Genomic DNA, 57,671 nt, shown 5'->3' with positions numbered 1-57,671 from the left:
ATATCGAACCTGATGTTAATGCTGTTTTAACCACACTAATTCCCCAATATGCCCGTTCTACTATTTACGGTGCTATTCTGGATGCCAAAACTGCTGAACATGCCAGTTCAATGACTGCCATGCAGAGTGCTACGGACAATGTTGACGATTTGGTTTTGAGTTTAACTACTAAATTAAACCGTGCAAGACAAGCAGAAATCACTACTGAAATTACTGAAATTGTCAGTGGTGCTAACGCTTTGAAATAATTAAGAAAAGGAGGTAGATGTTTTGAGTGAAGGTGAAGTTGTTCAAGTAATCGGCCCAGTTGTCGATGTCAAATTCCCGCTTGACAAAAATCTGCCTGATATTGACAATGCTTTGCGCGTCGTTAAGTCGGACGATGAATCTGTTGTTCTCGAGGTTACACTAGAGCTTGGCGATGGTGTTTTAAGAACAATTGCGATGGAATCTACCAATGGTCTTAGACGCGGAATGAAGGTTGAAGACACAGGTGGTCCTATTTCAGTACCGGTTGGTAATGATACTTTAGGACGTGTTTTTAATGTTTTAGGTGAGCCTATTGACAACGGCCCTAAATTTGCAAAAGATCATGCTCGTGACAGTATTCATAAGAATGCTCCTAAATATGATGAATTAACAACGAGTCAAGAGATTCTTGAAACTGGTATTAAGGTAATTGATTTACTTGAACCTTATGTCCGTGGAGGAAAAGTCGGCCTGTTTGGTGGTGCCGGTGTTGGTAAAACCACTATTATTCAGGAACTTATCCATAATATCGCCCAAGAGCATGGTGGTATTTCAGTCTTTACTGGTGTTGGTGAAAGAACACGTGAAGGTAATGACCTTTACTTTGAGATGAAAGCATCTGGAGTTTTAAGCAAAACTGCCATGGTCTTTGGTCAAATGAATGAGCCGCCTGGTGCCAGAATGCGGGTAGCACTGACAGGATTAACGCTGGCAGAGTATTTCAGAGATGTTGAAGGTCAAGACGTTCTGCTCTTTATCGACAACATTTTCAGATTTACTCAAGCTGGTTCGGAAGTTTCCGCTCTGTTAGGACGCATGCCCAGTGCCGTTGGTTATCAGCCAACCTTGGCAACAGAAATGGGCCAATTGCAGGAAAGAATTACTTCTACCAAGAAGGGTTCTATTACCTCAATTCAAGCGGTCTATGTTCCTGCTGATGACTATACTGACCCGGCTCCAGCTACTACTTTTGCTCACCTTGATGCTACTACCAATTTGGAACGTAGTTTAGTTGAGCAAGGTATATACCCGGCTGTTGACCCGCTGCAATCTACTTCTAGTGCTTTGGATCCTGAAATTGTTGGCCAAGAGCACTATGAAGTCGCAACTGGCGTCCAGCATATTTTGCAAAGATACCATGAATTGCAAGACATCATTTCTGTTTTGGGAATGGATGAATTATCTGACGAGGAAAAGGTGATAGTTAGCCGTGCTCGTAAAGTTCAATTCTTCTTATCGCAAAACTTCTTTGTGGCTGAACAGTTTACTGGTGTACCTGGTTCTTATGTTCCAATTAAAGAAACTATTAAGGGCTTTAAGATGATTTTAGATGGTCATTTAGATGATCTTCCAGAAGATGCATTCCGTAGTGTAGGCCCAATTGAAGATGTTTTGAAAAAAGCAAAGCAAATGGGTGTAACTCCGAGTGATCCTGAAGCTAAAGCATTATTAGAAAAGTAAGGTGATGTCAAATGGCAGATCCAGAAAAACTTTTTATGGTAAATGTTGTAACTCCAGATGGTCTAATATTTTCTCATCATTCTAGTATTGTTGAAATGCGTGCAATTGATGGTCAACGTTCAGTGATGTATAATCACTTACCGATTTTGACTCCGCTAGCAATAGGTGAGATTAAAGTTAAAAGAAGTCGGGAAATGAACAATATTGTCAACCATATTGCTGTTAGTGGTGGCTATTTTGAATTTTCAAATAATGTGGCTACCATTATTGCTGACAGCGCTGAGCGGGCAAATAATATTGACGTTTCCCGGGCTAAAGCAGCTAGAGAACGTGCTCAAAATGCACTGAAAAAGGCTCAGGCTGCCCATGATCAACGATCACTTGAGCGGGCACAGGTTGCACTTAGAAGAGCCGTTAACCGAATAAGTGTTTACAATTCAGTTAAATAGATTTAAAGTTTTAAGCGGATGCACTGCTTTTGTGTGTCCGCTTTTATTGTAACTTAGGAAAAGTGGAAAAGAATATGTTTCAACTTGGCGTTCATGCTTTAATTAGTATAGTAATTTATTTAATTACGATTGGTTTGTCCTTTCAGATTATGAAAAGTGTTCGTATTGAAAAGATAATTCGTAAAAACAGGATATTTGAAGCACAACTGCTACTTATCTTTGCTGCAATTGCTTTAGGCTTTCTAGTGGGTAATTTCTTTATTACATTAATTGATACTTCATTGCAGTTAAGTAATTTCTTTTAAGACTTGGTAAAGCGGATAAAGTCGCCGACAAACTTAAAATCTTTATGGTAAAATATACATTGAATATGATGGAGGATTATCGTGGCACGAGATATAGGAATAGATTTAGGAACAGCAAATGTGCTCATTAATGTTTCTGGTAAAGGAATTGTCTTAAATGAGCCTTCTGTTGTTGCTGTCAATACAAGTACAAATAAAGTAGTAGCAGTTGGTACAGAAGCCTACAAGATGGTAGGAAGGACTCCGGGGAACATCCGTGTAATCCGTCCTTTAAAAAATGGTGTTATCGCTGATTTTGATATCACAGAAGCAATGCTGTCTTACTTTATTGAAAAATTAAACGTTAAGGGCTTTATGTCCAAGCCAAATATTTTAATTTGTGCTCCGACAGGAGTAACATCAATTGAACAGAAGGCAATTATTCAGGCTGCGGAAAAATCGGGTGGAGGCAAAGTTTACCTTGATTTTGAGCCTAAAGTTGCTGCTGTAGGTGCAGGGCTTGATATTTTCAAACCTCAAGGCAACATCGTAATTGATATTGGTGGTGGTACTACTGATATTGCCGTTTTATCAATGGGTGAAATTGTTACAAGTCAATCATTGCGTTATGCTGGGGATCATATGAACCAAGCTGTTGTTTCTTACATTAAGAATAAACATAACTTGCTAATTGGTTCACGCACTGCGGAACAGATTAAAATCGAAATTGGTAGTGCTTTTGAACCTGATAAGAACGAAACTATCACTGTTCGCGGTCGCGATGTGGTTGACGGTCTGCCAAAACAGGCTACTGTTACTGCGCCTGAAATTCAAGAAGCTCTTCATGATGGCTTGATGACTATTATTGCTGCTACTAAAGAGGTTTTGGAAAAAACGCCACCGGAGCTTTCTGCGGATATTATTGACCGTGGAATTATGCTGACAGGTGGTGGAGCATTGCTTAAGAATATTGATAAGCTAATTTCTTATTACCTTAAGGTACCAGTATTAACGGCCGATCATCCACTTGAAGCTGTGGCACTTGGAACGGGAATTTTGCTTAAGAATATTGAAAAACATCAGCGTCACTAATCTTGGGAGGCTAAATTTGCGTAAAATTTTGATTTATTTGGTTAAAATCTACCAGAAGTTTATTTCTCCTGCTTTACCAAAATCATGCCGTTATTATCCAACATGTTCGACCTATATGGTTGACGCATTGACCAAATTTGGTCCTCTTTTAGGACTTATTATGGGAATCTCACGTATATTACGCTGCAATCCTTTTGTGCGTGGTGGTGTTGATCCGGTACCAGATAAATTTACAATTTTTCGTAATCCTCATCCAGAACGATATGAAGATGAGATTATTGCAAAGAAATTCCATCCTAATACGAAATAGGAGTATTTATGTCAAAAAAACCAGAAAATATTAATGTGGAAATTAATGAAATTAAGGGTAAGCAAAACCCAACCTGGGAAGTAGTAATTCCCCAGAAAAAATCTATTGGCGTGATTGAAAAAGTTGCTGGCCGTTATCGTGCTACAACCGGCAAAACCAACAGCGTCTTGTATGCAAAAAGTTTGGAAAGCAGTATTAATGATTTGCTTTCATACTTCGCTTTGCATGAAAAATAATAGGTTGTGATTAATTAATGGTCAAAGTACAAAATAAAACCAATCTGTTTGATCGAATTGCCTGGAATATTGTTGTCCCTGTGCTCATATTGGCAGCTGTGGGCCTTTATTCCATTTATTTTGCCGCAATTGATGATCCCAGTCATATGGGAAGTCCAGTTAGGGCAGTGGCAATGCAAGGATTATGGTATGTTATCTCGATTGCCGCAGTTGCTTTTGTAATCCAATTTGATGCTGAACAGCTCTACCGCATTGCACCTTATGTATATGGTCTGGGGATAGTGCTTTTAATTGCGGTTTTGTTCTTTTATAATCGCAGTATAGCTGTAGATACTGGTGCCAAAAGCTGGTTTAAGCTGGGACCAATTTCTTTTCAGCCATCAGAAGTCATGAAACCTGCTTTTATATTGATGCTGGCCCGGGTTGTGCGTGAGCATAACAATAAATTTGCTCACACAATTAAAAACGACTGGATTTTAATTGGTAAAATACTGGCTTGGCTGCTACCGATTGCTGTGCTTTTAAAACTGCAAAATGACTTTGGTACGATGCTGGTCTTCATTGCAATTGTTGGTGGCGTAGTGCTAGTATCTGGTATTTCGTGGAAAATAATTGCGCCAATGTTTGTCGCTGTCTTTGTGCTGGGGGTCGTAGTTATTTATATGGTTACCACACCAAGTGGTCAATCATTTCTAAGTCATTTCTTTCAGCCTTATCAATTTAGACGCATTATGTCATGGTTGAATCCATCTAATGACACGTCAAAAGCTGCGTATCAATTATGGCAAAGTATGCAAGCGATTGGTTCTGGTCAAATATTCGGCAACGGCTTTGGTAAACTAAGTGTTTATGTGCCGGTCCGAGGCTCAGACATGGTTTATTCAGTGATAGGAGAATCATTTGGCTTTATTGGAAGTGTAGCAATCATTTTGCTTTACTTATACTTGATAGTGCAAATGGTACGGATTACTTTTGATACCAAAAACGCATTTTATTCTTACGTTTCTACTGGCGTTATCATGATGATACTCTTCCATGTATTTGAAAATATTGGTATGAGTATTGATCTGCTACCTCTGACCGGTATCCCGTTGCCTTTTATTTCTCAAGGTGGATCAGCCTTAATTGGTAATATGATTGGTATTGGTATGATTTTGTCCATGAAATTTCATAATAAAGATTATATGTTCAGTCAAGCAGGAGATTTCTAATTTATCTATGCATAAAAAAGAGCATTTCAACTGAAATGCTCTTTTTTAATTACTCAAATTTTCGTTAGAACGACAAACTAGCACGTCACAATCTGCAGTTCTAGTAACATATTCGGTAACACTGCCGATTAATATGCGTTCAACAGCGTTGAGACCTGTAGCTCCTAATACGATTAAATCAATCTGGTGCTTTTTAGGGAATTGGTGGGCGATAATTGCTTTAGGAGCCCCAAATTCAATTGAATAGTGAACCTCACTTACTCCAGCTTCTGTAGCCTGTTGGTAGTAATTTTGCAATTTTTCTTTAGCATCGTTTGATACTTGTTCAACCATTTCTGAATCAAAGCTAGAAACATTTTGGAAGGATCTGGTGTCAATGACATGTAAAATTTCCAAAGCAGCTTCATTTCGCTTAGCCGCAGCTACAGCTTTTTTAAAAGCTAAATCAGCTTCTTTTGAGCCATCAACTGCGACTTGAATACGGTGATATTGTTTCATCATTTAAAACACCTCTCTTACCATTATTTTACCAAATTTTAGTCCAGTTAATCATCCTTTTGATTAAGTAAAAGACTAAAAATTAGGATAGTAATGCTGCTGAGAATTAAAGTAATAAGATTTAAGTATTTATTCTTCTGGAAAACTAAAAATAAACCTAAAATGGTCTCTATAATTAAAATAATAGCTGTCCAAGACATTAGAGAACTAAAATTAGAAATATTTTTACTGTTGTATATTAGGAAATGACGGTGCCGATTATGCCATAAGTAAAAGGCAGTCAATAGCAATACTGCCAGGTAAATTAGAATAACAATTTTAATAGCCATAAATTCTCCAAACAAAAAACGGTCCGCAGACCGCTTTCTAAATTTCTCAAGAAATCCGAGTCGTCGAAACATAGCAAAACAATGCTTGTTGAACCCGCAGTGTTCAAAAAATGAGATGTATCGCAACGAATATGGATCCTATCTTTGAAGATAGTTTTCCGATTCGAAAGTTATTTACTATCTCGCATGTCTTATGTTTGACCGGTCAACCTTATACAATTGAGCTAGTCGATCAACTCAGATCAACTATTATACTACTAAGCATCACGAGTTTTGTCAAGGCAGAAAAATTAGAGGGTACTTTTTAGGATAGCTTTTAAGCTCCTGAACGAACTAAGGTTATCAATATACCGGCTTACTTTGTGCATGACCAAAATAAAAGGGCTGATTGCAAAATAAATCTTCGGCCAGCATCTACTAAAATATTTTCCTTCTATGCAAAACTAATTATTTTAGACCCTGTTTTTGCAATTCATGCAAAGTTTCGTATTGCTTTTTAAACCCTTTTTCTATTTTAGAATTGCCTTTAGGCTGAAAATATCGCGTGCCAACGAGTTTATCTGGTAAATATTGCTGTGGTACCCAATCATTCACATAAGAATGAGGATAAATATAACCATTACCGTGACCTAATTTTGCTGCACCACTATAGTGTGCATCTTTTAAAGTAGAAGGGATATTGCCATAGTCCTTATTTTTTACATCAGCTAAAGCCTGATCAATAGCACTGATAGCACTGTTACTTTTAGGTGATAAAGCCAGTTCAATCACCGCGTTAGCTAAAGGTATCCGCGCTTCAGGGAAACCCAGACCCTTAGCAGACTGAATAGCTATTTGAGCATGCTGAACGGCTGCGGGATTTGCAAGGCCGATGTCTTCATAGGCAATTACACTTAAACGCCTACAAATTGCTATTAAATCACCAGACTCAATTAGTCGAGCTAAATAATGCAAGGCTGCATCTGTATCAGAACCGCGAATTGATTTTTGAAAAGCAGAAACCAGATCATAATGCCCATCGCCCTTAGCATCAAAGTTTTGATTACGCAGCTGGATAGAATTGGCCATTTCATCTTGATCAATGATTAATTCAGTTTCATCATTTTTACCGGCAGCTATCATTTCCTGTTTCGTTGAGCGGACTGCAAGTTCGAGTCCGTTCAGTGTCGAACGTAAGTCACCGTTGCCTTTTTGCACTAATAATTCTCTGGCGCTTGAAGTCAATTTAACGTTGTACTTACCCAAACCAAGTTCACAATCTTTAAGCGCCCGGTCAATTGCTTTATTGACATCATTTTTTGCCAAAGGCTTTAATTCAAAAATCTGGCAGCGGGAACGAATAGCGGGGGAAATTGCTATATACGGATTTTCAGTTGTCGCACCGATCAAAATAATTTGTCCGGATTCTAAAAGAGGTAATAAAAAGTCCTGCTTGGTTTTATCCAAGCGGTGAATTTCGTCTAGGAGCAATATCACCGTACCACTCAATTTTCCTTCCGCGGCTACTTGCTCCAGCTGTTTTTTACTGTCTGTTGCAGCGTTAAGCTGGCGAAAAGCGTATTTGGTGGAACCAGCTATGGCACTGGCAATACTTGTTTTACCTATTCCCGGAGGACCGTAAAGAATCATCGAGGACAACATTTTGGCTTCAACCATCCGGCGAATAATTTTTCCAGGGCCAATTAAATGCTCCTGACCGACTACCTCATCTAACGTTTTTGGTCTCATTCTGTAAGCTAATGGTTTCATTTAATTGTCTCCATGAAAAAGTCGCTGCCAGAAACCAGCTTTTTTAGTTTTGTCACTAGTAAGCAATTCTTGGGGCATTTCGGGTGGATACACTTGACTTATTTCAATGCGCATTTTGTTAATTGCATTTGCAGCTACTACTAAGATTGCCGAGTCATTCGGACCCGTTTTTGCCGTTTCATTGTTAACGATAGTAAAAGAGATCTCGTATTTGCCACAACTAGTTTCCACTTGATCAACAAACTTATCGTGTAAATTGCCATTAATCAGGATATTGTAACCAATATAATCTTTAAAATGGCGTAAAAATAGGTTGGTTAATTTAGGATCTTGCACTTCAGCATTGGTCATTCTAACTAATACCCGCTCGCGAAGAGACCCTAAAAATCTTCTGCGTTCATCCGGCTTTGTTTGGGGTGTGATGCCTTGAGCAGCATTTGAAACTCTGGTATTTAAATCCTCCGTCATTGATTGGTACTCCTTTCGGGTAACAAAAACCCCTCTCCAAGAAGGAAAGGGGTTTGTAAAAACATGGAAATTAAAGTAACTTGTTGTAGTATTCAACAACTAGAGCTTCGTTAATTTCTGGTTCCATTTCATCACGTTCTGGAAGGCGAACAAGTGAACCTTCTACCTTGTTGTCATCGAATGAAACAAAGGATGGGCGGGATACAACTGCTTCAAGTGCATCCTTAACTTGTTGCAGGTTCTTTGACTTTTCCTTAAGACCAATGGTTTGACCAACCTTGACTTCATAGGAAGGAATATCAACACGCTTGCCGTCAACAGTGATGTGACCGTGGTTAACTAATTGTCTAGCTTGCTCTCTAGTAGTAGCCAAACCTAAACGGTAAACAATACTGTCTAAACGGCATTCAAGCAGAACCATAAAGTTAGTACCGTGTTCACCTTCACGGATCTTACCGGCACGTTTGAATAAAGTTCTAAATTGACGCTCATTTAAACCGTACATCCAACGTAACTTTTGCTTTTCATGCAATTGTTCGCCATATTCTGATAAACGACCACGTGAATTAGGGCCGTGTTGACCAGGGGCGTAGTTTCTACGACTAAGCTCCTTGCCAGTACCTGAAAGTGAAATTCCTAATCTTCTGGAACGTTTCCAACTTGGACCTGTATATCTTGACATAAAATCCTCCAATAAAATCTGATAACAGTTTTTGGAGTAAAATAATTACGTATAAGTTTAACATTCGTGCATCTTAATTTTCATTTTCGCCTATTGCAGCGTCGGTTACTCGTTCACTAAAACGTATTAAGATGTTGACGTTCTTGCCACTTATAGCTGCAAATATTTTACACGTTCTATATTATAGTTGTATTACCTTATTAAAGCAAGGAAAATAGCGATTGCTTTAATATTTAATAATTTAACTAGAAAAATAAAAAGGTGGTAGCAACTTGTTAATACTAGTATACTGCTTTTAATTAAAGAGATATTTATAAATATCTGATCGCACGATTTTATTTAAATAACGAATTTTATTGGCTTGAAAAAACTCTTGACCACAATAATGTAGAAGTTTGGTATAATTGGGGTAGTTTTGGAGGAAAATTATGTCACCAACTCAATCCATAGTTGTAATCATTGCAATTTTAATCATCATTATAATTATAGCCGCTATGTTAATAATCAATCGCCGCCAATTAAGGCAAATTCTTGAATTAGACGATTTGATTACCAAAATTGATAAAATGCATTTAGAAACAGATATTGTCAATCTGGATAAAATGGATTTAGCCGGTGAAAGTTTGACAACATTAACTACTTGGCGTAAAAACTACGAGCAGGCATTGGCTAAAAAGATTCCTGCAGCGCAGAACTTTCTTGAACAGGCTGCTGAGCAAAATACACACTATCACTTATTTAAAGCTCATAAAAGTATTAAACAAGCCCGTGAAATCATGGATCCAACTTATAAAGATGCTAAGAACACTAAGGAAGTATTCACAGAATTACTTGAATCAAACCGTGAGAATCAAAAAAAATATAACGACTTGTTCAATGGCTTTAAAGAAATGCGTAAAGACATTCTGGCAAATTCATATGATTATGGTGCTGCTCTGGATCAGATTGAAAACGAATTGACAAATATTGAAAATGACTTTTCGGAAGCCAAGAGTTTGACTGCTCAAGGAGATCAAGTTGAAGCAAAACGTATTTTGTCAAAAATTAAAGCTGCTTTGACTAACATTAGTTCTATCCTGCCCGAAATCAGAAATGCCCGTCATCAACTTAATAAAGTTTTTCAAGATCAGTTGAGTGAACTATCTGACAGTTATAAGAAGATGATGTCTTCTAAGTATTACATAACTCAGGTAGACGTTTTAGCTGAGATTAAAAAAATCAGAGGACAAGTAGCCGATGCAAATAATTTGCTCAAAGAACTTAAAGTTTCCGATCTCAAAGCAAAAAATGCGGAAATCCAAAAAGAAATTTCTGCTCTTTATGATATTTTAGCTAAAGAGTACATAGCGAGACCATTTGTAGAAGAAAATCAAGATAAAATCCAGCGTCTGCTTGCTCACGAACAAGTTGAATCAAAAAAACTAGTAGCAAAATTGCGCCATATTGATGAGAGTTATGAGCTTACTCACAATGAACTTGCCACTAGTAGGAAGTTGGAACAGGAAGTCAATGATATGGAGCGGCAATATACGGTTGATACCCAGAATGTTGCTGATGGTAAGGGAGTTTATTCCAAAATTAAGTCATCGTGGTTGAGTATGCTGGAACGATTGCGTGAAATTAGTGATGAACAAAAGAAAATGTCCCAAGACGTTGATGGTCTTTATGATTCTGAAAATGTAGCCAATGATTCAATCAACCGCTTTAAGCAGGAAGTTTCTCTAGTTTATCGCCGTTTGGAACGTAAAAAAATCCCTGGTAATCCTGATACTTTTGTGCAAATGTATACTTTGGTTGTCAACGAGATTGGTCATGTGGCAAAAGAATTGAGTCAGGTAAGGCTAAACATGGAAAAGATTTCTCAGGAATTAATCCAAATTTCTGATGATGTCGAAAGGTTAAAACGAGAAGCAGATGACATAATTAATTCTGCAGATCTAGTTCAGCTAACCTTGCAATATTCTAATAAATATTCCAATAATGGTTCCATTAAAAGCGCTCAGAAAAAGGCAATGCAACTTTATGAACAGGATTATAACTATAAAGATGCTTTGGACACCATTGCAACTGCTATTGAAAAAGTTGAGCCAGGTTCATATCAACGCTTAGAAAATTTGTACTATTCTGATAAGAAAAATAGCTGATAAGAATCATAAACCTGCAGAAAATTATTTAGCTTTAAAATTAAAAAAAGAATTTTAAAGCTTTTTTAGTGCTCATGAATAAATAATTGAAGCTGACAAGAATTTAAGTTACAATTTATAAGTTAATAGCTGACCATGTAGTGTTTTTGGAGGGGGAGAACTTCCGTGATTTACTTTGACAACAGCGCCACGACTAAGATTGATCCTGCTGTTTTAGCCACTTATGATAAAGTAGCTCAAACCATTTGGGGCAATCCGTCCAGTTTACATAAACTGGGAGACCGTGCATTTCAACTTTTAGAAAGTTCACGTAAGCAAATTGCCAGTCTTTTGGGCACAAAACAGGATGAAATTTTCTTTACCTCTGGTGGCACTGAGTCAAATAACTGGGCAATAAAAGGAACCGCTTTGCAAAAACGGGAATTTGGCAAGCATCTCATTACTTCAAGCGTTGAACATGCTTCTGTTGCCAATGCTTTTAACGCTTTAGAATATATTGGCTTTCGTGTAACCCGTTTACCCGTTGATAAAGAAGGCCGTGTTAACGTAAATGATTTACGTAATGCTTTAGATTCTGATACCACTTTAGTTTCAATAATGGGCGTTAACAATGAAATTGGTACTATCCAGCCAATCGCTGAAATTAGTGATTTATTAACTAACTACCCAACTGTAAGTTTTCATGTGGATAATGTGCAAGCATTAGGTAAAAATATTTGGTCTCGTGTTTTTACCCCTCGTGTTGATTTTTCCAGTCTGTCAGCGCATAAATTTCATGCACCACGGGGTACCGGAATCCTTTATAAAAAAGAGGGCAAGATGCTTGCTCCCTTGCATGATGGTGGCGGTCAGGAAAAAGGTTTGCGTTCAGGTACTGAAAACTTACCGGCAATAGCAGGAATGGCTAAAGCAGTACGTTTGCTTTTGGAAAATGAACAGGAAAAAGCTCAACGTGAGGTTGAAATTAAAGCCAAAATAGTGAAGTATCTCCAAGATAAGCCAGGAATCACTATATTTTCACCATTGAATGATAACTTTGCCCCTCATATTTTATGTTTTGCTCTTGAAGGTATTCGAGGAGAGACTCTTGTTCATACACTCGAAGAGTATGACATTTATACTTCAACTACTTCGGCCTGTTCTTCCACTAAGACTGATCAAGCAAGCACATTGGTGGCAATGCATGTTGATGATAAAGTAGCAACAAGTGCGATTCGTCTTAGTTTTGATGAAACTAATACTCTTGCCGAGGCAGATGAATTTATTAAGGTCTTTGATAAAATTTACCATCATTTTGCCAGAATTAATCATTTAGGAGAATAATTTTTTATGAAATATACTGAAATAATGGTACGTTATGGTGAGCTGTCAACTAAAGGAAAAAATCGTAAAGATTTCATTGGCCGCTTAGCTGGTAACGTGACTAAAGTATTGCGCGATTTTCCGCAAGTCGAAATACACCCGCGGCATGACCGCATGCACATAGTTTTAAATGATGCACCTTTTGCAGAAGTTGATAAACGTTTAAAAAGGGTTTTTGGTATTCAAACTTATTCACCAACTATCAAAGTTGAAAAAACTTTGGCAAAAATTGAAGAAACTGCTCTAGCTTTAATGAAAGAAACTTTTAATAAGGGTATGACTTTTAAAGTCAACACTAAACGCAGTGATCACCAATTTTTATATGATACCAATGAGTTGAATAAAATGGTGGGTGACTATCTCTTTGCCAATATGGAGAATTTAAAGGTAGAAATGAAACACCCTGACATTGTCCTTAGAATTGAAGTGCGCAAGGATGCTGTCTATATTTCTAATCAGTTACTTCGCGGTGCAGGTGGAATGCCCGTTGGGACAGGTGGACGCGCCGTTATGATGCTATCTGGCGGAATTGATTCGCCAGTAGCTTCATATTTAGCTCTTAAGCGTGGTGTTGATATTGAAATGGTTCATTTTTACAGTCCGCCATATACTACTGAAAAAGCGCTAAATAAGGCTAAAGAATTAACTGGAATTCTTGCTAATTATGTAGGCAAGATCAATTTTATTGCCGTGCCTTTTGCTGAAATTCAGGAAACCATTAAGGAAAAAATTCCTGAGGGTTATTTAATGAATGTGCAAAGAAGGCTCATGTTGCAGTTGGCAGATAAAATAAGAGCTAAAAGAAGAGGCCTGGCTATTTTTAACGGTGAATCCGTTGGTCAAGTGGCTTCGCAAACTTTGGAATCAATGGCTGCAATTAATGATGTGACGACCACACCAGTTGTCAGACCAGTTGCCACGATGGATAAAACTGAAATTATTAATTTGGCTGAAAAAATTGGTACTTTTGATTTGTCTATCCAGCCATTTGAAGATTGTTGTACAATTTTTGCCCCTCCTCGTCCCAAAACTAAGCCCAAAATCGATAAAGCACGGGAATTTGAAAACCGTTTGGATGTAGAAGGCTTAATAGAAAGAGCTTTAGCAGGTATACAAGTAACTTCAATTTATCCTAATGATAAGTTTTTGGCAGATAAAGCGGCAGAAGATGCTGCACTACTGTAAAAAACGTGTTATAATACGCCCAAAGCAATAATTGAGAGGTATTAACCTTATAGATAGAGAAAGGCTGATAGTGGTGAAAGGCCGAATGAAGGTTAATTGGTAGCTCAATTGGACTGATTGGCTGAACTAACAGTAGGCTGATCCGGCAAATTCGCCGTTATCATTATTAAGAGAGGCAGAATTTATTCTGCTTAACTTTAGGTGGTACCGCGGTTAATCACATCGTCCTAGACATGTTGTCTAGGACTTTTTTATTGGGAGGAGAACTATGACAGATTTAGCACCAAAATATGACCCACGCGAGGTTGAACAGGGTAGATATCAAAAGTGGCTTGATCAAGATTTATTTAAGCCATCTGGAGATAAAAAGGCACATCCGTATGCAATTGTTATTCCGCCACCAAATGTTACTGGTAAGCTTCATTTAGGTCATGCTTGGGATACAGCAATTCAGGATACATTAATTAGATTTAAAAGAATGCAGGGTTATGATACCTTGTATCTTCCGGGAATGGATCATGCCGGAATTGCAACTCAGGCAAAAGTTGAGGCTAAATTACGCAAACAGGGTAAAGACCGTCATGAAATGGGACGTGAAGCTTTTGTTAAACAAGTTTGGGACTGGAAAGATGAGTACGCTGCTATTATCAAGAGCCAGTGGGCAAAATTGGGCCTGTCACTAGATTATTCACGTGAAAGATTTACATTAGATAGGGGTTTGTCTAAAGCTGTTCGCCGCGTCTTTGTCCAACTTTACAATGAAGGATTAATTTATCGCGGGGAATACATTATCAATTGGGATCCTGAGTTGCAAACAGCTCTAAGCGATATCGAAGTTATTCACCAAGACGATAAAGGCGCTTTTTATCATATTAAATATCCGTTTGCGGATGGTTCTGGCTTTGTTGAAATTGCAACTACTCGTCCTGAAACTATGTTCGGTGATACCGCGGTTGCTGTGGCACCGGGGGATGAACGCTATAAAGACCTTGTCGGCAAAGAATTAGTTTTACCGCTAGTGGGACGCCATATTCCAATTATTGAAGATCAACACGTTGATCCTGAATTTGGTACAGGTTTAGTAAAGATTACACCTGCTCATGACCCTAACGACTTTTTAGTCGGCAATCGTCATCACTTAAAACGGATTAACGTCATGAACGACGATGGCACTATGAATGAAAATGCCGGTAAGTATGAAGGGATGGATCGTTTTGAGTGCCGTGAAGCATTAGTTAAGGACCTGAAGGATCAGGGCTATCTGATTAAAGTTAAGCCGATTGTGCACTCAGTTGGACACTCAGAGCGTTCTGGCGTTCAAGTTGAACCTCGTCTTTCCACTCAATGGTTTGTTAAGATGAAACCATTAGCTGATAAAGTTTTAGAAAATCAAAAAACTGCGGGTAAAGTTAATTTTGTACCAAAAAGATTTGAACAAACTTTAGATCACTGGATGGAGGATGTTCATGACTGGGTAATTTCACGCCAATTATGGTGGGGACACCGAATTCCTGCTTGGTACAATAAAAAGACCGGTGAAATGTATGTTGGCGAAAAAGCGCCAAAGGACATTGAAAACTGGAAACAAGATCCAGATGTACTAGATACCTGGTTCTCCAGTGCTTTATGGCCATTCTCAACTTTAGGCTGGCCTGATGAAAATTCTGCTGATTTTAAGCGTTATTTCCCAACCAATGCCTTAGTTACTGGCTATGATATTATCTTTTTCTGGGTTTCACGGATGATATTCCAGAGCTTGCATTTTACACATGAAAGACCGTTTAATGACGTGGTACTTCATGGCTTGATTCGTGATGAACAAGGACGTAAAATGAGTAAATCTTTGGGTAACGGGGTCGATCCAATGGATGTTATTGACCAGTATGGTGCCGATGCTTTACGCTGGTTCTTGCTTAACGGTACAGCTCCAGGTCAAGATACTCGTTATAATCCTAAACAATTGGCATCTGCATGGAACTTTATCAATAAGATTTGGAATGCCGCCAGATTTGTCATTATGAATTTACCAGAAGATGCACAACCTGCTCATATGCCAGATACAGCTAAATTCGACTTAGCAGATGGTTGGATTTTTGATCGTTTAAATCATACTGTTAGTGAAGTTATTCGGTTATTTGATGACTATCAATTTGGAGAAGCTGGTCGTGAATTATACAACTTCATTTGGAACGACTTCTGTGACTGGTACATCGAAATGGCCAAAGTAGCTTTGAATGGTAATGATCAAGAATTAAAAGCAAGAAAACAAGATAATTTAATTTGGATTCTTGACCAAATCTTGCGTTTATTACATCCAATTATGCCATTTGTAACTGAAAAGCTTTGGCTCTCAATGCCACACGATGGTGAGTCAATTATGGTGGCTAAGTATCCTGAAGTACATGCTGAATTTGAAAATGAACCAGCTTGTCATGACATGGCTTTCTTAATTGAAATTATTAAGGCGGTACGTAACATTCGCATGGAAGTAAATGCTCCGTTATCTTCTTCAATAGACATCATGATTCAGTTAGAAGACTCTAAGAATGAAAGAATTTTAACTGACAATGAAGATTACGTTAAGAACTTCTTGCATCCAAAGGAATTAACCATTTCAACTCAAATTGCTGCACCAAAACTTGCTAAAACTGCAGTGATTTCAGGAGCTCAGATCTTTGTGCCATTAGCTGATTTAGTTAATATTGCCGACGAAATCAAGCGCATGACCAAAGAAGAAAAAGATTTGCAAGCTGAAGTTGAACGCTCAACTAAGAAACTAAATAATCAAGGCTTTGTCGCACATGCTCCGGAAGCTGTGGTAAATAAAGAAAAGGCGAAAAAAGCTGATTATGAAAGTCAACTTCAAAGCGTTCAGGAAAGAATTCAAGAATTAAAGAAGAGTGAATAACGTGACTTTTACCAAAGCTCAAGATGTGATTAATTATTTATACTCACTTCCTAAATTACATGAAAAAGCAGATTTAACATATATTAAGACAATTTTGGCTATGTTAGGTAATCCGCAAGATCAGATAAAAACAATCCATGTTACGGGCACGAATGGTAAAGGCTCAACTTCTTACTATTTAAGTAATTTGTTGCAAAAGGCTGGTCAAAAGACTGGCCTTTTTGTTTCGCCCTATGTTTTTGAATTTAACGAGCGAATTCAGTTGAATGGTCAAAATATCAGTAACCAAAGTTTGATTGGAATAGCTAATAAAATAGAGTCGGTTTTGACAAAAATTCGTAAAAACAATCCTGCTTTTTCATTAGTGACGTTTGAATATGAAGTAGTATTGGCATTTCTTTATTTTGCACAAGAAAAATGTGACTATGCTGTGATAGAAGTTGGCATAGGTGGTGAACATGACAAAACTAATGTCATTACACCACAAGTTAGTGTGATTACTACAGTTGGACTAGATCATGAGCAAGTTATCGGACCAACGCTAGCAGATATTGCCCGTGAAAAAAGTGGCATAATAAAGAAAAATCGGCCAGTTGTTTTAGGTAATATTCCCAAGGAAGTGTTACCTATTATTCAGCAAAAGGCTCAAAAAGAAAATGCTCTGGTTAAAAAACTTGGTTCTGACTTTAATGTTTTACTTCAAGAAAACTTGGAGTATCAAGATCAATATCAAAAGCTTGCTTTTATACCCAGGCCACTAGTTGAAGGCTATGATATTGGTATTGCAATTCAAGCCTTTAGCTTATTAAATCTGTCACTTTCTGCTTCAGAGATAGAAGATGCAATAAACCAAACAACTGTACCTGGACGTTATCAAATCTTGCAAAATAATCCTTTAATTATCCTTGATGGAGCGCACAATATTCAGGCAATGCAAAACCTGCTAAATTTTGCTCATTTTAAGCAGAAAAAAAAGCAAGGAAAAATTAGAGTATTGATGATGATGATGAAAGATAAGGATATTGAGCAAGTTTTTAAACTGTTTAAACCGGCAGATGAAGTTCACTTAACTACAATTGATTATCCGCGTGCAGCTAAAAAAGAAGACTATCCGGTTTGGATTCAAAAAAAATATCATTATCACGTTGACTGGCGAACTTCTTATCAAGAATTAAAGCAGAAGAGTCAAACAAATGATATACTGCTAGTAACAGGATCATTTTACTTAGTTGGGGATATTTTACAAATGGAGATAAAAGATGCGTGTTCAAGGCATTAAGGATGATATCAAAGGCATTTTGTTTGATATGGATGGCTTGCTGGTTAATTCCGAAAATTTATACTGGGAAGCCAATATTCAGGCAGCTAAGGAGGCAAATCTTGGTACGCCCGATGATATTTATCTTAAATTAGTTGGCTCGACAACAACTGATATGAACGATTTTTACCAGCAATACTTTAAGAATGAAGAACAACGTGACCAATTTATTAAACGTACTGATGAACTAGTATGGCAGTGGACTGAACAAGGTAAATTAAAGTTAAGGCCGGGAGTGCAAAAAGCTCTTGATCGGTTTCAGGCTGCCGGATTGCCTATGGCTGTGGTAACCAGTAATTCTGAAAATGTGGTGGAGCATAATTTATGGGCCACAGGAACGCGTAACTATTTTCAATTTCACTTAAATTATGACGATGTAAAAAATAATAATGTCAAGCCTAAGCCTGCACCAGATATTTATCTTTTGGCAGCCCAAAAATTACATGTTGCCAAAAATAATATTTTAGCATTCGAAGATTCTTCTCCTGGCTTGCTAGCTGCTGTTAATGCCGGCTTAAAATGTGTAATGGTGCCGGATTTAATTCCAGCTACCACCGAAGATCATCAGAATGCGGCTTTTGTTTGTCAAGATTTCTTTGAATTTTTACAAAAAGTTAGTTAGTTTTGGCGTATATAAATAGTGAAAGGAATGATTTTATGGAATTAATAAGGTCTCATCACTATTTAATTAAAACTGACTGGGAAATGCTGAACAGTTTTTTTGATGAACTGAAAGAACATGGAATTGAAAATTTTGATGAACTTCTTGTTAAGTTGGAAGAATTAAAAATAAGAAATGCCAATGATCTGCTTAAATATGTATCTGGTGACCAATGCTGTGACAGTTTAGCAATTTTAGGTGAGGGATTACTTGAAAGATTGCGCTCCGCGGTATCAGACCGGGAACTTATTATGACTTCAAGCGATGAAGTCGGTACTTATTTATTAGATAAATTTGCAGGACATAAACAAGAAGAACTATGGGCAATCTACATAGATAACAGTAATCATATAATTGCTGAAAAGAAGTTGTTTCAAGGTACTTTGGATAAGTCAATAGCGCATCCACGAGAGGTTTTTCGTTGGGCAGTTATTTATGCCTGTGCCGGCTTCTTTGTAGTGCATAATCATCCCAGCGGTAATTTGTTACCTTCAAAAAGTGATATTGAACTCACTGAGATGCTTCATGAGGCAGCAAAACTATTTCGGATTGAATTTCTTGATCATTTTATTGTGGGCAAAGGAAATTACTTTAGTTTCTGTGAACGGCAATTATTTTAAAATCATCTTAAAGTTACGTTCCATTTTCTTTTTTAAGTTGCACTTTATGCTATAATTATTCAAGATTTAGAGACTGCAATAATAAGGAGAGATTTACGTGTTTGGATTAGGAGCAAAAAATATTGGCATTGACTTAGGAACTGCCAATACTCTTGTTTATATGGAAGGTAAAGGGATTGTTTTAAGAGAGCCTTCTGTGGTGGCAAAAAACACCCATACCGGCAAGGTAATTGCGGTAGGGTCAGAAGCAAGAGAAATGATCGGCAGAACACCAGAAAGTATAGTGGCTATTAGGCCAATGAAAGATGGCGTAATTGCTGATTATGATACAACTGCCTCAATGCTTAAGTATTTTATCGAAAAGACTGTTGGCAATTCCAAACCTTCAGCTATGATTTGTGTACCTTCTGGTGTTACTGAGGTTGAAAAGCGGGCAGTGATTGATGCTGCTCGTGTAGCTGGAGCACGTGAAGCTTTTGTAATAGAAGAACCATTTGCAGCTGCTATTGGGGCAGGATTGCCAGTAATGGATCCCACTGGCTCAATGGTTGTAGATATTGGTGGGGGAACTACCGATGTTGCCACTATTTCTTTAGGGGGAATAGTTTCTTCTACCTCAATCCGCCAAGCCGGTGATAAGTTCAATACGGCAATTGTGAATTATGTTCACTCTAATTTTAATTTGCTGATTGGTGAGAGAACTGCTGAAGATATAAAAATTCAGATTGGTTCTGCTTCAGTTGAAAAGGCTAAAGATATTGAAGCAGTCAATATTCGTGGCCGTGATTTAGTTACTGGTTTACCAAAATCAGTTGATGTAAAAGCAGTCGATGTAGCTCATGCTATTCAAGATGTTGTTCAGGACATTATCGTTGCAATTAAGGAAACGCTTGAACAGACCTCCCCTGAAATAGCAGCAGACGTCATTGATCACGGAATTGTATTAACAGGCGGTGGAGCTTTACTAAAAAACTTACCTGAGATTATTTCCGAAGCTACTAAAGTGCCAGTATTTATAGCCCAAGATCCACTAGATTGTGTTGCAGTTGGTACAGGTGAGTCTCTGAAAAATATTGAAGTAATGCGCAAAAATCGCAGATAATACTAAAAGTCGGCTGTTTTCGCCGGCTTTTCTTTAGGGACTGTTTCCAAATGAAGAAATTTCTACAAAACAAAAAATTATTATCGGCATGTATAGCAGTTATTTTGGCTTTTACTGTTATAGGAGGCAGTGTCAGCTTACGTAATAGACGTGATACCCCCCTGATTATTCAGAGTTTTGGCAATGATGTGGTCGCAGTGGGATCAAGAATAATTGATTTTCCATTAAGTTTTGTTTCTGGCAGTTTAAATAATGTTCACGATTTGTTGAATACTCAAGATGAAAATAACTACCTCAAGAGCAAAGTTACTGACTTGGAACAAACAAAAGCTCGTAATGCTAGCTTGGAAGCTGAAAACAAACAACTTAAATCAGCATTAAAAGTAAAAAATACGCTTACTGACTATAATATTATTCAAGCATCTGTCATTTCTCGTTCACCGGACAGTTGGACAGACCTGTTGGTTATTAATAAAGGATCTACATCTGGCTTGCGTAAAAATATGGCGGTAATGTCCGGTGGTGGTATTATTGGTCGCCTAATAGAAGTCAATGCCGCTACTGCAAAAGTTGAATTAATAACAACTAGTGATAAATCAGCCAATCGTTTCGCAGTTGAAGCACAAGCCGTAAACGGAAAAAAAGTTCATGGAATTATTACGGTAATAGGTAACAAGACACTAGCATTTACTCAGGCGGTCGATAGTAAAAAACTAAAGCGTGGTGCAAAAATTTACACTAGCGGATTAGGTGGTAATTCACCCAAAGGATTATTGGTAGGAACAGTTTCTACTACAACCCATGATACATTTGGCTTATCTGATTTGATTAAAATTAATCCAGCAGGTGAATTAAATGATCCTTCTGTAGTTTCAGTTATTAAAAGGAAAGTGAACGACTAATGAAGTCTCTGCGAAAATTTAGTCTTGTTTTAGCTTTATATATAGTTTTAGCTATCAGCGGCAGTTTGTCTTTATTCTTTCACCGGTTTTTTTTAATAGGTAATGCTACAAACTTATTGGTACCCGTTAGTATGATGTTAATAGCACTTTTTGATGACACTAATCATAAAGAGATTTGGTTAGCTTTTGGTACTGGTATAGTAAGTGATATTTATTTTTTTGGTATTATTGGTGTTTATGCCATTAGTTTACCTATAATTTGCTGGCTGTTGCAAAAAGCTGCCAGATTTTTACCAGAAGTTTTTTGGGCCCGAATTTTAGCGATTTTAATCTCTTCTATTCTGGTTGAGGGCTATACTTGGCTTATTATGAATATGACAGGCCTGACGAGTATTAGTTCAATTAAATTGATAAAAAGTATTTTGCCAACCTTATGTTGGGCATTTATTTTTGCTTGCGTTACTTATAAATTATGGTGGAATTTAGCCGTTAACTATCCTTTTATGGTAAATTTAGATAATTATCAACAATAAAAAACGTGAGACAATGATCTCACGTTTTTTTATTCGAAAAAGCCAAAGCTGGATAATGCACCAACAACTTGCATTACTACAGCAGCTAAAGTTATTATTGCCATTAGCCAGGCCATAGCAATTGTTAGCTTTTGAAATTTAGATCTCTTTTTCTTATGTCTTCTCGTCATTGATAGACCTCCCTATTTGAACAATATTTTATGCTACTTAAAAGTTTTTTTCAATTAGAGAGTAAGATAAAATAGAGATTAGATAATAGAGGAATATAGCCAATGTTTTTAATTTTTTTGATACCTATTGTTGGTCTTGTTTTAGCTTTTCTTATTAATAAGATGTTTCCCAAGGCGCAATTTCGCGGATATGATTTATTACCATTCTTTTTTATATATGCATGCCACCTGATTACCCTGAATCAGAAAAGGCCTGAGTTTTTGCCATATGGGTTTTTTGTCTTCTTCATTTTAGTTATAATAATAGCTATAACGGAAGCAATTAAAAATAAGAACTTGTCCATAAGTAAAACTTTCCGCAAAATATGGGACTATTTAACTGTTAATACTATTTTTTGGTATTTAGGGTTATTATTTTTAATGATATAGTCAAACTTTTTGAGTAAAAAAATTTATTTTTCAAGTTAAACGCAAACCTGCAATGGTCTGCGTTTTTTACTTTTTGGCTCATAAAAAATAAATGTTAAACTTTATAACTAAAAAGTGGTAGGAAGTGGTGAATTGTGGTAAATTAATTAGTGGAAGGGGGTAATGCCATGTTCATGGGTGAATATCATCACAATCTCGACAGCAAAGGACGTTTAATTATACCTGCTCGTTTGCGTAGTCAGATTGGCGAAAAAATGATATTTACTCGTGGAATGGAAGGTTGCATTTTTGGCTATACTACAGAGGCATGGCAGAAAATTGAAGCCAAGCTAGCCCACCTTCCTTTGACTAAGAGGAATGCACGTAGTTTTACGCGTTTATTTTACTCTGGTGCAATGGAATGCGAATTTGATAAGCAGGGACGTGTGAATCTGACCACAACGTTGAAGAAGCACGCTTGTCTTGTTAAAGAATGTGTCATTATAGGAGTTTCTGATCGAATTGAGATTTGGTCGAAAGAGCGTTGGGAAAGCTTTAGTGATGAAGCCAACGAAAACTATGATGATATCGCAGAAAATTTAGATGATTTGGAACTATAAACATGGAATTCAAACACACCAGTGTACTCTTACACCAAACAATCGATAATTTAAAACCCAAAAATGGTGGTCTTTATGTAGACGCAACTTTTGGCGGCGGCGGTCATGCAAAATATTTACTGAGCAAACTTGCTAGTGGTACCGTGATTGGTTTTGATCAGGATGAATATGCAATAAATTCGGCTAAGTTAAACTTTGCCGATTTACTTAAATCTGAGGCTGATCCTAAATTACAATTAGTACACGACAACTTTAGTCATTTAAAAATTAACTTGGTTAAGCTGGGTTATCAAGATGGCATTGACGGTATCTATTATGATTTAGGCGTTTCCTCCCCCCAATTTGATCAGGCAAAAAGAGGCTTTTCTTACCGCTTCGATGCCAGATTGGATATGAGAATGGATCAGGATCAAAGTCTTGATGCGTATCAATTGGTTAATTACTCAAGTCAAAAAGAATTGGCTAATATTTTGTATAAATTTGGTGGAGAAAAGTATTCTCGCCAGATTGCTCATAAAATTGTCCTTAAAAGACAAAAAAAGCCAATTGCGACAACCTTTGAACTGGTTGATGTTATTAAGGAAGCAATTCCTGCGTTTGCAAGAAGGACTGGAGGGCATCCAGCAAAAAAGACTTTTCAGGCTTTGCGTGTTGCTGTAAACCACGAGCTTGATGCTTTAAGTACATCACTTGAGGAAGCGATCAAATTACTCAAACCAGGCGGTCGCATTAGTGTGATTACTTTTCAGTCTGATGAAGACAAAATAGTAAAAAATATTTTTAAAAAATACTCCGACGTTGAGGTACCTAGGGGAATGCCTGCTATTCCCGATGACTTGAAGCCAACGCTTCGATTAGTAAATCGTAAGCCCATTGTTGCTTCGGCTGAAGAGCTTAAAAATAATAATCGCTCACACAGTGCCAAGTTGCGGGTTGCAGAAAAATTGTAAAGAGGAAAAACAATGGCTGATAATTTAGCAAGAAAAATAGAGTTTAATCCTAATGAGCAAAGAGATCCAGAGAAGAGACAACGTCAAGTTCTCAATCATCACAACGTTGCTTGGACCGGCTTCGAAAAGTCCTTGCTTATATTGGGAACAATGATCACAATTGGCTTAATGACAATGCTCGTTTCTTCTAGTATTTCTGCTACTTCAGCTCAACATGAACTTACTAGTTTGCAGCGCTCGGTTGCAAAAGAACAAAGTCAAGTTGGAGATTTGCATCAAGAATTAGGTGAGTTGACCTCAAGCTCAAGAATGAATAAAATTGCTCGCAGCAAGGGGTTGGCTTTGAATGAAAAAAATATTAGGACTATACGCTAATGAATAAGCACATTAGTAAAAAATATAACTTAAATTCCAAAGCCCACGGATACCGTTTTACAGTCGGGAGATTTCTCGAGGTAGCTGTTGCTTTGGTTTTTCTTGTATTTATAGGCAGATTTTTATATCTGGGAATTTCAAAAACCGTTAATGGACAAGATTTAACCGCTAAGACCGAGCAATTGTATATGCGTAATCAAGTATTAAAGGCCAATCGGGGAAATATTTATGACCGTAACGGTTTAGCTGTAGCGCAAGATTCCCATTTGTATACAATTTATGCCATTCTAGATAAATCATCCATTAATTATAAAAATAAGCCAGAATATGTTGTTAACAAAAGTAAAACTGCTGAAAAGTTAGCACAAGTTTTACCTCTTAAAGCAAATAAAATTTTAAAGTATCTTAATCCTTCGCAGCCGGTTTTTCAGGTACAATTTGGTACTGCAGGTTCTAATTTGACCAAAAAGCAAAAAGACCGAATTGAAAAAATGAATTTGCCGGGAATTAAATTTTTTGAAACTCAGTCACGGTTATACCCAAATGGTAATTTTGCAGCTCATATAATTGGTCTGGCTACACCAGTTTATGATAAAAAAACCAGGCAACAAAATTTAGAGGGTACCATGGGACTGGAAGCTTGGTATGACGACGTTCTTACCGGAAAAAACGGCTATCAGGTTTCAGCTGTTGATGCCTCAAATTTCCAGACGCCAAATAGTACCCATACTTATAAAGCCCCTGTAGATGGTAATAATATATATCTAACTATTGACTCGCAGTTGCAGGAATGCCTTGAAAGTAGGTTATCTTATGTTCAGGATACCTTTAATCCCGTTTCTATGACAGCCGTAGTTGAAGATATGAAGACGGGAAAAGTATTAGCTGCTTCGCAACGACCAAGTTTCAATCCGCAGACCAAAAAGGGACTAAAAAATTCCTATCGCAATATTTTGGTGCAAGATACATATGAACCCGGATCTGTTTTTAAAGTCCTGACATTATCCTCCGCTGTTAATAGCGGAAACTACCATCCAAATCAATATTACAATTCAGGATCAGTTTCTGTGAATGGCTCAGTAATTCACGATTGGAAGCCGCATGGCTGGGGAAGCATACCTTTTTCACAAGCATTTCCACGGTCGAGCAATACCGGATTCGTTCATATTGAGCAACAAATGGGTGCTAAGACTTGGAAAAAGTATTTAAAGAAATTCCATATTGGTCAGAAAACTGGCGTAACGCTCCCAGGTGAGCAACCAGGATTGATCGCGTTTAACTCACCCGTTGATCAGGCTGTCACTAGTTTTGGGCAGGGCGTTGATGTGAACGTCATGCAAATGATGCAAGCTTTTAGCAGTTTGGCGAATAATGGTCAAATGGTAAAACCCCAATTCGTTGAAAAAATTACCGATGCAGATGATCACACAATAACGGGTTATCAAATAAAAAATGTTGGCAGACCAGTTTATAGTAAAGAAACAGCAAACATAGTTCTTGAAAATATGCGCCAAGTTTTAAACAAAAGAATTGGTACCGGAGCTGCATACCGGATGAAAAATCAAAGTATTGCTGTTAAAACAGGTACTGCGCAAATAGCTAACCTTAAAGGTGGGGGCTATCTTAAAGGTAACAATAATTACATCTTTTCTGTAGTTGGAGTTACACCGGCTAAGCATCCGCGTTATTGCATTTACATCACTGTCAAGCAGCCTCAAAGAATGAGTAAACCGGCTGAAGTAATTCTTTCTTCAATTTTTAAACCTGTAATGAATAGAACAATTCTTATGTCTAAAAATGGCTTAAGCAGTTCAACAATGATTAAAATACCTGACCTAACGGGGCTAAGTTATAAGGAGGCTGAAGCAATCGCTCAACGGGTTGGTTTCAGACTTGTCAGGATTGGTTCAGGTGATAAAATAACCAAGCAGTCTTATCAAGCAGGTCAAAAACAGCAGTCAGGTAAATTAATGCTGGTGCGGACAGCCGGCATTATAAAGTGTCCTGCTATGAAAGGTTGGTCAAAAGATGAGCTGCAGCAGTTTGCAGATTTGACTGGGGCTAAATTAAGCATTCAGGGTACAGGTGTAGTATCTAAGCAAAGTGTAGCTGTTGGTGAAACTGTCAAATCCGGGACAAAAATAAAAATACAATTAAAGGAGTAGCATTTTATGCTGATCATTAGCATTATTGCATTAGTAAGTTCATTGGCGTTAACGGGGATTATTTTACCCTGGGTGATTATTTTCATGAGGTCACACCATGAAGGACAGGAAATTCGGGATGAAGGTCCTAAATGGCATGAAAAAAAGTCTGGTACACCTACAATGGGTGGTGTGGTTTTTGTTTTAGCAGCCACAGTTTCTACAATCTGGGTTGGTGTATGGCAACACGAAGTCACGAAAATGATCTGGATTTTATTAATCAGTTTGCTGGGTTACGGTATTATAGGCTTCTTAGATGATAGTATAAAATTGTTTTATAAGCGTAATTTGGGTCTTCGTGCATGGCAAAAATTTTCTTTACAAATTTTAGTTGCTGTTCTGATTATTATCATCGCAGCAACGGACCATTTTCAATTCAAACTTTTCATACCGTTTTTTGGTGTAGTTAACAGTGTAGTTTTATTCACAATTTTTGTAATTTTCTGGTTGGTAGGTTATTCCAACGCAGTTAATCTGTCAGACGGTTTAGATGGTTTGGCAACTGGACTGTCAATTATTGCTTATGCCACGTACTCTTATATCGCACTTAAACAAAAAAACTTTGCCGTTTTAATTTTTTGTATGAGTGTCATAGGAGGGTTGATTTCATTTTTTATTTTTAATCATAAGCCTGCTAAAATTTTTATGGGTGATGCTGGGTCTCTAGCTTTAGGAGGAGGACTGGCTGCTGTTAGTATCTTTCTAAATAGGCCTTGGTCACTTTTGTTAGTGGGAATCGTATTTGTATGTGAAACAGCGAGCGTAATTTTGCAGGTTATCTCTTTTCAAACAACTGGTAAACGGATTTTCAAAATGACACCGATACATCATCATTTTGAAATGCTGGGTTACTCTGAATGGAAAGTAGACATTATTTTCTGGATTGTTGGCTTACTGGGAAGTATCTTGTATTTAGTAATATGGGGATAAAATAGTTAAATGAGGCAAGTTAAGACTTATCAAGGTAAAAATATTTTAGTTTTAGGCCTCGGCAAAAGTGGTTTTGCAGTAAGTAAATTACTGCTTGAACTTGGTGCAAAGCTAACTTTAAACGACAAGGCTGATTTAAGTAAAAATCCAAAAGCACAAGAATTGAAAAAACTAGGCGTGCAAATAATAGGTGGCGCGCATCCAGTAGAATTATTACACCAAGAATCTTTTGCTTATTTAGTAAAAAATCCGGGGATTCCTTATGAAAACCCAATGGTGCAAGAGGCAATAAACTTAAATTTGCCAATTATTACCGAACCTGAAATTGCACTGAGTGTTAGTGAAGCTCCATATATTTGTGTTACAGGCTCAAATGGCAAAACTACTACGGTAATGCTAGCACAGAAAATTCTGGATCATCATCTGGCTAAAAATGGCCATCATGCCTATGCAGTTGGTAACATTGGTGTTCCAATTTCTGAAGTAGTGAAAAAAGCTACCAAAGATGATATCTTGGTTTGCGAAACTTCTAGTTTTCAACTGCTTGGCGTAACAGATATTGATCCTAAAGTAGCTGCGATTATTGATATTTATCACAATGTCCATTTAGATTATCACAAGACTTTTGCTAATTATGTTAATGCCAAACTAAACGTTACCAGGACGCAAACTTCAGATCATTATTTTTTAGCAAACTTAGATCAAAAAAATATTTTTGAAGAAGAAAAGAAAGTTACAAAAGCAAAACTAATAACTTTTTCCGAAAATGATCGAACTGCCGACTATTTTATTGCTGATGGCTATTTACAGAATCAACATGAAAAAATCATTAAGACCGCCGACATGAAATTACCCGGTATCCATAACCAGCAGAATGCGTTAGTTGCTAGCGCAATTGCACAAATTATGGGAGCGACTATCAGCGATATCCAAGCAGTGTTAACTAGTTTTGCCGGGGCAAAGCACCGCTTACAATATGTTATGACCTTGGAAGGTCGCAAAATCTATAATGACTCCAAATCAACGAATATAGAGGCGGCTTCAGTAGCTATTCCCTCTTTTGAAGATCCTGAAGTTTGGATCGCTGGTGGGCTAGATCGCGGTTTTACATTTGACTCCTTGGTTCCACTTTTAAAAAAACATGTTAAAGCCGTGGTTTTATATGGCGAAACCCGTTATTTATTGGCTGATGCCGCGCGCAAAGCTGGCATTAAAAATATTGTCATTGAAAATACGTTACAGGAAGCAGTACCAAGAGCATATGAATTGACAAATCCTGGTGATGTATTGTTATTTTCGCCAGCTTGTGCGTCATGGGATCAATTTCGAACCTTTGAAGAACGTGGAGACTATTTTGTTAATTTTATAAAGGAATTGAAGACTAAATAAAATGAGAATAATATTTACAGGTGGAGGAACTGGCGGCCATATTTATCCTATTATGGCAATTATTGAACGATTAAAAGAGCGCAACTTGGCGACAAATGATGAAATACTGTTTGTCGGCACCAAAAATGGTCTCGAAGCCAAAATAGTTCCAGCAGCAGGAGTAAATTTTAAAACAATTGAAATGCGCGGGTTTTCCCGTAAACATATAATGAGTAATTTTGCTACAATTAGTTTGTTTCTTAAGGCCACAAAAAAAGCTCAAAAAATTATTAATGATTTTAAGCCTGATATTGTGATGGGAACTGGTGGCTATGTCAGTGGTGCCCTAGTGTACGAAGCAGCAAAAATGAAGATTCCAACTATGATTCATGAATCTAATTCAGTAGTTGGCGTTGCTAATAAGTTTTTAGGACACTATGTAAACAAAATTTGTTATACGTTTGATGATGCTGCCAAGCAATTTTCGGAAAAGAAAAAGTTGGTAAAAACTGGAAATCCACGTTCTCAGCAAGTACTAAATCTGTCATCAACCAAGATTGATTTGCAAAGCAAATGGGGTCTTAATCCTCAAATACCTACAGTATTAGTTTTTGGCGGCTCTCGTGGTGCTTTGGCTATCAACCGGATAATGTTAAAATCACTGACTCGGCTTGAAACTAAGCCATACCAAGTCATTTGGGTGACAGGAACTTATTATTATCAAAAAATTGCAGAAAAACTAACCAATGTTAATTATGGTGAAAGTATCAAAATCTTACCGTATGTTAAGGATATGCCAGCACTTTTACCAAAAATGATTTGTGTGGTTTCGCGTTCAGGAGCCACTAGTATTGCGGAATTTACCGCTTTAGGTGTTCCAGCTATTTTGATTCCTAGTCCAAATGTAACTAATAATCACCAAATGAAAAATGCTCTTGATCTTGAAAAAGCCGGCGCAGCGACAGTGATTGCGGAAAATGAACTTAATATTAATAACTTTATTTCTTCAATTGATCATATCGTGTTGGATCGTAAATACTATACAGAAATGAGTAAGGCATCCAAAAAACTGGGAGTTTCTGATGCGTCTGATGAAGTAATTAAAGTAATGCAGGATTTAGCTAAATAAAAAGAAGGTGAGGCAGTTGACCAAAAAGCGAGTAACTAAAATTGACCCTAAAGAAAAGCTATCGCCATATTTAAGTCATCAATCAAGTAAGAAAAAGAAAAATTCTAGAACTAATACCAAAATCTCTGCCTCTCTTTCTAAATTACATAATGAACGTAAATCCGCACTATTTAAGAGACTGGGACTAATAATAGGTGTTTCGGTAATAGCACTTTTGGGACTTGGCTATTATATTTCTCCTCTGGCAAATGTTCAAAGTATTCAAATTAACGGGGAAAATGACTTACCAGTAAAAGAAATTGTAAAAGCAACAGATATTAAAGCTAGTGACAAAGTAGTCGATTATCTTTTTAATAAAAAAAGCCTATCCCGTAAACTTTCTGCAAAATACTCAGAAATAAAAAACATCAATGTTCGAGTTAAAGGTTTTAATCATTTAATAATTGAAATTGATGAATACCCTACAAAAGGCTACATTAAGACTTCTAAAGGATATCGTAAAATACTTACTCAGGGAAAATTAGGGTCTCAGTTTATTCCTTGGTCAAAAGTATATCCAGATAAACCAGTTTTTGTAGGCTACAATCATGAAGTATCTCTCAAAAAAATTCTTCATTTATTCAATAGTTTACCACCTGATTTTCAGGATCAAATTAAATTATTAAGTGGTAATACCCGAAGAAAATCACAAGTGATTTTTCTAATGAAAAACGGGAATGTAGTTATTGGCAACGTTTCAACCCTAAAAAGTAAAATAAAGTACTATAATAAAATAAAAACTAAAGTGGGAAAAAATACGCTGATTGATTTGGAAGTAGGGGCGTTTAGCAGGCCGCTTACACCAAATGAAAAGCGTGCTTACGGTTTAATATAAACTGATTTTAGGCTGGTTTTATGGTAAAATTTTTTTAGGTAGCACTGACGGGGGGATAATTTTGGACAATTCGAATTTATTAGTGGGCTTAGATATTGGTACCACAAGTGTGAAAGCGGTTGTAGCTGATTCTGGTAAAGTTATTGGAGCTGTTGCAGTTCCTAATAAAGGGATGCGGCATGGTAATATAGTTGATATTGATGAAACTGCTGCTGCGATTAATAGGGCACTAAAAGAAATAGCCAAAAAGACAAATGCAAATATTTATCGAGTAGTAACAGGTATACCTGTAGGTATGCTCCAACTTGAAACTGCAAGTGATCTAGTTAATGTCAGCGATAATGGTCAAGAAGTAGGTAACCATGATGTCAGGCGAGTAGTTCGTGCTGCCATCAGGTCTGCTGTGAAAAACGAACGGGAGCCTATTTCTTTTTTGCCAAGCCGTTTTCTAATTGATGGTAAAACCGAAGTCGATGATCCTCGAAAAATGATTGCACATTCTTTGTCGGTGCAAGGCATCATGTTAACAGCACCGGCCAGTCCTTTGCATAATATAAAAAAGGCTATTGAGCGTGCTGGCTATTCCAATAATTTTTTTATTCCAACTCCACTTGCTATTGCCAGCGTAGCTTTAAATGAAAGTGAACGCCATTTTGGTTCAATTATCCTCGACTTAGGTGGCGGAGTTACTACAGCTACGGTAATTCATAATAATCAAATTAAATATGCAAATATCGATTTTGAAGGTGGCAGTGATATCAGTAATGATATTTCGGTTGTTTTAAGTACTTCTAACAAGGATGCTGAACAAATAAAACTTGATTATGGTTATGCTGATCCCAGCCTTGCATCTGCTAAAAATAAATTTGCCGTTAACAGTGTTGGTTCAAATGGCCAGCAAATGGTTGACGAAAAATATTTAAGTGAAATTATTAACGCCAGGGTTATCCAGACTATTGACAGAATTGAAAAAGGCTTGGTTAAACATGACGCCTTGAAGTTACCAGGTGGCATTATTATTACTGGCGGAAGTAGTCTTTTGCAAGGTTATGATAGTATTATAGCTAATACTTTGAATGTCAAGGCGCGAATTTATCAGCCTGACCAAATTGGAATGCGTAATCCAATTTACTCAGCGGCTTACGGAGTAGTTAACTATGCATATAAGATGTCAGATATTGATTTCTTAGTAATTAGTGCTATTTATGGCAGAGGTGCTCTCAGTCAAGGGGAGCAGTCTACTCAAGAAAAGCCAAAAACTTCTAAAAGAACAGTTACTGTTAATGAAACTAAAAGAAAAGAAGAATATAATAGACATGAGTTACTAAAGCGAGAGCAATCTCCGCATAGTAAAACAAAAAATAATATGCAAAATAAAGATAAAGGCTTTAAGAACTTCTTCAAAAAGTTCTTTGATTAAAGGTGGTTAATTAGATGGATTTCACGTTCGATTCAGACGACAATAAAAATGCTGTCATCAAAGTTATTGGTGTCGGTGGTGCTGGTGGTAATGCTGTTAATCGAATGATTGATGACGGCGTTCAGGGAGTTTCCTTCGTTGCTGCTAACACTGATGTACAAGCATTAAATAGTAATAAAGCAGAAAATAAAATTCAGTTAGGCCCTAAGTTGACAAGAGGACTTGGAGCAGGCTCTCACCCTGAAGTTGGCCAAAAGGCTGCAGAAGAAAGTGAACAGACAATTGAGGATGCTTTAAAGGGCGCGGATATGATCTTCATTACTGCTGGAATGGGTGGTGGTACTGGAACTGGTGCTGCACCAATTGTAGCTAAGATTGCCCGCGAAACAGGTGCTTTAACTGTTGGCGTTGTAACTCGTCCTTTTACTTTTGAAGGTCCAAAAAGATCAAAAAATGCCGCTGAGGGTATTGCACAGTTAAAGCAGTACGTTGATACTCTTGTTATTATTGCCAATAACCGTTTGTTGGAAATGGTTGACAAAAAGACACCAATGATGGATGCCTTCAAAGAAGCTGACAATGTTTTAAAACAAGGTGTTCAGGGTATTTCTGACTTAATTACTTCAACTGACTATGTCAACTTGGATTTTGCTGACGTTAAAACTGTGATGGCTAATCAAGGCGCTGCTTTAATGGGTATTGGCCGTGCAAGTGGCGAAAATCGCACTGTTGAAGCTACAAAACTGGCAATTTCTTCCCCTCTGCTCGAAGTATCGATCGATGGTGCTAAACAGGTACTGCTAAATATAACTGGTGGCCCTGATCTAACTTTATTTGAAGCGCAGGATGCTTCAGAAATCGTTTCTAAGGCTGCAGGTGACGATGTTAATATAATTTTTGGTACTTCTATTAATCCTAATTTGGGAGATGAGGTTGTAGTTACTGTTATTGCGACAGGAATCAACTCTCAAGCAGAGGAGGAAGCCTCAAAGCAGCTCCCGGGTCACAGTCACCAGATTAAATCTCAACCAGGTCAAGCCAATACTTCTCCGGAAAGAAAAATTAACTCAGTTAAAAGACCTATGGAACAGAATTCGGCTGTAAGCGAAAACTCCGGTGCAGTTCAAAGTGCGCCCAAACATAAGCCAATGGTTGATCCAACAAGTGTTTGGGGCTTGGATAATGATGATGAGGGCAACCGCCGGTCAGCTCCTTTTACAGCAAATCAGGATGATAGATCTAGTTCATTTGATGAAGACGATCAAAGTAGCATTTCACAAATCGAAACTAATGCTTTTGATGATGACGATACTGATGATATTCCATTTTTCAGGCATCGTGGTGAAAACTAATAGGAGGCAAGAGAAATGGCTTTTAGTAAAATAGGCAAATTTTTCGGCGTGGCAAATGACGAAGATGAAATGTTAGATGACGAATATGCAGAAGAGCAGCAGTTAAGTGATGAAGACAGTTTTCCTGCTGGTGCTGTTAACCGCGATAAAGTTGTTTCCATTAAATCTGGTATGAATGCTGCCAAAAGCAAAATTGTGCTTTATGAGCCACGTGTTTATTCAGATGCTAAAGAAGTTGCACAGAATTTATTGAATAATAAAGCAGTAATTATTAACTTTAGCAGAATGGAAGATGCATCAGCCAGAAGAATCGTTGATTTTATTACTGGTACAGTGTATGCTTTAAACGGTGAAATTCAACGTATCGGTGATAAAATTTTTTTAGCTACTCCCCCAAAGTTTGTCACGAATGGCAAAATTAGCGATCTAGTTGATAAGAAAGATTCTTTAAGTTAATGGCAGCAAATATCATATATTACGGCATTAATATTATTGACTATGTAATATGGATTTACAGTATAGTCATGGTAATTGATGCAATTTTAAGTTGGGTTCCTTCTCTACGCGATTCAGCTGTGGGTCGCATAATTAATCGCGTAATTGACCCTTATTTGAATATTTTTCGAAAGGGGCTAATTGCCAGACTGTCTAATGCCACTGGATTAGATATTTCATTTTTAATCGGTTTACTTTTACTTTATTTTGTCCAAGATTATGTTTTAAATTGGATTGCAAATATTTTATTTCATTTATTTGTTTAACCTCCAATCCTAATAAAGAGCTGGTAAATTTCGTTATAACTTTGACGAGAGCTACTAGCTCTTTATTTATCAGTTGGCTCAATTATTTCCTAAAATAAAAGAAAGTCACAGTTCATGCTATAATAATTTACGAAGTGACAAAGTAGTAATTTCACCTTCACTATTAGGAGGCAGTTCTTGAAAGCATCTAATATCTCAAAACGTAGTTTTTATATTAAAAATGTGGTCTTTAGGGGAAATTTATCTGACCAAAAAACAGTTGATAGAATGAATGGGCTTATAAATGATGTCATTTATAAACATCAAAAAGTTTTAACTGAATTTTTAGACCCAGGGGAAAGAGATATTTTAAAAAAGCTGGCTGGAAATGAAGTTTGCCTGCAAAGCTTTGGTGGCTATTTAAACGCTGAAAAAAAGAGAGTTGTTATAACAGAAGATTGGGCTACTGGTTCATCTCTGTCATATCAAATCTCTCTTTTTGAAATTGAATATCCTCAAAAATTTGTTTCTTTGACACATAGTGATGTATTAGGAAGTATAGCTAATGCTGGAATAGAAACGTCTACATTTGGTGATATTATTACGGATGGGAATGGGCGCTGGCAATTTTTTGGCAAAAGTGAACTAACTGATTTTTTCCAATATGAAATTACTCATATAGGCCACACAAAAGTTAAATTAAGGCCTATTTCAAGTGAAAAAATATTAGCAGTTGAAGATGAAAGTAAACACTTAACTGTAATTGCTTCTTCATTACGATTGGATGCAGTTTTAGCAGCGATAGCTAAACAAAGTAGAAGCCAAATTAAAGACAATATTAAGAATAATTTAGTTAAATTAAATTGGCATACTATTAAAGATTTTAATATAATAATTGAAGAAGATAATGTTCTTAGCCTAAGACATTTTGGCAGATGTAAAATTATGGGTATTTCAACAACAAAAAAGGGCAATTATAAGGTGGTATATAAGCTATGGCAAACGAAAAGAAAGAAACGCAGAAGCTGACTCCGATAAAAATTCACAATAAAGAATTTAAAAAAAGAGGATTAAGTGGATATGACAGGCATGAAGTTGATAGTTTTTTAGATCAAATTATTAACGATTATGGTGATGTATTAGATCAAAATGTTGATTATAAAAATAAAATAATACAATTACAAGATCGAGTTTCAAATTTGCAAAAGCAAGTTGCACAGTATCAGCAGAATGAAAATGCTACTAAAGAAGCCATAAATAATGCCAAGATCAAAGCAGAAAGAATTATCAATGACGCTACGGTTCAGGCAAATAATGCAACTGAGCAGGCTAAAATTGATACTGATTATCAGCGTCAGCAACTGGAAACTATTAAGTTAGATTATGAACGGGTCAAAAAGGAAACTTCCGGTTATCGCAGGTATATACAAGAACTTTTGCAAAAAGCAATTGAGAATCTGAATGACGAAAAGTGGCAAAAAGCTCTTGATCAATATTTTGATACAGAACGATTTTATCCTCCAGATGGTGCAGAACCAATCATGCTCACCGATGAGGACGAGGATGTCGATGAAGACGATGACGATGATGATACTGATGAAGAAGATGAGGATTTTGAGGTTGACAACGATACGGATGATGAAGTAAACTTTGAACAAGACTCTGAAGAAACAAATAATAGTCCTCAACCAATGACCGGTGACAGTCCTAGTATTGAAACTGTTAATAACGACGATGCTGCAGCCGATAATAATTCTGGTGGAACTACTATTATTTTTCCGGATGACTATAAAAATCATAAATGACAAACTGACAGTAAAACTTGCGAGCAATTCAGCGAATTAGTGAGGGTGGGAGTCTAATATAAGAGCTTAAAAGTTGATCAGCTGTTAATGATGGTTTGTCACGGTAGTTGCACGATACGCAATTCATTAAGTGGAGTTTAGCAACTCAATTTAGGTGGTACCACGATATTAACCTCGCCCTAATTTTAGGACGAGGTTTTTTGATAGGAAGGATTAAAAAATGAGAGTGAAAGATACACTTAATTTAGGTAAAACTAAATTTAAGATGCGGGGCAATTTGCCAGTACGTGAAGCACAATGGCAAAAAGAATGGGAAGAAAATAAATTATATGAACAGAGATTAAAATTAAACAAAGGCAAGCCAAGATTTGACTTGCATGATGGTCCTCCCTTTGCAAATGGTAATATTCATATTGGTCATGCGATGAATAAAGTATCTAAGGACATAATCGTTCGCTTCAAAAACATGAACGGCTATTATGCTCCTTATGTTCCGGGTTGGGATACTCATGGTTTGCCAATTGAACAGCAATTGACTAAACAGGGCGTTGACCGCAAAAAAATGAATCTTGCGGATTACCGTCAACTTTGTCAAGATTTTGCCAGTAAAGAAGTTAAAAAGCAAATGACTGACTTTAAGCGTTTAGGCGTAATGGGAGACTGGGACCACCCATATATTACTTATCAGCCAGAATATGAGGCAGAAGAAATTCGCGTCTTTGGTAAAATGTATGAAAAAGGATATATCTATAAAGGTAAAAAGCCCGTTTATTGGTCTCCTTCAAGTGAATCAACATTAGCTGAAGCTGAAGTTGAATATCACGATATTAAATCACCTTCAATTTATGTTTCATTTCCTGTAAAAGACGGTAAAGGAATTCTGAATCCTGAGAAGACATATTTCTTGATTTGGACAACTACACCTTGGACTATTCCTACTAACCAAGGGATTACAGTCAATCCAGGGTTTGATTACTCAGTAGTCCAGGTTAACGATAAGCGTTACGTGGTTGGAACTGATCGTTTAGAAGCCGTTGCTGAAGAATTGGGCTGGAATGACTATGAAGTGGTGCAACATCTTAAGGGTAGTGAAATGGACCGTATGGTTGCTAAGCATCCTTTGTATGATCGTGATGCCATTTTAATGAATGCGATGCACGTTACTGCTAGTGATGGTACTGGCTTAGTTCACACAGCTTCCGGCTTTGGTGAAGACGACTATAATGTTGCTCAAAAGTATGGTCTACCTGTATATAGTCCTATGGATGACAAGGGCTGCTTTACTGCAGATATTAATGATCCTGATTTAGCTGGCTTATTTTATGATGATGCGAATAAAGTTGTCAGCGAAAAATTAAAGAAGTCAGGGAATTTACTCAAGTTAAGTTTCTTTACCCACTCTTACCCACATGATTGGCGCACCAAGAAGCCCGTAATTTACCGTGCTACCACACAATGGTTTGCTTCTGTTGCTAAGTTTCGTCAGCAAATTCTTGACCAAATTGATCAGGTTAAATTTACGCCTTCTTGGGGTCAATTACGCTTACACAATATGATTAAAGATCGTGGTGACTGGGTAATTTCCAGACAGCGTGCTTGGGGTGTTCCACTGCCAATCTTTTACGCAGAAGATGGCACTGCAATTGTGACGCCAGAAACTATCGAGCATATTGCCCAGATTTTTGCTAAAGAGGGCTCAAATGCTTGGTATAAGAAGACTGCTAAGGAATTATTGCCCGAAGGTTTCACTTCTGAACATTCTCCCAATGGTAAGTTTACTAAAGAAAAAGATATTTTGGACGTTTGGTTTGATTCAGGGTCTTCCCATCAGGCTGTTATGGCTAAAAGGCCAGACTTGAGATTTCCATGTGATCTTTACCTTGAAGGTAGTGACCAATACCGTGGGTGGTTCAATTCAAGTCTGATTACCTCTGTAGCTGCCACAGGTAAAGCACCTTATCGTGGCATTTTGTCACAAGGCTTTGTTTTAGATGAAAAAGGACATAAAATGTCTAAATCGTTAGGTAATGTAATTTCACCAAACGATGTCATCAAACAAATGGGTGCGGAAATAATTCGTTTATGGGTTGCCTCAGTTGACACGACTTCTGACGTTGCCGTTTCACAAGATATTTTACGTCAAACCTCTGAAAGTTATCGTAAAATTCGTAATACTTTCCGTTACATGCTGGCTAACACCTCAGACTTTGATCCACAAAAAGACCGCGTGGTTTATGAAAATCTCAATTCTATTGATCAATACCTGGAAGTTAAACTTAACGATTTAGTTAAAACTTGCCTTGACAGTTATGAACGTTACGACTTTAATAATGTATATAAAAAGGTATTTGCCTTTATCTCAAACGACTTATCAGCATTTTACCTGGACTTTGCCAAAGATGTTCTTTATATTGAAAGCAAAAATAGTCATGCGAGAAGATCAATGCAAACTGTAATCTATGACGCAGCGGTAAAACTTGCTAAAGTCATGACACCAATATTGCCTCACACAATGGAAGAAGTTTGGTCCTTCTTAAAAGAAAAAGAAGATTATGTCCAGCTTGCTGACATGCCTGAAGTTGAACAATATGATAATCATGATGAGCTTCTGGAAAATTGGCAGAAATTCATGAATTTACGTGATGATGTTTTGAAGGTGCTCGAAGAAGCACGTGATCAAAAATTAATTGGTAAATCTTTTGAAGCAGCTGTTACAGTTTATCCCACAGATGAGATAAAAACTGTTTTAGCTAATCTTGATGCCAACTTTAGACAAATTTTGATTGTTTCTAAATTAACGATTGCTAAGGGTGAGGCACCGGCAAATGCTCAAAAATTACCAAATGGTGCTTTTGTAGTTGAGCATGCTAAAGGAGAAGTTTGTCCTCGTTGTCGCATGATTAGAACTGATATCGGAGCTGATAGTGAAGTACCAATGCTTTGCGGTAGATGTGCTAAAATTGTCAAAGAGGATTACCCTGAAGCTGTGCAGGAAGGCTTAGAAGAATAATGCGCTACGGAACTGTAAAGCAATTCGATCGTAACAGTAGTTTTGGTTTTATTACTGATAGTGAAAACCAGAAATCATATTTTGTTTTTTATACAGCAATAAAAGAAGAAGGTTATCGCCGCTTACAAGTAGGACAAAAAGTTAAATATCAGCTTGCTCAAGGAAAAAATGGACTCCAATGTGTAAACGTATATTTAGCTGATTAACAGGAAAGTGAATAATGGATTTAACAGAAACTGAAATCTCTTCAAAACAAATTTTTACTGGGCGTATAGTTGATCTTTCAGTTAGAACGATCAAATTACCTAATGGTGAAACTGCAACAAGAGAAGTTGTAAAACATCAGCCTGCTTCGGCTGCCATTGCAGTAAATGATAAGCAAGAAATGTTGCTGGTTGAGCAGTGGCGTGAGCCGATTAAAGAGTTGACTTTGGAAATTCCAGCAGGATTAATAGATGAAACTGATGCCAGTCCATTAGATGCCATGAAAAGGGAATTAAATGAAGAAGGCGGATATCATGCCGACTACTGGGAAAAGATAACAGAATTCTATTCGTCGCCTGGCTTTACTAATGAGAAACTATACTTATTTTATTGTGATACATTAACCAAATTGACTGATAAAAAGGCGCTTGATCCTGACGAATTTTTAACTAGTCACTGGTATAGTTTGGAAAAGTTGAAACAGCTTGCGGCACAAGGTAAAATTGTTGATGCCAAGACATTATATGCAATGAGTGTTTGGGAGAATATGTTGCTTACCAGTGCTAATACAAGGGATTAAAATGACAGAAAAGCGATCTGATTACCGTAAAAAATTAAAAAAGAAAAAAAGCAAAAATATTTTAAATACAATTAAATCTGCTTTTGATGATAATGATGCTGAAGTTGACGTTAATCCTGATTTTACCCGTAATGAAGATGAAGTTATACAACCAAATGAATCTTCAAATAAAAGGGCAAAGACTCAGGGGCAGTCTCCGAGAAGAGAAAAGAATAAGTCACAATCTCAACCAACTACCAGTCAAGACAAAGCGTTAAGACTGAAAGGTAAGCTTAATCGTGCCATTCTCATCGTTTCAATTTTAATTATTTTGGTATTATTGGCGTTATTTCACTTATAAATAAAAACGAGGGTAAAAATGAAGATAGCAATTATTGTCCCAATGGAAATTGAGGCTGAATATTATCATAAGTATTTTCACTCTGGTCACAAAGAAATGTTCGGATCTACCACATTCGAGCATTTTTGCGTTAACCACAATGATTTATATATTGGTTTGAGTGGAATTGGTAAAGTCCAAGCTGCTATGAATTTAGCTAGTTTGCTATGCCAGCTTAATATTGATTTAGTTTTTATGACTGGTACAGCAGGATCTTTACAGCCCAATATTCAAAAGGGCGATTTGATTTTAGCCAGTTCATTTGCTTATCACGATGCGCATAATACTCTAGCAGGGGATTATGTTGAAGGACAAATACCAGGTGAACCGGCAGAGTTTGTTTTGAAGTCGACTGTTAGAACACAATTTGCACAGTTTTTGCAGCATGAGAACATTGAATATAAAGAGGGACTTATTGTCACAGGCGATTCTTTCATTGGTTCACAAGCACAAAAAAATGATATTAAGCATAATTTTGCTCAAGCTTTAGGAGTTGAGATGGAAGGGGCTGCTTTTGCACAGGTGGCTTATCATTTTAATAAGCCTTTAATAGCTTTGCGAGCTATTTCTGACAATGGCAATCAAGATGCAAATGAAGACTTTGATCAGTTTGCACAAAAAGTGGGTGCTAAAGCGGCTAAAATTATTTGTACTTACATAGAGAAGATGAATTCATAAATGACAGAAATTTACTTGGATAATGCTGCTACGACACCTATGTCTGCCAAAGTAATTAATGTGATAGCTGAAGAAATGAAAAATGACTTTGGTAATGCTTCCAGTACTTATGAATTAGGACGTAAGGCCCGTCATGTCATTGATCTTGCCAGGCAAGAAGCTGCCCGAGCAATCAATGCCAGCGAAAATGAGATAATTTTCACCTCCGGTGGATCTGAGAGTAATAATACTGCTATTTTTGGGACTGCTCGTAGTCGCCAAAATATTGGTAAACGCATTATCACAACAAAAATTGAACATCCCTCTGTTTTAAAGCCAATGCAGCAACTGGAAAAAGAGGGTTATGATGTCATCTACCTTGATGTAGATGCAGATGGTCGTATATCATTGGCTGACTTAAAAAACGCATTGACTCCACAAACTATTTTGGTATCTGTAATGGCAGTTAATAATGAGGTTGGAACAATCAATCCTTTGGCTGAAATTGGTGCAATGGTAAGACAAAGTAATGCCTATTTTCATGTAGATGCAGTTCAAGGATTAGGAAACATTAATCTTGATGTTGCTAAAATGAATATCGACTTATTATCCACTTCTGCTCATAAAATCAATGGTCCTAAGTTTCTGGGATTTTTATATGAAAAAAATTCTATTAAACTACCACCTTTAGTTTATGGTGGGGAACAGGAAACTAAACGTAGGGCTGGAACAGAGAATGTTCCAGGAATTGCAGGTTTTGGAGAAGCAATTAATGAAATTGCAGCTGTGGATAAGAACAAGCTCCAGGCTAATTATCAGAAATTGCAAAAAATTATTTTAAATAAACTTGACCAAGCTCAAATTGAGTATCAAGTTAATGGTGGAACTAGAAAATTTGATTCTCATCATGTTTTGAACTTGCATTTTGCTAATGTCAATACGACTATTCTGCAAACAAACTTAGATTTGGCTGGGTTTGCGGTTTCAGGGGGTTCTGCATGTACCGCAGGAACACTTGAGCCTTCCCATGTTTTAGTGGCTTGTTTTGGTAAAAACTCTCCGCGAATATCTGAATCAATTCGCATATCATTTGGACGTTATACTACTGAGGAAGAAGTTTCTGCTTTTGCAAGTCAGTTGGTTAAAATTGTGGGTAAAATACAAAACAAATAAAAAAATTGCTTTTTTAAAAAGATATGCTTATTATAAGTAAGTGAGGTAATATTATGGCAAATATGGTTATGATTAATGGTGATACACGCAAGTTTACGCTTAGTCCCGACTTGAAATTATATGCACTGATTGATGCCGGTTTTGTTAAAACTGTTAAGGGTAATTTTAATTATGAGCATCCACTTTATAATGATTCACCATATAACGCCCCAACAAAGTTGAAAATGACCATTAACAAGGAAATGACCCGTTTAACAATGGTCGTTACTGATAGAAATGGCTTGCAAAAGGTCAATATTTTTAAAAATAAGCAATTGGCTCCCACAGTGGAACTTTTAAATTATATCTTAAAAGATCTTGAGGAACGTAAAATTATTGTCGCTGTGAAGGATTGATTAATTTGGAAAAGAAAAATAAAAGAGTAGTTGTAGGAATGAGTGGCGGGGTAGACTCTTCAGTTTCCGCCCTTCTTTTGAAAAAACAAGGATATGACGTAATTGGTGTCTTCATGAAAAACTGGGATGATACCGATGATTCTGGTATTTGTACAGCTACTGACGATTATGAAGATGTTAAAAAAGTTGCTGATCAAATTGGCATTCCTTATTATTCAATTAATTTTGAAAAGGAGTATTGGCAGCGAGTTTTTGAGTATTTCTTAAATGAATATAAAAAAGGGCGCACACCAAATCCTGATGTAATGTGTAATAGTCAGATTAAATTCAAATCCTTTTTAGAGTTTGCTTTCAATCTGGACGCAGATTATATTGCAATGGGGCATTATGCAAAAACTATAACTGATAAAAATGGCATCACACACATGATGCGTCCTAAAGATGGTAATAAGGATCAAACTTATTTTTTAAGTCAGTTAAATCAAAAGCAAATTAGCCGCGTTATTTTTCCATTAGCCAATCTCACAAAGCCGCAAGTCCGGGAAATTGCAATAGAAAATGGTTTAGCTACAGCTAAAAAGAAAGATTCCACTGGTATTTGCTTTATTGGTGAAAGAAACTTTCGTAAGTTTTTGAGTGAATTTTTACCTGCTCAGTCTGGTGAAATGATTACGCCAGATGGCAGAGTAGTTGGTCATCATGCCGGTCTAATGTATTATACAATCGGTCAGAGATCCGGTTTAGGCTTAGGTTCAACTAAAGAATCTACGGCTCCTTGGTTTGTTGTCGGCAAAGACTTGCAAAAAAATCAATTGATTGTGGAGCAGGGTTATGACAGCAAGCTACTTTATGCCACTGAATTAGAAGCTAGTAACATGTCATTTTTTACTGGGCAACCAAAGCATGATTTTACAATTCATTGCAGTGCCAAGTTCCGTTATCGTCAACCAGATGTCGGCGTGACAGTTTCTTATGATGCTGTAGCAAACAGGGCAAAAGTTTACTTTGATGAGCCGGCTCGCGCTGTCACTCCTGGACAAGCTCTCGTTCTTTATCAAGGTGAAGAGTGTTTAGGCGGCGGTAATATCGACTGCGCCTACCAGAATGAGCAGCAATTACAATTAGTCTAATACAAACAAGTAAGGAAAATGTACCATGCATTTTCCTTTTTATTTGTGTTCGTTTTTCTTTTAAACTAATTAAATGATAAACTAGATAGCAACAACTATAGAAAAGAGTAATTAATGAATGCAAATTTATTTTGTCAGACATGGTAAAACAGAATGGAATTTACAAAGACGATTTCAAGGAGCTCATGGTGACTCTCCACTTTTGCCTCAAAGCTTAAATGATATTCAAAAATTAGGCAATTTTTTAGCTGGCACCAAATTTGCCGGAATATATTCTAGTCCATTAAAAAGAGCTAAGGCTACAGCGGAGGGTTTAATAAAAACTTTGAGCTACCCCCTTGCAATTAAAGTAGATGATCGTCTGCGCGAATTCGATTTAGGAGCAATGGAAGGTCTCACTTTCGCTGAAGCTCAAACTAATTACCCCAAGCAAGTAACTGATATTTGGGATCATCCCGAAAAATATGACGGTCACAGTATAGGTGGAGAAAATTATTCTGAAGTCATTGCTCGCGGTAAAAGTTTTGGTCATGATATTGCGCTGAAGTTTAAGGCGGATGATAAAGTAATTGCTGTGAGTCACGGCGCGGCCTTAGGAGCAATTATGGGTGGATTGTTAGGCTATCCGTTGTCAGATATCAGACACAACGGTGGCTTAAGCAATACTAGTCTGACAGTTTTAGAAACAAAAGATAAAGGCAAGACTTTTAAAGCTTTAGTTTGGAACGAAACAGGATTTTTAGGTAGAAAAATGGTGGATTCAGATTCATTATGATAGAGAAAAGAAAATCAACAGGTAATTCCGATATTGTCCAAAAAAAAATACACGAATTAATTACGCAGATTGATGAAAAGCCAGATAGCAGTGAAAACTATTTAAAATTGGCCACCTTTTTAATAAAAGAGGGTAGCAGCGATCAAGCTACGGAGTTATTAAAAAAGGCTAAAAGTCTGGTTACTCATCCGCAGGATTTAGATTATGATCTGGCAGTGTGCTATTACTTGCAAGGTGAATTTAAAAAGGCCTTAAATATACTTAACCAGATTCCCAACGATGATTTAGTTTTATACCAAAAGGCTCTCGTTTTTTTCAAAATTGGACAAAAGCAAAAAGCACTTGCTTATGCTTTAACGATTAAACAAAGAGATGCCAAGACGTGGGAATTGATAGGAGATATTTGGCTTAGTCTTGGGGAAATCAATCAGGCAGAGTCAAGTTATAAAAAAATCAGGAAAGAGCAAAGGACGGCAAAAGTCAATTTCATGCTGGGAATCACAAGTTTGACACAAAACCGTCTAGAAGCAGAAAAGTATTTTGCCAAAGCTAAAGCGCAGGATCCCAAAGTTTTTGCCCAAGAAGAGCAAAAGTATGCTTCTGCACTAAAATTAATAACTAATGCGAGAAAGAAAAAATGACAACTTTTACCGGAAAAATTAACAGAATAGTTTTTGAAAATGACCAGGATCTATATAAGATACTTGATGTCACCATAATTGGCAAACTAGAAAAATACGATCGTGATGAAATTAAAGTTACCGGTAATTTTGGTGATGTCCAAGTTGGTGCAACTTATAGCTTTTCTGGCAGGCTAATTGTTCATAATAAGTTTGGCCTGCAATTTCGCTCAGATAACTATAAACTGGCTTTACCTCATGAAAAAGGCAGTTTAATCAGCTACTTGAGTTCAAGTAAATTTCCGGGAATCGGTAAAAAGGCAGCCAGTGCAATAATTTCAGACTTAGGAATGGATGCACTAACAATTTTAAAAGAAAAACCTGAAAAAGTAGCGACTTTGTCATTAACCAAAAAACAAAAAGATAGTCTGCTAAATGGTGTCAGCTTAATGGATTCTTATTCTGAAACTGTACTAAAATTAGCGCAATTTGGCTTAAATAAAAAAGTAGCTGGTAGACTTTACCAACTTTATCATGGTGACACTCTAACCAAATTGGAAGAAGATCCATATGCTTCTATTGCTGAAGTTACGGGCTATGCGTTTAAAAGTGCCGATCGAATCGGTAGTAAACTAGGAATTAGTTCCGCAGATCCTAAAAGAGTTAATGGCGCTATTTTTCAAATTTTACTTGATGAAGTTGCTAAAGAAGGTAATACCTACATCAAACTGGAACAGTTGCTAACAGAGGCTAGTAAATTGCTTCAAGTTGAGCAATTTGATGTTATAGCTGATTGCGTTAATAATCTCCAGCATCAAGGAAAAGTGGTGGTAATGGGTGAAAATGCAGCGCTGCAAGAAATTTATGAAACTGAAACTGATATTGCCAACGCAATGAAAAATCTAGTGGAAAAAAAGCAAAAGAGTTCAAATTACAGTGAAAAAGAACTAAACCTTGCTATTACTCACGCTGAAACCAAGTTAAAAATTCATTATGATAATACTCAAAAAGCAGCGATTAAAAATGCGCTGACTAATCCAATCTCAATTTTAACTGGTGGTCCAGGGACTGGCAAAACTACTATCATAAACGGTATTTTGTTAGCATTGAAAGAGCTGGCCGAAATACCATCATCGTCTCTTTATAGTACAGACCCACCATTTTTACTCGCTGCACCTACCGGTCGTGCTGCAAAAAGAATGGAAGAAATCACTGGTATTACCGCTAAAACAATCCATCGCTTATTAGGATTGGGAATTGGAGAAAATGATGCAACTGATTTGAACGAATTAAATGGTGAAATTTTAATTATTGATGAAATGTCAATGGTAGATATGTTTTTGTTTAAACAGTTGGTTTATAGCATTAATGAGACTAAACATATTGTTTTCGTAGGAGATAAAGATCAACTGCCTTCTGTTGGTGCAGGAAATGTGTTTGCTGATTTGATCAAATCGCAAGCTTTTCCCACTACAGTTCTCAAGCAAATCCACCGTCAAGGTGATGATTCCAGCATTATCACACTTGCTCATGACATTAATATGGGTAAAAATGTCCAAGAATTATTTCAAAAAACCAGCAACTATTCCTTCATTTCTTGTCCACCTCATGAAGTCGCTCACGTAGTTAGTCAAATTGTTGAGCGAGCTTTGGCAAAAGGTTTTAATCCCGATGATATCCAAGTCTTAGGGGCTATGTATCAGGGCGATGGCGGAGTAAATAATTTGAATGATGTAATTCAGGAAATTATGAATCCAGCTAAGCCAAACAGTAAAATTCTGGAAGTGCATGACGAGATTTTTCGTATTGGTGATCGCATTCTACAGCTGCAAAATAATCCGGAAAAAGATATTTATAACGGTCAAATCGGCAAAATTTTAGCAATTGATAACGAAAATTCGCAAAAGTGTATGGTTGCTGACTTCGATGATAGGGAAATTACTTTTAGCAAAAAGGATCTTTTCGATTTAACTAGAGCATATGCAATTACTATTCATAAAGCCCAGGGTTCTGAATTTCCTTTAGTTATCCTTAGTCTGACTATGCAAAATTATGTCATGCTCAAACGTAATTTGTTATATACTGCTGTTACTCGTGCAGAAAAAAATTTGGTTTTAATTGGTGACCCCCGTGCTTATGAAATGGCTTTGACTACTTCAGGTAACGATCGCAAGACTGGCTTAACTACTAAATTACAAGCGACGTTAAAAGTTGAGCCCAAGGAAACTAAGAAGCAGATTCCAGCTAAAAGTGACCAAGACGTTGTATCAAATTCTGAAGATATAAGTTATGAGAAAAAGAATTATATTTTGACACCTGAAATGATATACTCTGGACAGATAGATCCTATGATTGGGATGCAAGATGTCAAGTTAGTAACAAGAGCGGGGTAAAAATTCGCTATGATAGGAAAAAATGCTGATTTGAATGAGTTTAATGATGCTTTACAAATATGGGTTAATAATCATACTCATGTTTTATTGCTGGATCAAATTACCCTGGAAGTTGAAACAATTTATCGAGATTCTTTTAATGAGTCAGTTTATTGTTTTGTAGAAAGAACTGCAAAAGAAAAGTTTATTGTCAGTGATGATGGCCGTTCACTTTTCAAGCTTGATCCTAGTGCAAGTGACGTTGATTTAATAGCAACTATTGGTGATATAGCGATAGCCTCAGAGTTTAATTTTAATCTCCAAAATGGCGTTATCAGTGCTAAAGCTGACAGAGAAAATTTAATCGACACCATTATGCGTTTAGCGCAACTACAAGTAAATATTTCATATCTTAATTAAAAAATTTTTCAAATGAACTTAATACTTTTTTCAGAACTTGTCCACTGGCTTAAAGAAAAAAGCTGCTATTTTGGTGGGAGCAGCAATGGGAACAGAAGTTTTACTCTTAGATGAACCCTCGAACGGTTTGGACATAGCTGCTCAAGAGGATTTAGCCTCTTTTATTCTTGATTTAAAAAATAAGAATGGCAATATTATTTTTATTTCATCGCATGACACTCAGATGCTCTCTGGAGTTGTTGATCATTATCTGTTCTTAAGAGATGGCCAAATAGAGCAAAATATTGAACATAAAATGGCTGAAAATGACCTAATTTCTGAGTATCGTGGAATTTATAAGCGAAAGTAGGAAACAAAATGAAAAAAATCAAAAAGCTATTTAATATTTTTTGGATACAATTATATTTAGAGCTAAAACTACAAATTCGTTATGTTAATTCTGCTATTAGTTCGCTTGTTTTATATGCCGGAGCTTTCTTAGTTGTTATCCTTTTCACCAACCCTGCCCAGTTGGGCCAGGCATATGGTACCAAACAAGGGGTTTTATTTACCATTGTTGGCTTTTTGTTTTGGAGTATTGGTATTGCCTCATTGGGTGGATGTAGTAATGGGGTGGAGACTGATGAGCGAACTGGTCTGCTTGAAAGTGAAACTCAATCCGTATTTCCCTTGTGGGTTCTATACTTTATTCAAACTTTGGCAGAAAACTTATTTGTTTGGATCTATCTCTTAATTATAGGACTTGTAGCCTCGTTTTTTTCAATGTTCACAGTAGCGGAATTATTAAAAGCTATATTATTGACGTTTGCTTTTTCCTTAATTTCCAACTTAGGAATGTTTGGCATCGGAATGATTTTTGCTTCTGGCTCCATTAGATTTAAAAGAATGGGACAGTGGGCTACTATTTTGCAGGCTTTATTGCTAATGTTGTCAAATGTTTATTTTCCAGTATATAATGCTTTTCAGGAGGTTATTCCTTACGTGGGCGGCATTGAAATAGTGCGGCAAATATTTCTTGGTCATGGAGTTTCATTGTCGAAACTGATGTTATTGATAGTGGTAAATGTAATTTGGTTCTTGTTTGGTATATTGATTTTCAATTATTGTATTAAAAAAGAGCGCAAAAACGGTTCATTTGACGCATTTTAAGTTAGAGAAAGGTGATATTTATTTTAACGTTTAAAAATGTTAAATGGGGAACAAAAAATTATTTTAAAGTAAAAAAATTATATTTAAGTGCATTTCCAAAAAGAGAGCGGTTTCCAATTAGTGGCTTGCTTGCAATGGGTCTGCAAAAAAGAGTAAATTTTCAGGCCGTTTATGACCAAGAAAATTTTATAGGTTTAATTTTCTGGACTTATGCGAAGCAAATCATTTATATTGGGTATTTGGCAGTTAATCCAATCTGGCGTGGCAAGGGCTATGGTAGTGAGATTTTAAATCTAATGAAAAGAAACCATCCAGGTCAGGAAATTGTTTTGGACATTGAACCAGTTATTAAAACAGCAAAAAACTACTCTCAAAGGATCAACAGATTATTATTTTACAAACATAATGGCTTCAAACTAACTCAAGATAATTTAGTTGACGAAGGAGGTCGTTATTCGATTTTAAGCTCAGATAAACACTTTAAAAAGCGTAGTTTAAGTCAACTGCTTGATCATATGAGTTTTAATTGCTATAAGTATAAAATTGTAAAAAGGTAATAATAACTAGCGGTCTAAAAGACTGATATTAAAAAGTGTATATCTTATTAAGGCAAATGTAGTCAAACACAAAAAACCGAGCATAGCAAATGCTCGGTTTTTGTGTTTTTTCTAGGTAGTGACAAAACTAATTTTTTTTAGCGTAAAAGATTAAAACTTGAAACAGAAAAATTAATGTTAAAAATATTACGTTTAATTTCTTCCCCATCTACTTGGGCATATTCTTTTTTTATTGTTGTTACTTTAACTTTATTAGTTTCAAAATAATGAAATTGAGGGTCATTGACATGTGAGCCATCTTTTAGGAGGTTGATAAATAGTTTAATCAATTTGGCTAAGCTAAATTTTTCAACCACCACGGTGTATATTTTATGGCTGTCAATTTTAGCACTGGGTAAAAGGGGCAGACCTCCGCCCAAATAGGGATGATTAGTTGTGGTAACCATGAAAGCATCATCAAAATGGAATTTTTGACCATTTTTTTCAATATCGACAATAAAAGTATCTTGCTTGGTAACAGTTGCTAAAACATTACAGCCGTAAATTAATTTACCTTCACTAAGATAATTCAGAACCTTTTTCAATTTTGAAATATTACTATTATGGTTGACAAATGCGTCAAAGCCGATGCCAAAGCTATTGGCAAAATAATACTTCTTATTAGGGGCAATATCAGGAAAAATAAAAGTCCCGCAGTCTATCCGCTCTGGTTTAAATTCTTGTTGTAAATGATCTATAAGAACTTTCGGATCATTAGTTAAGTTAGCAGCGCGCGCAAAGTCATTACCTGTTCCTGCAGGTAGGTAGGCAATAGGAGTTTTCGGATTTTGGGATCTTTTAATTCCATTTAGCACCTCATTAAGAGAACCATCACCACCGATTACTAACAAAATTTCCGTGGGTGAGTGCTTTTGGTCACCATATTCTTGTGCAATGTAAATAGCCTCCCCGGCATAAGTGCTTTTTCGCAAGTCAAAGTTAATGTTTTCATTGATTAATAAAGCTGTGGTTCTCTTGAGTGCTTTTTTGGCACGCCCGTTACCAGCTACTTCATTAACCAAAAGATGTATTTTTAATTTGTTATCCATAAAATTTCATTCATTACATAAAAAGCCCTTAAAAAGGGCTTTTCGTTATTTTTTCTCAACTAACATTGGTAAAATCAGCGGCCGTCTTTTTGTCTTAGAATATAGAAAATCAGAAAGGTTAGCAATAATGGCATTGCGAATCACACTGTCTTTAGGATGCTCCGTTTTGTCCATTTCAGACTTTATAATGTGATAAATATGCTTTTGAGCCTGGTTGATTAATTCAGTAGATTCACGCATATAAACAAAACCACGACTCAAAACATCGGGGCCAGCTAAAACGCGTTTGTGCTTGTAATCAACTGTTGCAACCACAACTACTAAACCGTCTTCGGATAAGACCTGGCGATCATGAACGACGACATTGCCTACATCGGCTGTGCCAGATGTATCAACATAGACATCGCCAGCTGGAATATGACCAGCTATGCGGGAGCCTTCTGGTCCAAAACAAATGACTTCACCATTTTCTAAAACAAATGTATTTGCGGCTGGAACTCCTGCTGCTTGTGCCAATTCAGTATGAATGACCTGCATGCGGTATTCACCGTGAACCGGAATCATGTACTTAGGTTTTGTTAGACGAACCATCATTTTTAATTCTTCTTGACCACCATGTCCTGAGGTGTGGACATTATTAATGCGGCCATGAACTACGCTGGCGCCACCTTCCATTAACTTGTTAATCAAATGATTGACACTTAACGTGTTGCCAGGTATTGGGTTTGAAGAAAAAATCACTGTATCGCCGGGCTGTAAACTAATTTGTCTGTGGGTTCCATTTGCTATTCTGGAAAGAGCAGCTAAAGGTTCGCCTTGTGAGCCGGTACATAAAATCATCACTTGTTCAGCTGGTGTGTGATTTATTTCGTTAGCATCTACAATCAAGCCGTCAGGAACATTCAAATAGCCCAAATCAATGCCATTTTGCACACCGTTTTCCATACTGCGTCCAAAAATGGCAACTTTACGTCCGGTATCTATTGCTGCCTGGATAGCAGTCGATACGCGGTAAAGATTAGAGGCGAAGGTAGCAAAAATTATGCGACCGTGGATCCCCGTAATGATGTCATGCAATGATTTAGCTACAAAACGCTCGGACTTAGTAAATTGGGTGACTTCAGCGTTAGTTGAATCGGATAATAGCACCAAAACTCCCTCGTTACCTAATTTAGCCATCTTTTGAAAATCCGGAGCAGGTTGGTTCATTACCGGTGTTAAATCAAATTTGAAGTCTCCTGTAAACACGACCGCACCTAGCGGGGTATGAACAGCTATGCCTAAGGTATCCGGAATAGAGTGAGTGGTTCTGAAAAAAGTAACCGTTAGTTTCTTGAATTTAAGAACAGTGTCCTCGTGCTCTTCGTGTAATTCTGTTGTCCGCAAAATGCCGTGTTCTTCAAGCTTGCCCTTAATTAAAGCTAAGGCAAATGGTGTGGCATATACGGGAATTTCCGGAATCTTTTCAAGCAGAAATGGTATTCCGCCAATATGATCTTCGTGTCCGTGGCTAACAACAAGTGCTTTAATCTTTTTGCGGTTTTTAATTAAATATGAATAGTCAGAAATGACGTAATTAATACCAAGAAGATCATCTTCAGGGAATTTAATTCCGCAATCCATAATAATAATTTCGTCTTGGTACTGTACACAGTACATATTCTTGCCTATCTCGTGCAACCCCCCGATTGCAACGACGGCTACTTCATTATTTTTTATTCGCACAGATATTACTTCTTACTCTCAAAAGAAGTTAGCTTAAAATCGGCATGCTCCTTTTCATAAGTCAGTGAATTACCGGCTAATTCTTGGATGAGTTCAATATTATAGGGGGTATTTTCCTCAACCATAGTCCTTGCGGCGACCAAATTTTCTGCCTCAAGGTAAAGAGTCTTGGTTGTTTCTCGTCTAGGATTGACAACCTTGTCTTTTTGATACAAAACTTTGTAGATCATATTTGTATTCTCCTTATTCAGTTAATAAAACGTTCTAATTTTGGACAGCATTAAAGCTTCCAATAGCTAGTAAAATTCTACCATACATGCAAAAACAAGTATAGAATCAAGTTTTGCCAGCTTTATTAAAAAAGCCGTCAAAACGATAGCTGACGACATAAATATTTGTGAAAAATTAATAAATGACTACGGTATCTTCATCTAATTTAAATGGGTCTTGTTTATTGATGCGGTCGTAAAAAAGATGACCCCGCAAATGTTCAATTTCATGTGACGCTACGATTGCAGGATAATCCTTTAGACGAATTGTTTTTTCTTCACCAGAAACAGTATAATAATGAATTTTCAATTTATCAGGACGGGGCACATAACCATCAATTACTTTGTCAACGCTTAGACAACCTTCACCTTCACTTAAACAAGCTTGTCTGACAGATTCGGATAAAATTTCCGGGTTAACAAAAGTTTCCTTGAAAACTATTTCATTTTTATCATTTGGTACTAATAATGAGGCCATCTGGACGCTCTCACCAACCTGAGGTGCGGCTAAACCAACGCCAGCACGTAATTGGTGCTTTTTTGCAATTTTAGGATCTTGAGAGTTAATCAGATATTCCATCATTTCTTTTGCTAAATTTTGATAATGTTCGCTTAAAGGAAAAGTTAGTGGTTTGGCTACCTTGCGTAATACCGGATTTCCATCTCGGGTAATATCTTTCATTAATATCAATTACATTCACTCTTTCATAAAAGTTTATAGTTATATTTGTAACATAAAATAAACTAATTTGTCTGCTTTTTATTCTATACTAAATTTTTAATTTGAAAAAGAGGGATAAACGTTGACCCTTAAACAGTTAGGTGGTAAAATCAATGAGCGTAAATATACAGATATGAAACACTTCGATCAGCATGTTTTTGACGTGCCGCCGAAACTGTGACCACGTCACAGTTTTTTTATTGAGGAGTGGAGGAGGAATACTTTTGTCAGAAAAAAGAAGAAACGATATTAGAAATATAGCTATCATAGCGCACGTTGACCATGGTAAAACTACTTTGGTTAACCAATTATTGAAGCAATCCGACACTCTCCCTGAACATATGGCTCTGGAAGATCGGGCAATGGACTCCAACGATATTGAGCGTGAGCGTGGTATTACTATTTTATCTAAAAATACTGCGGTTAAATATGGTGACACTACCATCAATATTTTGGATACTCCAGGACATGCCGATTTTGGTGGTGAAGTTGAACGAATCATGCATATGGTCGATGGTGCCTTATTGCTGGTTGATGCTTATGAAGGTACTATGCCGCAAACTCGTTTCGTACTCAAAAAGGCATTAGAGGCTGGAGTTAAGCCCATTGTGGTTATCAATAAAATTGATCGTCCTGGTGCTCGTCCGAAAGAAGTTCTTGACGAAGTTTTGGAATTATTTATCGAACTTGGTGCTAACGATGAACAACTTGATTTTCCAGTCGTTTATGCATCGGCCTTGAATGGTACCTCATCCTATGATCCAGATCCTGCTAAACAGGAAGAAACGATGAATCCTATTTTTGACACTATTATTAAGGCTATTCCTGCGCCTATTGACAATGCTGATGAGCCTCTGCAGTTCCAAATTACAATGCTTGACTGGGATGATTATGTTGGTCGAATTGGCGTTGGCCGTATTTATCGCGGTAAAGTTAAAGTTGGCGATAATATCACTGTGATGAAGCGTGACGGTTCTACCCAAAACTTTAGGGTTACCAAATTATTTGGTTTCTTCGGTTTGAAGCGTAATGAAATTACTGAAGCTAAAGCAGGGGATATCATTGCCATTAGCGGTATTAACGATATTTTTGTTGGTGAGACTATTGCTTCTGCCGAAAATCCGGAAGCATTGCCACTTCTTAAAATAGATCCGCCAACTTTGCAAATGGATTTTGTTGCCAATGACTCACCATTTTCTGGTCGTGAGGGTGACAAAGTTACGCCTAAGAAGTTAGAGGATCGACTAATTAAGCAAACACGTACCGATGTGTCGTTAAGAGTTGAGCCGACAGACCAATTGAATGCCTGGACTGTATCTGGTCGTGGTGAATTGCACCTTTCAATTTTAGTTGAAGAAATGCGGCGGGAAGGTTTTGAATTACAATTATCAAGACCAAAGGTAATTTATCGTGAAATTGACGGCAAAATGTGTGAACCATTTGAAGCTGTCCAGGTTGATACTCCTGATGAATATGTTGGCTCTGTCATTGATTCTCTTTCACAAAGAAAAGGTGAGATGAAGAATATGACTTCAACTGGCAATAATCAAACCCGTTTAGATTTCTTGGTTCCTTCTCGTGGCTTAATTGGTTATAATAATGAATTTATGTCCCAAACAGGTGGTTATGGCATTATGAACCACAGTTTTGATTCATATAAGCCAGTTGTCAAAAATTGGGAACCGGGACGGCAAAATGGTGCTTTAGTATCGATTAGCCAGGGTAAATCAACTACGTATTCTTTACAAACTGTTGAACAACGTGGTGAATTATTTATTGGTGCTGGAGTAGAAGTTTATGAAGGGATGATTGTTGGCCAATCTTCCCGTGATCGTGATATTGCGGTCAACGTTATTAAAGGTAAGAACTTAACTAACACTCGTGCTGCTGGGAAAGATCATGCTGCCGCAATCAGAACTCTTAAGACTTTAACACTTGAAGAGGCCATTGAATTCTTAAATGATGATGAATACTGTGAAGTAACTCCTGATTCAATTAGATTAAGAAAGAAAATTCTCAATACTTCAGAAAGACAAAAAGCTGATAAGAAACGTAATAAAAAATAAATAATTGTTTTAGAAGGGCACTCACTGATGAAGTGGTGCTCTTTTTGTTTTATAATGCTTATAATAAAGGTAGATTAAGTTACAGAAGGAGAGGTCGGCTAGTGCGGCAAAAACTTCACCATTTAAATTACAATATTTTCATACCTTATATTCTCTTAGTCGTTTTTGGAATTGTAATGGTTTATTCGGCTAGTTCGGACATATTACTAGTTAATGGCTTTAACCCAGCGATATATGGTATTCGCCAGGCTCTGTATGCACTTTTTGCCGTATTTGTTTGCTGTGCTCTGTGCTTTTTCTTAAAACTAGAAATTTTCAAGAGTCGCAAATTTGTTATCTGGTTTTTAGGTCTTAGTTTTTTGCTGCTCATTTACCTAATTCTCTTGAAAATTTTTAAGGGATCTGCCGCAGCTGTAAATGGTTCTGTTGGCTGGATTGATTTAAAGATAATAAAGATTCAACCATTAGAAATTGCCAAGCTGTCGCTGATAATTTATTTAGCTTATTTCTTAGACCGTCATGATGGAGCTTTCAAAAAAGGCCAAATTATTCGTAATTTGTATAGGCCAGCAATTTTAGCTGCTTTTATGATGCTTTTGGTTATACTTGAACCGGATTTTGGCGGTACTGCTATTTTAGCCATGATTGTGATTATCATGTTTTCTGTTTCTGGTGTTCCTGCTAAAAATGCAGTATTATGCTTAATTGGTATTGCAGTTGGAATATATTTATTTATCTTCCTAGTTATCAAATTGAATCCTGCTTTTTTACAAAATAAGTATCAATATCACCGTTTTATGTCTTTTCTGCATCCTTTTGAACTTGAGCAAAAGGGTGGTGCCCAGCTAGTTAATTCGTATTATGCTATTCATAATGGTGGTTTGCTCGGAGTAGGATTAGGCAATAGCATGCAAAAACGGGGCTATCTCCCGGAACCTTACACAGACTTTATTTTAGCTATAATTGCAGAAGAAATTGGGGTTATTGGTGCTCTAGTCATACTAAGTCTTATGTTTTATCTTATATGGAGTATCATGGAAGTTGGTATCCATGCCAGTTCTCAATTCAATGCTCTGGTATGTTTTGGAGTTACTACAATTATCTTTATTCAAACTCTGTTTAATGTAGGTGCCGTGCTTGGTCTATTGCCTATAACCGGGGTCACATTACCTTTTATTTCCTACGGTGGCTCTTCCTTAATTATCTTATCAGCCGCTATTGGGATTGTACTGAACATATCAGCAAATGAACGAATCGAACAAGAAGGAAGTTTTAAATGAGCATCAAGCAAGACTTAACCAATAAAAATATTAGCCAAAGGCTGAGCATTATTGTTTATTTAAATTCAGTCAGCAACCAATATAAGCTAAGGCATTATGGTGATATAGTATATTTTTCTAAAAAATTCGGTTATTGTATTTTATATGTAAATCAAAATGAGATCGATCAAGTTATTCGGAATCTGAATGCACTTGATTTTGTTGACAGGGTTGAAAGATCAAAATGGGATCAAATCGATCTTTCAAGTGATCATATTGAAAAACAAATTACGGATTTAGCAGCAGATGCTGAAAGAAAGTTACAAGAACGTCAGGAAAATACAGAACAAATATTATGAGAATTATTTCTGGAAAATATGCCAAAAGAAATTTATTTACTTTAAAGAGTCAAAAGACAAGACCGACTAGTGATAAAGTTAAAGAGTCACTGTTTAATTCATTAGGTCAATTCTTTTCTGGTGGTGAAGTCCTTGATCTATATGGCGGAAGTGGTGCTTTAGCAATAGAAGCCGTTTCTCGCGGTTGTCACCATGCCGTGATAATAGACATTAATTACCAGGCCGTAGCGATTATTCGCAAAAATATTGCCTTGACCAAAGAGCCTAATCTTTTCTCTGTATATAAGATGTCCAGTAAAGCCGCCTTGAATAAATTGGCTGAAGAGCAACAGAAATTTGATTTAGTTTTTTTGGACCCGCCATATGCAAAGCAAAAAATCGCGTCTGATATGGCAAAAATGCGTGATTTAGCTTTGCTACATCAAGGAGCAATAATAGTAGCTGAAACAGATGATCAGACGGATTTGGAGGTAGTTGCTGGTTTTGAGTTTATTAAAGAAAAGCACCTGGGTAAAACCATTATCCGTTTTTATCGAAAGGAATAAAAAATAATAATGAGTGTAGCAATTTTTCCGGGCAGTTTTGATCCTGTTACTAATGGACATGTTGATGTTATTAAGCAGGCAGCTGCAATTTTTGATAAAGTTTACGTAGTAGTAATGGTT

At 36.8% G+C, this 57,671-nt stretch carries 63 protein-coding genes (2 of these 63 cut by a window edge); 53 read left to right on the top strand and 10 right to left on the bottom strand.

What is annotated here, in order from left to right:
* The 8 genes from ACFQ32_RS02610 to ACFQ32_RS02575 form a co-directional block, all read left to right on the top strand.
* Positions 1-248, top strand: partial view of a F0F1 ATP synthase subunit gamma gene (locus ACFQ32_RS02610; protein ID WP_046324713.1) — the 3' portion only. Its footprint begins 715 nt before the window's first position; 248 of the gene's 963 nt are visible here — the last part of the coding sequence; the start codon falls outside the window, past its left edge; the stop codon is at positions 246-248.
* A 22-nt stretch (positions 249-270) separates the two neighbouring features.
* A complete protein-coding gene (gene atpD / locus ACFQ32_RS02605) occupies positions 271-1,710 on the top strand; it encodes a F0F1 ATP synthase subunit beta (protein ID WP_046324714.1) in 1,440 nt (479 codons plus the stop codon).
* A gap of 11 nt (positions 1,711-1,721) precedes the next feature.
* Positions 1,722-2,159, top strand: coding sequence for a F0F1 ATP synthase subunit epsilon (locus ACFQ32_RS02600; protein WP_046324715.1), 438 nt, complete (start codon positions 1,722-1,724; stop codon positions 2,157-2,159).
* Between the two features lie 74 nt (positions 2,160-2,233).
* Positions 2,234-2,464 carry a DUF1146 family protein gene (locus tag ACFQ32_RS02595; protein WP_034981184.1) on the top strand — a complete coding sequence of 77 codons (231 nt, stop codon included), beginning with the start codon at positions 2,234-2,236 and terminating at the stop codon, positions 2,462-2,464.
* Positions 2,465-2,545: 81 nt separating this feature from the next.
* On the top strand, positions 2,546-3,535 hold the full coding sequence (mreB, locus tag ACFQ32_RS02590; RefSeq protein WP_046324716.1) for a rod shape-determining protein: 990 nt from the start codon (positions 2,546-2,548) through the stop codon (positions 3,533-3,535).
* Positions 3,536-3,551: 16 nt separating this feature from the next.
* On the top strand, positions 3,552-3,845 hold the full coding sequence (yidD, locus tag ACFQ32_RS02585) for a membrane protein insertion efficiency factor YidD (RefSeq protein WP_046324717.1): 294 nt from the start codon (positions 3,552-3,554) through the stop codon (positions 3,843-3,845).
* 8 nt (positions 3,846-3,853) lie between these two features.
* A complete protein-coding gene (locus tag ACFQ32_RS02580) occupies positions 3,854-4,081 on the top strand; it encodes a DUF2969 domain-containing protein (RefSeq protein WP_046324718.1) in 228 nt (75 codons plus the stop codon).
* A 17-nt stretch (positions 4,082-4,098) separates the two neighbouring features.
* The gene (locus tag ACFQ32_RS02575; RefSeq protein ID WP_046324719.1) at positions 4,099-5,292 is read left to right on the top strand and encodes an FtsW/RodA/SpoVE family cell cycle protein; all 1,194 of its coding nucleotides are present in this window, start codon (positions 4,099-4,101) and stop codon (positions 5,290-5,292) included.
* A 45-nt stretch (positions 5,293-5,337) separates the two neighbouring features.
* On the opposite strand, the gene ACFQ32_RS02570 is transcribed toward ACFQ32_RS02575, so the two are convergent.
* From ACFQ32_RS02570 to rpsD, 5 genes are all read right to left on the bottom strand, one after another.
* Positions 5,338-5,793, bottom strand: a complete 456-nt coding sequence (locus ACFQ32_RS02570) for a universal stress protein (RefSeq protein ID WP_046324721.1) — start codon at positions 5,791-5,793, stop codon at positions 5,338-5,340.
* Positions 5,794-5,837: 44 nt separating this feature from the next.
* A complete protein-coding gene (locus tag ACFQ32_RS02565) occupies positions 5,838-6,119 on the bottom strand; it encodes a hypothetical protein (RefSeq protein WP_046324722.1) in 282 nt (93 codons plus the stop codon).
* A gap of 447 nt (positions 6,120-6,566) precedes the next feature.
* Positions 6,567-7,868 (bottom strand): replication-associated recombination protein A, encoded by a 1,302-nt coding sequence (locus tag ACFQ32_RS02560; RefSeq protein ID WP_046324723.1) that lies wholly within the window; start codon positions 7,866-7,868, stop codon positions 6,567-6,569.
* Positions 7,869-8,336, bottom strand: coding sequence for a YueI family protein (locus ACFQ32_RS02555; RefSeq protein WP_046324724.1), 468 nt, complete (start codon positions 8,334-8,336; stop codon positions 7,869-7,871).
* A 70-nt stretch (positions 8,337-8,406) separates the two neighbouring features.
* Positions 8,407-9,018 (bottom strand): 30S ribosomal protein S4, encoded by a 612-nt coding sequence (gene rpsD / locus ACFQ32_RS02550; RefSeq protein ID WP_046324725.1) that lies wholly within the window; start codon positions 9,016-9,018, stop codon positions 8,407-8,409.
* Positions 9,019-9,446: 428 nt separating this feature from the next.
* Here rpsD and ezrA point away from each other — a divergent pair, with 428 nt between their 5' ends.
* From ezrA to mreD, 10 genes are all read left to right on the top strand, one after another.
* Positions 9,447-11,162 carry a septation ring formation regulator EzrA gene (gene ezrA / locus ACFQ32_RS02545; RefSeq protein ID WP_046324726.1) on the top strand — a complete coding sequence of 572 codons (1,716 nt, stop codon included), beginning with the start codon at positions 9,447-9,449 and terminating at the stop codon, positions 11,160-11,162.
* Positions 11,163-11,327: 165 nt separating this feature from the next.
* Positions 11,328-12,485, top strand: coding sequence for a cysteine desulfurase family protein (locus ACFQ32_RS02540; protein WP_046324727.1), 1,158 nt, complete (start codon positions 11,328-11,330; stop codon positions 12,483-12,485).
* A gap of 6 nt (positions 12,486-12,491) precedes the next feature.
* Complete coding sequence (gene thiI, locus ACFQ32_RS02535; RefSeq protein WP_046324728.1) at positions 12,492-13,709, top strand: tRNA uracil 4-sulfurtransferase ThiI; 1,218 nt, start codon at positions 12,492-12,494, stop codon at positions 13,707-13,709.
* Positions 13,710-13,977: 268 nt separating this feature from the next.
* Positions 13,978-16,617, top strand: a complete 2,640-nt coding sequence (locus ACFQ32_RS02530; RefSeq protein ID WP_046324729.1) for a valine--tRNA ligase — start codon at positions 13,978-13,980, stop codon at positions 16,615-16,617.
* A 1-nt stretch (position 16,618) separates the two neighbouring features.
* Positions 16,619-17,896 (top strand): bifunctional folylpolyglutamate synthase/dihydrofolate synthase, encoded by a 1,278-nt coding sequence (locus tag ACFQ32_RS02525; RefSeq protein WP_046324730.1) that lies wholly within the window; start codon positions 16,619-16,621, stop codon positions 17,894-17,896.
* Positions 17,877-18,557, top strand: coding sequence for an HAD family hydrolase (locus ACFQ32_RS02520; RefSeq protein WP_046324731.1), 681 nt, complete (start codon positions 17,877-17,879; stop codon positions 18,555-18,557). Before ACFQ32_RS02525 ends, ACFQ32_RS02520 begins: the two co-directional genes overlap by 20 nt.
* Positions 18,558-18,592: 35 nt before the next feature.
* A complete protein-coding gene (locus ACFQ32_RS02515) occupies positions 18,593-19,216 on the top strand; it encodes a JAB domain-containing protein (protein WP_046324732.1) in 624 nt (207 codons plus the stop codon).
* Between the two features lie 97 nt (positions 19,217-19,313).
* Positions 19,314-20,318, top strand: a complete 1,005-nt coding sequence (locus tag ACFQ32_RS02510) for a rod shape-determining protein (protein WP_046324733.1) — start codon at positions 19,314-19,316, stop codon at positions 20,316-20,318.
* 50 nt (positions 20,319-20,368) lie between these two features.
* The gene (gene mreC / locus ACFQ32_RS02505; RefSeq protein WP_046324734.1) at positions 20,369-21,220 is read left to right on the top strand and encodes a rod shape-determining protein MreC; all 852 of its coding nucleotides are present in this window, start codon (positions 20,369-20,371) and stop codon (positions 21,218-21,220) included.
* Positions 21,220-21,753, top strand: a complete 534-nt coding sequence (gene mreD, locus ACFQ32_RS02500) for a rod shape-determining protein MreD (RefSeq protein ID WP_046324735.1) — start codon at positions 21,220-21,222, stop codon at positions 21,751-21,753. Before mreC ends, mreD begins: the two co-directional genes overlap by 1 nt.
* 29 nt (positions 21,754-21,782) lie before the next feature.
* On the opposite strand, the gene ACFQ32_RS02495 is transcribed toward mreD, so the two are convergent.
* A complete protein-coding gene (locus ACFQ32_RS02495; RefSeq protein WP_084619544.1) occupies positions 21,783-21,923 on the bottom strand; it encodes a DUF4044 domain-containing protein in 141 nt (46 codons plus the stop codon).
* 102 nt (positions 21,924-22,025) lie between these two features.
* Between ACFQ32_RS02495 and ACFQ32_RS02490 the strand changes: the two genes are divergently transcribed.
* The 30 genes from ACFQ32_RS02490 to ACFQ32_RS02345 all read left to right on the top strand — a co-directional run bounded on the left by ACFQ32_RS02490 (position 22,026) and on the right by ACFQ32_RS02345 (position 49,519).
* Positions 22,026-22,352 (top strand): DUF3397 domain-containing protein, encoded by a 327-nt coding sequence (locus ACFQ32_RS02490; protein WP_046324736.1) that lies wholly within the window; start codon positions 22,026-22,028, stop codon positions 22,350-22,352.
* 167 nt (positions 22,353-22,519) lie between these two features.
* Positions 22,520-22,951, top strand: a complete 432-nt coding sequence (mraZ, locus tag ACFQ32_RS02485) for a division/cell wall cluster transcriptional repressor MraZ (protein ID WP_046324737.1) — start codon at positions 22,520-22,522, stop codon at positions 22,949-22,951.
* 2 nt (positions 22,952-22,953) lie between these two features.
* Positions 22,954-23,901, top strand: coding sequence for a 16S rRNA (cytosine(1402)-N(4))-methyltransferase RsmH (gene rsmH, locus ACFQ32_RS02480; RefSeq protein WP_046324738.1), 948 nt, complete (start codon positions 22,954-22,956; stop codon positions 23,899-23,901).
* Positions 23,902-23,913: 12 nt separating this feature from the next.
* On the top strand, positions 23,914-24,276 hold the full coding sequence (gene ftsL, locus ACFQ32_RS02475) for a cell division protein FtsL (RefSeq protein ID WP_046324739.1): 363 nt from the start codon (positions 23,914-23,916) through the stop codon (positions 24,274-24,276).
* Positions 24,276-26,441 (top strand): penicillin-binding protein, encoded by a 2,166-nt coding sequence (locus tag ACFQ32_RS02470; protein WP_046324740.1) that lies wholly within the window; start codon positions 24,276-24,278, stop codon positions 26,439-26,441. Before ftsL ends, ACFQ32_RS02470 begins: the two co-directional genes overlap by 1 nt.
* Positions 26,442-26,447: 6 nt before the next feature.
* Complete coding sequence (mraY, locus tag ACFQ32_RS02465; protein ID WP_046324741.1) at positions 26,448-27,410, top strand: phospho-N-acetylmuramoyl-pentapeptide-transferase; 963 nt, start codon at positions 26,448-26,450, stop codon at positions 27,408-27,410.
* Positions 27,411-27,419: 9 nt separating this feature from the next.
* The gene (gene murD, locus ACFQ32_RS02460) at positions 27,420-28,799 is read left to right on the top strand and encodes a UDP-N-acetylmuramoyl-L-alanine--D-glutamate ligase (protein WP_046324742.1); all 1,380 of its coding nucleotides are present in this window, start codon (positions 27,420-27,422) and stop codon (positions 28,797-28,799) included.
* Position 28,800: 1 nt separating this feature from the next.
* Complete coding sequence (gene murG / locus ACFQ32_RS02455; protein ID WP_046324743.1) at positions 28,801-29,907, top strand: undecaprenyldiphospho-muramoylpentapeptide beta-N-acetylglucosaminyltransferase; 1,107 nt, start codon at positions 28,801-28,803, stop codon at positions 29,905-29,907.
* A gap of 16 nt (positions 29,908-29,923) precedes the next feature.
* A complete protein-coding gene (locus tag ACFQ32_RS02450; protein WP_046324744.1) occupies positions 29,924-30,781 on the top strand; it encodes a cell division protein FtsQ/DivIB in 858 nt (285 codons plus the stop codon).
* A gap of 61 nt (positions 30,782-30,842) precedes the next feature.
* Positions 30,843-32,201 (top strand): cell division protein FtsA, encoded by a 1,359-nt coding sequence (gene ftsA, locus ACFQ32_RS02445; RefSeq protein WP_046324745.1) that lies wholly within the window; start codon positions 30,843-30,845, stop codon positions 32,199-32,201.
* Between the two features lie 14 nt (positions 32,202-32,215).
* Positions 32,216-33,553, top strand: a complete 1,338-nt coding sequence (gene ftsZ / locus ACFQ32_RS02440) for a cell division protein FtsZ (RefSeq protein ID WP_046324746.1) — start codon at positions 32,216-32,218, stop codon at positions 33,551-33,553.
* A 15-nt stretch (positions 33,554-33,568) separates the two neighbouring features.
* Positions 33,569-34,009, top strand: a complete 441-nt coding sequence (locus ACFQ32_RS02435) for a cell division protein SepF (RefSeq protein WP_046324747.1) — start codon at positions 33,569-33,571, stop codon at positions 34,007-34,009.
* Positions 34,009-34,314 carry a YggT family protein gene (locus ACFQ32_RS02430; protein ID WP_046324748.1) on the top strand — a complete coding sequence of 102 codons (306 nt, stop codon included), beginning with the start codon at positions 34,009-34,011 and terminating at the stop codon, positions 34,312-34,314. Before ACFQ32_RS02435 ends, ACFQ32_RS02430 begins: the two co-directional genes overlap by 1 nt.
* A gap of 177 nt (positions 34,315-34,491) precedes the next feature.
* Positions 34,492-35,322, top strand: coding sequence for a YlmH family RNA-binding protein (locus ACFQ32_RS02425; protein WP_244885258.1), 831 nt, complete (start codon positions 34,492-34,494; stop codon positions 35,320-35,322).
* Entirely contained in the window at positions 35,289-36,098 is an 810-nt protein-coding gene (locus ACFQ32_RS02420) for a DivIVA domain-containing protein (RefSeq protein WP_046324749.1), read from the top strand. Before ACFQ32_RS02425 ends, ACFQ32_RS02420 begins: the two co-directional genes overlap by 34 nt.
* A gap of 220 nt (positions 36,099-36,318) precedes the next feature.
* Positions 36,319-39,108, top strand: coding sequence for an isoleucine--tRNA ligase (ileS, locus tag ACFQ32_RS02415; protein ID WP_046324750.1), 2,790 nt, complete (start codon positions 36,319-36,321; stop codon positions 39,106-39,108).
* Positions 39,108-39,314, top strand: coding sequence for a cold-shock protein (locus ACFQ32_RS02410; RefSeq protein WP_046324751.1), 207 nt, complete (start codon positions 39,108-39,110; stop codon positions 39,312-39,314). Before ileS ends, ACFQ32_RS02410 begins: the two co-directional genes overlap by 1 nt.
* Positions 39,315-39,328: 14 nt before the next feature.
* Positions 39,329-39,892, top strand: a complete 564-nt coding sequence (locus tag ACFQ32_RS02405) for an NUDIX hydrolase (RefSeq protein WP_046324752.1) — start codon at positions 39,329-39,331, stop codon at positions 39,890-39,892.
* Between the two features lies 1 nt (position 39,893).
* Positions 39,894-40,232: a hypothetical protein gene (locus ACFQ32_RS02400; protein ID WP_046324753.1), complete on the top strand. Its 339-nt coding sequence runs from the start codon at positions 39,894-39,896 to the stop codon at positions 40,230-40,232.
* 18 nt (positions 40,233-40,250) lie between these two features.
* Complete coding sequence (locus ACFQ32_RS02395) at positions 40,251-40,949, top strand: 5'-methylthioadenosine/adenosylhomocysteine nucleosidase (protein WP_046324754.1); 699 nt, start codon at positions 40,251-40,253, stop codon at positions 40,947-40,949.
* Positions 40,950-42,101: a cysteine desulfurase family protein gene (locus ACFQ32_RS02390; RefSeq protein WP_046324755.1), complete on the top strand. Its 1,152-nt coding sequence runs from the start codon at positions 40,950-40,952 to the stop codon at positions 42,099-42,101.
* A gap of 53 nt (positions 42,102-42,154) precedes the next feature.
* Positions 42,155-42,496, top strand: coding sequence for a DUF1831 domain-containing protein (locus ACFQ32_RS02385; RefSeq protein WP_046324756.1), 342 nt, complete (start codon positions 42,155-42,157; stop codon positions 42,494-42,496).
* Between the two features lie 5 nt (positions 42,497-42,501).
* Entirely contained in the window at positions 42,502-43,626 is a 1,125-nt protein-coding gene (mnmA, locus tag ACFQ32_RS02380; RefSeq protein ID WP_143444013.1) for a tRNA 2-thiouridine(34) synthase MnmA, read from the top strand.
* 118 nt (positions 43,627-43,744) lie between these two features.
* Positions 43,745-44,401, top strand: coding sequence for a histidine phosphatase family protein (locus ACFQ32_RS02375; protein ID WP_046324757.1), 657 nt, complete (start codon positions 43,745-43,747; stop codon positions 44,399-44,401).
* Entirely contained in the window at positions 44,398-45,042 is a 645-nt protein-coding gene (locus ACFQ32_RS02370; RefSeq protein WP_046324758.1) for a tetratricopeptide repeat protein, read from the top strand. Before ACFQ32_RS02375 ends, ACFQ32_RS02370 begins: the two co-directional genes overlap by 4 nt.
* On the top strand, positions 45,039-47,414 hold the full coding sequence (gene recD2 / locus ACFQ32_RS02365; RefSeq protein WP_046324759.1) for an SF1B family DNA helicase RecD2: 2,376 nt from the start codon (positions 45,039-45,041) through the stop codon (positions 47,412-47,414). The genes ACFQ32_RS02370 and recD2 overlap by 4 nt, the downstream gene beginning before the upstream one ends.
* A gap of 9 nt (positions 47,415-47,423) precedes the next feature.
* Positions 47,424-47,813, top strand: coding sequence for a DUF1828 domain-containing protein (locus ACFQ32_RS02360; RefSeq protein WP_046324760.1), 390 nt, complete (start codon positions 47,424-47,426; stop codon positions 47,811-47,813).
* Positions 47,814-47,850: 37 nt separating this feature from the next.
* Positions 47,851-48,162, top strand: a complete 312-nt coding sequence (locus tag ACFQ32_RS02355) for an AAA family ATPase (RefSeq protein ID WP_052724642.1) — start codon at positions 47,851-47,853, stop codon at positions 48,160-48,162.
* An 8-nt stretch (positions 48,163-48,170) separates the two neighbouring features.
* Positions 48,171-48,962 (top strand): ABC transporter permease, encoded by a 792-nt coding sequence (locus tag ACFQ32_RS02350; RefSeq protein ID WP_046324761.1) that lies wholly within the window; start codon positions 48,171-48,173, stop codon positions 48,960-48,962.
* Positions 48,963-49,096: 134 nt separating this feature from the next.
* Complete coding sequence (locus ACFQ32_RS02345) at positions 49,097-49,519, top strand: GNAT family N-acetyltransferase (RefSeq protein WP_046325200.1); 423 nt, start codon at positions 49,097-49,099, stop codon at positions 49,517-49,519.
* A gap of 137 nt (positions 49,520-49,656) precedes the next feature.
* Here the strand turns inward: ACFQ32_RS02345 and ACFQ32_RS02340 are convergent, their stop codons facing one another.
* The 4 genes from ACFQ32_RS02340 to def all read right to left on the bottom strand — a co-directional run bounded on the left by ACFQ32_RS02340 (position 49,657) and on the right by def (position 53,292).
* Complete coding sequence (locus ACFQ32_RS02340; protein WP_046324762.1) at positions 49,657-50,607, bottom strand: diacylglycerol/lipid kinase family protein; 951 nt, start codon at positions 50,605-50,607, stop codon at positions 49,657-49,659.
* A gap of 45 nt (positions 50,608-50,652) precedes the next feature.
* Positions 50,653-52,332: a ribonuclease J1 gene (gene rnjA / locus ACFQ32_RS02335; RefSeq protein ID WP_046324763.1), complete on the bottom strand. Its 1,680-nt coding sequence runs from the start codon at positions 52,330-52,332 to the stop codon at positions 50,653-50,655.
* Positions 52,333-52,337: 5 nt separating this feature from the next.
* Positions 52,338-52,562: a DNA-dependent RNA polymerase subunit epsilon gene (locus tag ACFQ32_RS02330; RefSeq protein WP_046324764.1), complete on the bottom strand. Its 225-nt coding sequence runs from the start codon at positions 52,560-52,562 to the stop codon at positions 52,338-52,340.
* Between the two features lie 175 nt (positions 52,563-52,737).
* Complete coding sequence (def, locus tag ACFQ32_RS02325) at positions 52,738-53,292, bottom strand: peptide deformylase (protein ID WP_046324765.1); 555 nt, start codon at positions 53,290-53,292, stop codon at positions 52,738-52,740.
* 254 nt (positions 53,293-53,546) lie between these two features.
* On the opposite strand from def, the gene typA reads away from it, so the two are divergent.
* The 5 genes from typA to coaD all read left to right on the top strand — a co-directional run.
* Positions 53,547-55,388: a translational GTPase TypA gene (gene typA / locus ACFQ32_RS02320; RefSeq protein ID WP_046324766.1), complete on the top strand. Its 1,842-nt coding sequence runs from the start codon at positions 53,547-53,549 to the stop codon at positions 55,386-55,388.
* Between the two features lie 101 nt (positions 55,389-55,489).
* The gene (locus ACFQ32_RS02315; protein ID WP_046324767.1) at positions 55,490-56,668 is read left to right on the top strand and encodes an FtsW/RodA/SpoVE family cell cycle protein; all 1,179 of its coding nucleotides are present in this window, start codon (positions 55,490-55,492) and stop codon (positions 56,666-56,668) included.
* Positions 56,665-57,006: a YlbG family protein gene (locus tag ACFQ32_RS02310; protein WP_046324768.1), complete on the top strand. Its 342-nt coding sequence runs from the start codon at positions 56,665-56,667 to the stop codon at positions 57,004-57,006. Before ACFQ32_RS02315 ends, ACFQ32_RS02310 begins: the two co-directional genes overlap by 4 nt.
* Positions 57,003-57,551, top strand: coding sequence for a 16S rRNA (guanine(966)-N(2))-methyltransferase RsmD (gene rsmD, locus ACFQ32_RS02305; protein WP_046324769.1), 549 nt, complete (start codon positions 57,003-57,005; stop codon positions 57,549-57,551). The genes ACFQ32_RS02310 and rsmD overlap by 4 nt, the downstream gene beginning before the upstream one ends.
* 9 nt (positions 57,552-57,560) lie before the next feature.
* Positions 57,561-57,671: the start of a pantetheine-phosphate adenylyltransferase gene (gene coaD, locus ACFQ32_RS02300; RefSeq protein ID WP_046324770.1), read on the top strand. It continues 369 nt past the right edge of the window; 111 of the gene's 480 nt are visible here — the first part of the coding sequence; the start codon lies at positions 57,561-57,563; its stop codon lies off the right edge, out of view.

This window comes from Lactobacillus melliventris, assembly GCF_042679465.1.
GTDB lineage: Bacteria > Bacillota > Bacilli > Lactobacillales > Lactobacillaceae > Lactobacillus > Lactobacillus melliventris.
This window is presented reverse-complemented; position numbering and strand designations above follow the sequence as displayed.

Coding starts and splice junctions, on each gene's coding strand:
- ACFQ32_RS02390 (WP_046324755.1), top strand. CDS start 40,950: ATGACAGAAATTTACTTGGATAATGCTGCTACGACACCTATGTCTGCC.
- ACFQ32_RS02565 (WP_046324722.1), bottom strand. CDS start 6,119: ATGGCTATTAAAATTGTTATTCTAATTTACCTGGCAGTATTGCTATTG.
- ACFQ32_RS02560 (WP_046324723.1), bottom strand. CDS start 7,868: ATGAAACCATTAGCTTACAGAATGAGACCAAAAACGTTAGATGAGGTA.
- ACFQ32_RS02420 (WP_046324749.1), top strand. CDS start 35,289: ATGGCAAACGAAAAGAAAGAAACGCAGAAGCTGACTCCGATAAAAATT.
- ftsZ (WP_046324746.1), top strand. CDS start 32,216: ATGGATTTCACGTTCGATTCAGACGACAATAAAAATGCTGTCATCAAA.
- ACFQ32_RS02555 (WP_046324724.1), bottom strand. CDS start 8,336: ATGACGGAGGATTTAAATACCAGAGTTTCAAATGCTGCTCAAGGCATC.
- ACFQ32_RS02520 (WP_046324731.1), top strand. CDS start 17,877: ATGCGTGTTCAAGGCATTAAGGATGATATCAAAGGCATTTTGTTTGAT.
- rsmH (WP_046324738.1), top strand. CDS start 22,954: ATGGAATTCAAACACACCAGTGTACTCTTACACCAAACAATCGATAAT.
- murG (WP_046324743.1), top strand. CDS start 28,801: ATGAGAATAATATTTACAGGTGGAGGAACTGGCGGCCATATTTATCCT.
- ACFQ32_RS02350 (WP_046324761.1), top strand. CDS start 48,171: ATGAAAAAAATCAAAAAGCTATTTAATATTTTTTGGATACAATTATAT.
- ACFQ32_RS02395 (WP_046324754.1), top strand. CDS start 40,251: ATGAAGATAGCAATTATTGTCCCAATGGAAATTGAGGCTGAATATTAT.
- ACFQ32_RS02360 (WP_046324760.1), top strand. CDS start 47,424: ATGATAGGAAAAAATGCTGATTTGAATGAGTTTAATGATGCTTTACAA.
- ACFQ32_RS02495 (WP_084619544.1), bottom strand. CDS start 21,923: ATGACGAGAAGACATAAGAAAAAGAGATCTAAATTTCAAAAGCTAACA.
- ACFQ32_RS02430 (WP_046324748.1), top strand. CDS start 34,009: ATGGCAGCAAATATCATATATTACGGCATTAATATTATTGACTATGTA.
- rsmD (WP_046324769.1), top strand. CDS start 57,003: ATGAGAATTATTTCTGGAAAATATGCCAAAAGAAATTTATTTACTTTA.
- ACFQ32_RS02435 (WP_046324747.1), top strand. CDS start 33,569: ATGGCTTTTAGTAAAATAGGCAAATTTTTCGGCGTGGCAAATGACGAA.
- ezrA (WP_046324726.1), top strand. CDS start 9,447: ATGTCACCAACTCAATCCATAGTTGTAATCATTGCAATTTTAATCATC.
- ACFQ32_RS02515 (WP_046324732.1), top strand. CDS start 18,593: ATGGAATTAATAAGGTCTCATCACTATTTAATTAAAACTGACTGGGAA.
- ACFQ32_RS02370 (WP_046324758.1), top strand. CDS start 44,398: ATGATAGAGAAAAGAAAATCAACAGGTAATTCCGATATTGTCCAAAAA.
- ACFQ32_RS02405 (WP_046324752.1), top strand. CDS start 39,329: ATGGATTTAACAGAAACTGAAATCTCTTCAAAACAAATTTTTACTGGG.
- ftsL (WP_046324739.1), top strand. CDS start 23,914: ATGGCTGATAATTTAGCAAGAAAAATAGAGTTTAATCCTAATGAGCAA.
- recD2 (WP_046324759.1), top strand. CDS start 45,039: ATGACAACTTTTACCGGAAAAATTAACAGAATAGTTTTTGAAAATGAC.
- mreD (WP_046324735.1), top strand. CDS start 21,220: ATGAAGTCTCTGCGAAAATTTAGTCTTGTTTTAGCTTTATATATAGTT.
- mraZ (WP_046324737.1), top strand. CDS start 22,520: ATGTTCATGGGTGAATATCATCACAATCTCGACAGCAAAGGACGTTTA.
- mraY (WP_046324741.1), top strand. CDS start 26,448: ATGCTGATCATTAGCATTATTGCATTAGTAAGTTCATTGGCGTTAACG.
- ACFQ32_RS02400 (WP_046324753.1), top strand. CDS start 39,894: ATGACAGAAAAGCGATCTGATTACCGTAAAAAATTAAAAAAGAAAAAA.
- ACFQ32_RS02340 (WP_046324762.1), bottom strand. CDS start 50,607: ATGGATAACAAATTAAAAATACATCTTTTGGTTAATGAAGTAGCTGGT.
- murD (WP_046324742.1), top strand. CDS start 27,420: ATGAGGCAAGTTAAGACTTATCAAGGTAAAAATATTTTAGTTTTAGGC.
- ACFQ32_RS02375 (WP_046324757.1), top strand. CDS start 43,745: ATGCAAATTTATTTTGTCAGACATGGTAAAACAGAATGGAATTTACAA.
- ACFQ32_RS02575 (WP_046324719.1), top strand. CDS start 4,099: ATGGTCAAAGTACAAAATAAAACCAATCTGTTTGATCGAATTGCCTGG.
- ACFQ32_RS02345 (WP_046325200.1), top strand. CDS start 49,097: ATGGGTCTGCAAAAAAGAGTAAATTTTCAGGCCGTTTATGACCAAGAA.
- ACFQ32_RS02595 (WP_034981184.1), top strand. CDS start 2,234: ATGTTTCAACTTGGCGTTCATGCTTTAATTAGTATAGTAATTTATTTA.
- ACFQ32_RS02385 (WP_046324756.1), top strand. CDS start 42,155: ATGGCAAATATGGTTATGATTAATGGTGATACACGCAAGTTTACGCTT.
- rpsD (WP_046324725.1), bottom strand. CDS start 9,018: ATGTCAAGATATACAGGTCCAAGTTGGAAACGTTCCAGAAGATTAGGA.
- ACFQ32_RS02600 (WP_046324715.1), top strand. CDS start 1,722: ATGGCAGATCCAGAAAAACTTTTTATGGTAAATGTTGTAACTCCAGAT.
- ACFQ32_RS02530 (WP_046324729.1), top strand. CDS start 13,978: ATGACAGATTTAGCACCAAAATATGACCCACGCGAGGTTGAACAGGGT.
- thiI (WP_046324728.1), top strand. CDS start 12,492: ATGAAATATACTGAAATAATGGTACGTTATGGTGAGCTGTCAACTAAA.
- ACFQ32_RS02470 (WP_046324740.1), top strand. CDS start 24,276: ATGAATAAGCACATTAGTAAAAAATATAACTTAAATTCCAAAGCCCAC.
- ACFQ32_RS02580 (WP_046324718.1), top strand. CDS start 3,854: ATGTCAAAAAAACCAGAAAATATTAATGTGGAAATTAATGAAATTAAG.
- ACFQ32_RS02330 (WP_046324764.1), bottom strand. CDS start 52,562: ATGATCTACAAAGTTTTGTATCAAAAAGACAAGGTTGTCAATCCTAGA.
- ACFQ32_RS02310 (WP_046324768.1), top strand. CDS start 56,665: ATGAGCATCAAGCAAGACTTAACCAATAAAAATATTAGCCAAAGGCTG.
- ACFQ32_RS02570 (WP_046324721.1), bottom strand. CDS start 5,793: ATGATGAAACAATATCACCGTATTCAAGTCGCAGTTGATGGCTCAAAA.
- ileS (WP_046324750.1), top strand. CDS start 36,319: ATGAGAGTGAAAGATACACTTAATTTAGGTAAAACTAAATTTAAGATG.
- ACFQ32_RS02490 (WP_046324736.1), top strand. CDS start 22,026: ATGTTTTTAATTTTTTTGATACCTATTGTTGGTCTTGTTTTAGCTTTT.
- mreC (WP_046324734.1), top strand. CDS start 20,369: ATGAAGAAATTTCTACAAAACAAAAAATTATTATCGGCATGTATAGCA.
- ACFQ32_RS02410 (WP_046324751.1), top strand. CDS start 39,108: ATGCGCTACGGAACTGTAAAGCAATTCGATCGTAACAGTAGTTTTGGT.